At 48.5% G+C, this 57,671-nt stretch carries 39 protein-coding genes (1 of these 39 only partly in view); 15 read left to right on the top strand and 24 right to left on the bottom strand.

Annotation, left to right across the window (positions count from 1 at the left end; genetic code table 11):
• The 13 genes from BUB30_RS21495 to BUB30_RS21425 form a co-directional block, all read right to left on the bottom strand.
• On the bottom strand, positions 1–468 hold the beginning of the coding sequence (locus tag BUB30_RS21495) for a hybrid sensor histidine kinase/response regulator transcription factor (RefSeq protein ID WP_178377164.1). The gene continues 3,600 nt to the left of window position 1, outside the view; 468 of the gene's 4,068 nt are visible here — the first part of the coding sequence; its start codon is at positions 466–468; the stop codon falls past the left edge of the window.
• Positions 469–973: 505 nt separating this feature from the next.
• The gene (locus BUB30_RS21490; RefSeq protein ID WP_073138053.1) at positions 974–3,055 is read right to left on the bottom strand and encodes an alpha-L-fucosidase; all 2,082 of its coding nucleotides are present in this window, start codon (positions 3,053–3,055) and stop codon (positions 974–976) included.
• A 370-nt stretch (positions 3,056–3,425) separates the two neighbouring features.
• Positions 3,426–5,975, bottom strand: a complete 2,550-nt coding sequence (locus tag BUB30_RS21485; protein WP_073139580.1) for a cellulase N-terminal Ig-like domain-containing protein — start codon at positions 5,973–5,975, stop codon at positions 3,426–3,428.
• 140 nt (positions 5,976–6,115) lie between these two features.
• Positions 6,116–6,805: an NUDIX hydrolase gene (locus BUB30_RS21480; RefSeq protein ID WP_073138051.1), complete on the bottom strand. Its 690-nt coding sequence runs from the start codon at positions 6,803–6,805 to the stop codon at positions 6,116–6,118.
• A gap of 210 nt (positions 6,806–7,015) precedes the next feature.
• Positions 7,016–7,972 carry an alpha/beta hydrolase gene (locus tag BUB30_RS21475; protein ID WP_073138049.1) on the bottom strand — a complete coding sequence of 319 codons (957 nt, stop codon included), beginning with the start codon at positions 7,970–7,972 and terminating at the stop codon, positions 7,016–7,018.
• 128 nt (positions 7,973–8,100) lie between these two features.
• Complete coding sequence (locus BUB30_RS21470) at positions 8,101–11,427, bottom strand: VCBS repeat-containing protein (protein WP_073138047.1); 3,327 nt, start codon at positions 11,425–11,427, stop codon at positions 8,101–8,103.
• Between the two features lie 82 nt (positions 11,428–11,509).
• Positions 11,510–13,084, bottom strand: a complete 1,575-nt coding sequence (locus BUB30_RS21465) for a RagB/SusD family nutrient uptake outer membrane protein (protein WP_073139577.1) — start codon at positions 13,082–13,084, stop codon at positions 11,510–11,512.
• Between the two features lie 11 nt (positions 13,085–13,095).
• Positions 13,096–16,308, bottom strand: coding sequence for a SusC/RagA family TonB-linked outer membrane protein (locus BUB30_RS21460; protein ID WP_073138045.1), 3,213 nt, complete (start codon positions 16,306–16,308; stop codon positions 13,096–13,098).
• Between the two features lie 544 nt (positions 16,309–16,852).
• Positions 16,853–21,016, bottom strand: a complete 4,164-nt coding sequence (locus tag BUB30_RS21450; protein ID WP_073138041.1) for a hybrid sensor histidine kinase/response regulator transcription factor — start codon at positions 21,014–21,016, stop codon at positions 16,853–16,855.
• Between the two features lie 305 nt (positions 21,017–21,321).
• The gene (locus BUB30_RS21445) at positions 21,322–23,787 is read right to left on the bottom strand and encodes a glycoside hydrolase family 95 protein (protein WP_073138039.1); all 2,466 of its coding nucleotides are present in this window, start codon (positions 23,785–23,787) and stop codon (positions 21,322–21,324) included.
• A 2-nt stretch (positions 23,788–23,789) separates the two neighbouring features.
• Positions 23,790–25,715, bottom strand: coding sequence for an alpha/beta hydrolase-fold protein (locus BUB30_RS21440; protein ID WP_073138037.1), 1,926 nt, complete (start codon positions 25,713–25,715; stop codon positions 23,790–23,792).
• A gap of 101 nt (positions 25,716–25,816) precedes the next feature.
• Complete coding sequence (locus tag BUB30_RS35990) at positions 25,817–27,862, bottom strand: endo-1,4-beta-xylanase (protein WP_084138295.1); 2,046 nt, start codon at positions 27,860–27,862, stop codon at positions 25,817–25,819.
• A gap of 41 nt (positions 27,863–27,903) precedes the next feature.
• Positions 27,904–28,434, bottom strand: coding sequence for an RNA polymerase sigma factor (locus BUB30_RS21425; RefSeq protein ID WP_143165025.1), 531 nt, complete (start codon positions 28,432–28,434; stop codon positions 27,904–27,906).
• 517 nt (positions 28,435–28,951) lie between these two features.
• Between BUB30_RS21425 and BUB30_RS21420 the strand changes: the two genes are divergently transcribed.
• The 5 genes from BUB30_RS21420 (at position 28,952) to BUB30_RS21400 (ending at position 33,580) form a co-directional block, all read left to right on the top strand.
• Complete coding sequence (locus BUB30_RS21420; protein ID WP_073138033.1) at positions 28,952–29,284, top strand: PadR family transcriptional regulator; 333 nt, start codon at positions 28,952–28,954, stop codon at positions 29,282–29,284.
• Positions 29,281–31,923 carry an ABC transporter permease gene (locus BUB30_RS21415; protein ID WP_073138031.1) on the top strand — a complete coding sequence of 881 codons (2,643 nt, stop codon included), beginning with the start codon at positions 29,281–29,283 and terminating at the stop codon, positions 31,921–31,923. Before BUB30_RS21420 ends, BUB30_RS21415 begins: the two co-directional genes overlap by 4 nt.
• A 261-nt stretch (positions 31,924–32,184) precedes the next feature.
• Positions 32,185–32,493, top strand: coding sequence for a hypothetical protein (locus BUB30_RS21410; protein ID WP_073138029.1), 309 nt, complete (start codon positions 32,185–32,187; stop codon positions 32,491–32,493).
• A gap of 15 nt (positions 32,494–32,508) precedes the next feature.
• A complete protein-coding gene (locus BUB30_RS21405; protein WP_073138027.1) occupies positions 32,509–32,727 on the top strand; it encodes a putative antibiotic biosynthesis monooxygenase in 219 nt (72 codons plus the stop codon).
• A gap of 10 nt (positions 32,728–32,737) precedes the next feature.
• On the top strand, positions 32,738–33,580 hold the full coding sequence (locus BUB30_RS21400) for a sigma factor-like helix-turn-helix DNA-binding protein (protein WP_073138025.1): 843 nt from the start codon (positions 32,738–32,740) through the stop codon (positions 33,578–33,580).
• 344 nt (positions 33,581–33,924) lie between these two features.
• Here the strand turns inward: BUB30_RS21400 and BUB30_RS21395 are convergent, their stop codons facing one another.
• The 6 genes from BUB30_RS21395 to BUB30_RS21370 form a co-directional block, all read right to left on the bottom strand.
• Positions 33,925–34,494 carry a DUF4287 domain-containing protein gene (locus BUB30_RS21395; protein WP_073138023.1) on the bottom strand — a complete coding sequence of 190 codons (570 nt, stop codon included), beginning with the start codon at positions 34,492–34,494 and terminating at the stop codon, positions 33,925–33,927.
• Positions 34,495–34,505: 11 nt separating this feature from the next.
• Positions 34,506–34,946, bottom strand: a complete 441-nt coding sequence (locus BUB30_RS21390; protein ID WP_073138021.1) for an SgcJ/EcaC family oxidoreductase — start codon at positions 34,944–34,946, stop codon at positions 34,506–34,508.
• A 2-nt stretch (positions 34,947–34,948) separates the two neighbouring features.
• On the bottom strand, positions 34,949–35,494 hold the full coding sequence (locus BUB30_RS21385) for an SRPBCC family protein (protein WP_073138019.1): 546 nt from the start codon (positions 35,492–35,494) through the stop codon (positions 34,949–34,951).
• 57 nt (positions 35,495–35,551) lie between these two features.
• A complete protein-coding gene (locus BUB30_RS21380; RefSeq protein ID WP_178377163.1) occupies positions 35,552–35,917 on the bottom strand; it encodes a DoxX family protein in 366 nt (121 codons plus the stop codon).
• A gap of 4 nt (positions 35,918–35,921) precedes the next feature.
• The gene (locus BUB30_RS21375) at positions 35,922–36,347 is read right to left on the bottom strand and encodes a DoxX family protein (protein WP_073138015.1); all 426 of its coding nucleotides are present in this window, start codon (positions 36,345–36,347) and stop codon (positions 35,922–35,924) included.
• Between the two features lie 73 nt (positions 36,348–36,420).
• Positions 36,421–36,840 carry a VOC family protein gene (locus BUB30_RS21370; RefSeq protein WP_073138013.1) on the bottom strand — a complete coding sequence of 140 codons (420 nt, stop codon included), beginning with the start codon at positions 36,838–36,840 and terminating at the stop codon, positions 36,421–36,423.
• A gap of 114 nt (positions 36,841–36,954) precedes the next feature.
• Here BUB30_RS21370 and BUB30_RS21365 point away from each other — a divergent pair, with 114 nt between their 5' ends.
• The 3 genes from BUB30_RS21365 to BUB30_RS21355 all read left to right on the top strand — a co-directional run bounded on the left by BUB30_RS21365 (position 36,955) and on the right by BUB30_RS21355 (position 39,930).
• The gene (locus BUB30_RS21365) at positions 36,955–37,932 is read left to right on the top strand and encodes a GlxA family transcriptional regulator (RefSeq protein WP_073138011.1); all 978 of its coding nucleotides are present in this window, start codon (positions 36,955–36,957) and stop codon (positions 37,930–37,932) included.
• 176 nt (positions 37,933–38,108) lie between these two features.
• On the top strand, positions 38,109–38,684 hold the full coding sequence (locus BUB30_RS21360) for an Imm42 family immunity protein (RefSeq protein WP_073138009.1): 576 nt from the start codon (positions 38,109–38,111) through the stop codon (positions 38,682–38,684).
• Positions 38,685–38,832: 148 nt separating this feature from the next.
• A complete protein-coding gene (locus tag BUB30_RS21355) occupies positions 38,833–39,930 on the top strand; it encodes a DUF4919 domain-containing protein (RefSeq protein WP_073138007.1) in 1,098 nt (365 codons plus the stop codon).
• A gap of 43 nt (positions 39,931–39,973) precedes the next feature.
• Here the strand turns inward: BUB30_RS21355 and BUB30_RS21350 are convergent, their stop codons facing one another.
• Positions 39,974–40,567 (bottom strand): dihydrofolate reductase family protein, encoded by a 594-nt coding sequence (locus BUB30_RS21350; RefSeq protein ID WP_073138005.1) that lies wholly within the window; start codon positions 40,565–40,567, stop codon positions 39,974–39,976.
• Positions 40,568–40,827: 260 nt separating this feature from the next.
• Here BUB30_RS21350 and BUB30_RS21345 point away from each other — a divergent pair, with 260 nt between their 5' ends.
• Positions 40,828–41,283: a nuclear transport factor 2 family protein gene (locus tag BUB30_RS21345; RefSeq protein WP_073138003.1), complete on the top strand. Its 456-nt coding sequence runs from the start codon at positions 40,828–40,830 to the stop codon at positions 41,281–41,283.
• Positions 41,284–41,347: 64 nt separating this feature from the next.
• On the opposite strand, the gene BUB30_RS21340 is transcribed toward BUB30_RS21345, so the two are convergent.
• Together BUB30_RS21340 and BUB30_RS21335 are read right to left on the bottom strand one after the other, a co-directional pair.
• Positions 41,348–41,965 carry a response regulator gene (locus tag BUB30_RS21340; protein ID WP_073138001.1) on the bottom strand — a complete coding sequence of 206 codons (618 nt, stop codon included), beginning with the start codon at positions 41,963–41,965 and terminating at the stop codon, positions 41,348–41,350.
• The gene (locus BUB30_RS21335) at positions 41,965–43,989 is read right to left on the bottom strand and encodes a tetratricopeptide repeat-containing sensor histidine kinase (RefSeq protein ID WP_178377162.1); all 2,025 of its coding nucleotides are present in this window, start codon (positions 43,987–43,989) and stop codon (positions 41,965–41,967) included. The genes BUB30_RS21340 and BUB30_RS21335 overlap by 1 nt, the downstream gene beginning before the upstream one ends.
• A 183-nt stretch (positions 43,990–44,172) precedes the next feature.
• Here BUB30_RS21335 and BUB30_RS21330 point away from each other — a divergent pair, with 183 nt between their 5' ends.
• The 6 genes from BUB30_RS21330 to BUB30_RS21305 all read left to right on the top strand — a co-directional run bounded on the left by BUB30_RS21330 (position 44,173) and on the right by BUB30_RS21305 (position 55,809).
• The gene (locus tag BUB30_RS21330; protein ID WP_178377161.1) at positions 44,173–45,639 is read left to right on the top strand and encodes a hypothetical protein; all 1,467 of its coding nucleotides are present in this window, start codon (positions 44,173–44,175) and stop codon (positions 45,637–45,639) included.
• Between the two features lie 23 nt (positions 45,640–45,662).
• On the top strand, positions 45,663–48,347 hold the full coding sequence (locus BUB30_RS21325; protein ID WP_084138292.1) for a T9SS type A sorting domain-containing protein: 2,685 nt from the start codon (positions 45,663–45,665) through the stop codon (positions 48,345–48,347).
• Between the two features lie 10 nt (positions 48,348–48,357).
• Positions 48,358–48,804, top strand: a complete 447-nt coding sequence (locus BUB30_RS21320) for a hypothetical protein (protein ID WP_073137993.1) — start codon at positions 48,358–48,360, stop codon at positions 48,802–48,804.
• Between the two features lie 251 nt (positions 48,805–49,055).
• Positions 49,056–49,397 (top strand): PadR family transcriptional regulator, encoded by a 342-nt coding sequence (locus BUB30_RS21315; RefSeq protein WP_073137991.1) that lies wholly within the window; start codon positions 49,056–49,058, stop codon positions 49,395–49,397.
• On the top strand, positions 49,394–52,045 hold the full coding sequence (locus tag BUB30_RS21310) for an ABC transporter permease (RefSeq protein WP_317044217.1): 2,652 nt from the start codon (positions 49,394–49,396) through the stop codon (positions 52,043–52,045). Before BUB30_RS21315 ends, BUB30_RS21310 begins: the two co-directional genes overlap by 4 nt.
• Positions 52,046–52,359: 314 nt before the next feature.
• Positions 52,360–55,809, top strand: coding sequence for a discoidin domain-containing protein (locus tag BUB30_RS21305; RefSeq protein ID WP_073137989.1), 3,450 nt, complete (start codon positions 52,360–52,362; stop codon positions 55,807–55,809).
• Here BUB30_RS21305 and BUB30_RS21300 read toward each other — a convergent pair.
• Both BUB30_RS21300 and BUB30_RS21295 read right to left on the bottom strand, forming a co-directional pair.
• Positions 55,806–56,852: a hypothetical protein gene (locus BUB30_RS21300; RefSeq protein ID WP_073137987.1), complete on the bottom strand. Its 1,047-nt coding sequence runs from the start codon at positions 56,850–56,852 to the stop codon at positions 55,806–55,808. The genes BUB30_RS21305 and BUB30_RS21300 overlap by 4 nt on opposite strands.
• Entirely contained in the window at positions 56,849–57,460 is a 612-nt protein-coding gene (locus BUB30_RS21295; RefSeq protein WP_073137985.1) for a DUF6436 domain-containing protein, read from the bottom strand. The genes BUB30_RS21300 and BUB30_RS21295 overlap by 4 nt, the downstream gene beginning before the upstream one ends.
• Positions 57,461–57,671: the final 211 nt, after the last annotated feature.

Genomic DNA, 57,671 nt, shown 5'->3' with positions numbered 1-57,671 from the left:
CGTATCGCTATCCAGATGCCGGAACGGTCGCGTGGTCATCTTTTCTTCGTTGTAGACCACAAGCCCATTATTCTTTAAGAGAAACCAGTAGTTACCCGCTTTGTCATGAATAATATTGAGGAGATCACCAGGGTTTTCAATGGCATATTTTTTAAGGAATCGAAAATCCGTTGTGAACGTTTCTGTCGCCGGATTATAAAAGCAAAGCGAAACCGATGTTGCTACACCAAGCATTCCGCCGGGTGCTTCGTATAGTCGCACCACATCATCATTAAAAAGAGAAGTAGAGTCGGCTGGATCGTTGCGGTATACTTTGAGCGAATAACCGTCAAAACGGTTGAGACCCGACTCGGTCCCTATCCACAGAAAACCGGTCCTGTCCTTATAGAATGTTTTTACATAGTTGTGTGACAATCCCTTCCGGTCATCGATGCGGCCAAAGCGATGTTCCTGTGCAAATAATTTCATAGCCGGCTGGACCGCCATAAATACAGCCGCGATCCACGCTACCAAAAAAAAACTACGCTCTCTCACGACTTCACCTGAATAGTTAAATCCAAAATAAATGTAAGGCTTCTTGTTATCTCCCGCCGATCCACCTCAAAGTCGCGGAGCCCGTCGCGGGTTCAAACAGCATGCAGCCGTGAAAAAACAGGGCCAACAAATCCGCAATGCATATCCAAGCATTTCTTTTATCGACACTGGGCTTTTATGGGCCAAGTAAAGATACAACTTAATGCTATTCAGCGGAAAAGAATAACGCGACATCCGCCTTTCTGCTAGCTCCGTGTGAATCAGTTTGTAATGACGTCCCCGTTGGCACACACTATTTTTTATGATCCAGCACAATCCTCTTTTTTACTTTTTCCTGGTTGCGAAAAAATCACCACCTCGGTGTTTGTTACAATCACCGAGGGTCTCGCTTCGAGTAAGTCGCGTAGTGTATCCACCGGACGGGCGCGAAAAACCTGCATCAGTCCGTGATCACGTCTATTTCTGCGTATCCCATATTGTCATTGTCCTCCGCATTCTTCAATGCCTGCAACTTGATGAACCGGGCCTTTAGCGGGGCGAACTTCCTGATTTGCCACACCGGGTTGTTCTTGATGTTCGAAAACTCACCCTGGTCCACACGTTTCCATTTCTTATTATCAGATGACACATAAAATTCGAAGTGGGTTATAATCCCCGGCTCCCACCGGCTTTCATCGGGATGATATTTGAAGCCGCTAAGATTTTGTTCGCCTCCCAAATCGATCACCACTTCTTTCGTTTTATTTTGATGCCATGTGGTCGAGATATTTCCATCGAGAATCGTGTATGCTTTTTCATCACCTATTCCAACGATCTTCCAATCCTTTCGGGAAATATCAAATTTCTCGAGTGCTACCGGACTGCTTTTATCGGTAGCAGGATCATAGGCAATAGCCTTTATCTCTATTTTTCCCTCCGTCGGAACAGGACCGGTATATTTTTCCGACTTGGACGTTGGCTCGCTACCGTCCCGGGTGTAATAGAAATACGGTCCGATGTCATCGGTGGCGATGACTATTTCCCCGGCTTGATTTCTCATGATCGTGGGAGCATTCAGAAATACAGGGGCATTGAAAACGCCGATGTTGGAAATCACCGGACTGCCCTTGGCGTCTGTAATCGTGAAACGGATCTTGGTTGTCTCAACACTGGGAAAACGAAGAATGCGCTTGTACCCGATGGTCGTTCCTTTAGTCAGTTCTTTCCAGGTTCCGTCGATGAACCCTTCCACGGCAAAGGACTTCACCCGTTGCCCCAGACGAATAAATTCCTGCGCCAGAAAACGGTTGACCGAAGTTGGCTTTTCAAAATCGATGGTCAACGAAGCCGTTGTCACGCTGTCGTCGGTCGTCCAATACGTATCCGGATTGCTGTCGGTTGAATTTTCAGCTTCAAATTTTTTCGAATCGCCGCGCACATTCGTAGCACTTACTTTCTTTTTTTTCGCCAGGTTGTCAGCGAACGAGGCCTTCACCGTCGCGCCGAATTCCAACGCCGCTTTTTTGTCGTTTTCATGTATTAAACCGTTCGGCATAATGGGAAAATTGAGGAGCAGTGTTCCATTGCGGCCAATCGAGTTATAGTACGTCTCCATCAATTGCGGCACCGTCTTTACTTTGTTGTCTTCCTTGGGATGATAAAACCACTCCGGACGGATGGAAGTATTCACTTCTGCCGGCACCCATGAATCACCGTTTTCCAAACCATAATGCAACATTGCCCATTCTACTTCTCCTGTGGCGTTCAACAGGCTCCAGTTGGTTTCGCCCACATAACCGGATTCCGTTCCGACCCAACGAAGATCACCACGGTCGCCGCCATCATTCCAGATCACAATCTCGGGTTGTAATTGGCGGATCATCTTATAGGTATTCTTCCAGTCATAATAGGTGGTGCGATCAATGGTACGATTTTCATCGGCGCCCCCGTAATATCCGTTACCCCCGTTTGCACCATCGAACCATATTTCGAAGATGGGACCATAATTCGTGAGCAATTCTTTAATCTGGTTTCTGAAATACGTGATGTATTCGGGTCTTCCATAATCAGGACGATTCCGATCCCACGGAGAAACATATATCCCCAGTTTCAAACCGTATTCCTTACACGCGTCGGCCATTTCACGAACCACATCTCCCTTTCCGTTTTTCCAGGGAGCGTTTTTGACGGAATATTCCGTGTATTCAGAAGGCCAAAGACAAAAACCGGAGTGGTGCTTTGCCGTCAATATTATTCCCTTCATGCCCGACTCCTTGCAAATGCGGGCCCACTGCCGGCAATCGAGTTTTTCGGGATCAAACAGATTGATATCTTCATTACCATAACCCCAGGACTGGTCGGTATAGGTATTCAATGAGAAATGAACGAAGGCGTAATACTCCATTTCCTGCCACCGCATTTGGTTTTCCGATGGCACAGGGCCAACCGGGAGTGGCGCCACGGCTGTCTTGCCGCAGCCAAAACAAATAGAGCAGACGATCCCATACAAAAAATACCTGATGACGTCGTTTGATTTTTTCATATTGAATTTGAAGGATTTATTTTACTCCAATCCGAACCGCGTTGCCTTTCACCGAATCAATCTCGTTTTTTAAAACGGAAAGTAAAATGTTATCACGCTTATCTTGGGGGGCCAAACATCCCAGATTAGGTCATAAAAAGTCTATAAAGCGGAAACTGGGCAACAAAATGCAGGTTATTGGGGGGATTGCTTAGGTTTCAACACAAAGCCTCTACTGTATGACGAAGAGCCGGTCTACAACATTGCATCAAATTATATCCTGACGAATCCGCGGACTGCACGGGACTCTGCGCTACAAGCGGGGGCACTGTTACTAGATCTTAGCAACAACTTCATCTCCACACACCCCGGCTAAATCCGGAACCCAGTATTACTTCACCAGATTCTTAAACGCTGATCCGAAAATTAAATAACTCGTATTGCCCCCGATGGTACCTTCGTTTTGTCCCCAGAGGAATGGCCAGTCGTCGTAGTTTTCAAAGTGGTCGGGTTTTCGGAATAAAATACCCGGTGCTACGTTGCCGGGAATAAAAGAGAAGTCAGCCCGATTATTACCATAGAAGACTGCTTTAGGACGCGTTGCACCAACCGTTGCTACCAGTGAATAATTGTGATAGGGATGACAACCAAATAACCAGTTCGTAGCCTTGAACGCTTCACCCGGGGCAACAACGTCCGGAAAATACTGGCTTGCAAAACAGATCGTGGTACCGAAATTTAAAATTGCGCCACTGCCAGCCCAGTTGCCCAGCACAATCGGTACGCCATAGGGATTTTCCTTTTCTAGTCCTTTTATGTAATCCGCATACTTGACCACGTAGGGACGAAGCTTTTCCTTGAAGGCTGCATCCATATGCGGGACGGCATTCAGCGCCGTCAGCAGTGTGGTATTAACGTTGCGGTCAAGCGCTGGCCACAAGAGCTCCTGGAATTTATCGCGATACTGTTTTTCGCCGGTCGCTATATAGAGTTGAAGATTGGTGCCAACATTAGCCGACGCTCCCCAAGGCGAATTGTCTTCTGGCTTCGCGGCGAGAAGGTCGGTTGCTTCTTTCAGAAGTCTCTTAGACTGTACCAATGCTCTGGCCGAAAGATCATCATTATAACCCTTCAAAGCCCTGCTCGCCGCGGCAAACATGGTAGCGGCGTAAAGATCGAGTCGGGGATTGCGACTGGTGAATGCCCACATGTCATCCTTGACTCCGCTGGATCTTCCATCTTTTGCTTTTTCGTAAGGACCAAGATTCGGATTATAAGGAAGTCCATCCGTTAATGAAGCGGCGTCTCCCAGGTGATGGTAATTGTCGAGCACAGCGTTTGAAAGCGTTTGCGTCATGTGGCCAACAATCTCGGCCTGCGCTACCAGGTTCAATGTTCCATGCTCGATAAACTGCAATACATCGGGTGTTCCATCAGGTCGATGAAGGTCGACATAGCGTTGCTTCTGATCAACAAAGGTCTGATCACGTAATGGTTTAAAATACTCCCACGTTTGAACGAAGTTTTGTACTACACTAATATTCGCGCCTGTTTCGATATCAAAATCTCCTGCATCGAAAAATCCACCGACGTTTAGTCCCGGGATCGGCTCGAGGGCTTTATACTTCGTGTCCGTTGTCGGTCCTTGAGCATGCAGATCGAAATGGTCTGTGTTTGGCGGAGCTTGGAGATAACCTTCCTTGAAAGGCTCTCCATGCCACACCCTGTACGCCTCATTTACAAACATGTGATCCATGTGAATCGGAATCCATATGTCGCTCGTAGCGTCCGTGATTTTATCATACACGCTATTTTCAATCAAGAAGTCGTTCGTTTTGAAATTGCCATACTTGATGTAATATATACCCGGGGTAGTGACGGAGGTGAAATCAAATTTCACATAGTGATATTTATAGTAATCGCCCCATGAAACGATCTTCCCGCTGAACACCTCACGGGCACTCCCGTCGTTGCCTATGCTGTATAGTGAGGCTGTGGCCAGTGGCTTGTCTTTCTTGTCCAGTTCAATAACAGCGACTTTCTGCTGTTTGGGGATGTAACCGACTTGGGAGAACCCTATGTTTGGCTCTCTCACCCACCCTTTGATGGCGTTTGGCTCAACCGTCCAGGTTAACACTTTTCCTGTTTTGCCAGAGGGAAGAATGCTACGAACAACGAACCAACCATTTTGGGCCAACACCCGTCCATCGAAGAGCATCAAGTCGACATCCGGCGAAGTGATTTTCACCAGGCGCGAAGGTTCATCGGGTGCCAGAAGAAACGTACGACCTCTTTCAAGCGGAAGTGGATCAATGAATTTACCGGTACCCCGGTCGTCGTATGTTTTGTAACCTTTAAATTGTTTTGGCTTTTCGTTGTTCGGTCTTGCCACACTGTTACCCACCACGTAACGTGGGAATCGATTATAACGTCCGTCTGCCAGATAGGCTTTGCCCCAATACTGTGAAGGAAGAAATTCGAGATTAAAGCCTGCGCTTCCCTCAAGTTCTTTAGGAATGGGTTTGTCCAGGTAGACCGATATTTCAAAACCACTACCCTTCGCTGTAACAATCACACGCGAATCGAAATCGTAATCTTTATAACGCAATGTGCTCTCTATACTTTTCGACGCCCGGTCCACCTTTCGGGTTGATATTTCCGGAACCAGGTCCCACTGTTCAGGCGTGTTGGAGAGCCTCACCGCACCCCCTTGGACGGTCCTCACGCCATGATGAATTAACTCAATACCAGCATTCTTCTCGTCGTTAAATCCCCCTGTAAAAAGGTTATTGTAAACGAGGACATTAACGCCCTGCGTTTCAAAATATTCGAGATCATTAAGCTTTAGTTCCTGTGCGTAAGCCTGACTTAACGAAAAAAGCAGGACCGTTAACGTAATTATTGATTTTAAGCTCTTGAAAAACCCCTCTCTTACTATCATTGGAATAAGTTTATGCGTGTTGTTTATTAATTTATTGACAAACAAAATTTTCGACGTCGGTTAAAATAGTGCGCCTGTGCAGATGACCGACATTGAATGTAAATTATTTTTGCACTTCTGGCCCCGGTATTTCCACGGCTTCAGGCAAACTTTTTGGTGTTCTTATGAACGTGGTTATAATTCTGATTATTGAATTCATAATAGTATGCACCTTTCCTTGATGAACCTCTCTCCTTTTCATTCAGCTTATTCAGTACGCCAAGCGACCGCATTTTCTTTATGAAATTGCGCCGATCAAACGGCATTTCGTAGATGGCCTCGTAAAGACTTTGCAATCGCGGCAACGTGAATTTTGGAGGAAGGAGTTCAAAACCAATAGGATTACAGGCTACCTTTTCGCGTAGTCGTTCCTGAGCCTTCAGTAACAGTTTTTGGTGATCGAAAATAAGCTCCGGACTTTCCGAGAGCGGAAACCACTTCGCTTCGTGTTCAAGCTGAAGTTGTTTGTTGTAGTCTGTAATATTGATCAGTGCAAAGTAAGCAATTGAGATAACCCTGCCCGCTGGATCGCGATCTACATCGCCAAATGCGCAGAGCTGTTCCATGTAGATGCCTTTCATTCCGGTAAGTTGGTGTAGGACTCTGTTCGCTGCCTCATCCGTCCCCTCATCTTCACGGACAAAACCGCCCATCAACGACCATTTTCCTTTTTCAGGTTCAAAACCTCTTTTGATCAATAGCGCCTTCAACTGCGTCCCGTCAAAACCGAATATGATACAGTCAACGGCTACGAGAATTCTGTAATGGTTATGGTAGCTGCTTAGATCCATCCGCTTCCTTTTTACAATTCACTATCGCAACACAAAAAAGGACGTGAGCCATTCAGCCAAATGCACCCACGATCCTTTTCGCCCAAACAAAGCTTCCTTCCTATTCTGATCAAAGATCGCTGCGGCGAAACCGCTGACATAAATAATTTCCGCTTTCATTGATCAAACTTAGGCATGCTTAAACAAAACTTCTCTTACCGCTCGCGTACGTTATTTCTTCGCGGTCTTTGCAACAAGGAAACCATTAACATCAAGCCAGTGCATGAAGGCGTCGAACCATTTGTTGCTGGTCCGATTGGGATTGCCCAGGCCGAAGCCGTGGCCGCCATTCTGGTAAAGATGAAACTCGACAGGCCTGCCTGCTTTAAACCATGATTCGATCACACCGAACTGGCCGCGAAACAGAAAATCATCCGAGGCGATCACGTTAAACATTGGCGGAGCGTTCTTCGGTACCTCAACCGGTCCCATGCCGCCATATATTGGGCCAATAAAGTCGAGTTCCACGACTTTTGAATTAAGTGTGGTGTGCATCGTGAGACCGGCACCGGCGGAGAAGCCAATCATTCCCAGTCGACTTGTATCAACACCCCATTCCTTTGCTCGCGTGACAATCATTGCGTAGGCAGCTTCCGCATCCGCGAGTTGGTTGGACAAATCCATGCGCGGTGGACCTGGAGGAGGAGGTGTATCCTTCTTGCCATCTGCGGGAGGTGTTGCTGCTGCGAACGTTCTATTCATTGACTCCTTGAAACCATCGAGTGACTCCGGCGTGGGAAAGAGACGATATTTAAGTACAAAGGCAGCGATGCCCTGATCGGCAAGCGCCTGAGCAACTTCCCATCCTTCGTTACCCATAGACAACCATCGGAAACCTCCGCCAGGCGCCACGATCACTGCTGCGCCATTTGCTTTGCCTGGTTTAGGCAAGAATGGTGTAAGGGTCGCCTTTGAAATATTCCGTGCCATCGGATCGCCCCACTGCCTGAACCAGGTTTCAGGAGCAGGCTGCGCTTCGACACCGCCAGTGCCGAGCGGGATGGCATTCGGTTCCGCAGGAGTTGCGAGTGGATAGATTGTTCCGTCTTGTGCTATTGCCAAGGTCACATTAAAGAGTAACGTGGCGAGCATGAAGATTTTTGTCAGTTTGGTCAAAGATTTCAGCATCGTAGCTTTGTTTTATAAGTGGTTATAGTTGTATTGATCATGAGTCATCCTGCTTCAAGCCCGGGTCGATAGAAAAGAAGCGTGGCGTCCACATTACGACACGCAGCCTCTCCAGCCCATAGCCTAATTCAATGTTTTCGACGAGACAACGCTAATAGCATTGCACTATCCCGCTTGGCATCGCTGAACCACGTCAACGGCGCCTGATTCGATGTGACGATCCATTTGCGTTTATTGTCAATTTTTATCTCCTCTATCGCCTTGGCATCCGTCATAACACAAAAGCCACTTTGATAGGGAGGAATAATTTGAAACGTTCCATCACCATTGCCCAGAGCATACACACCGATGCCGGCGTCGAGATAACCCGACAACGTTTCCTCTGCAAACGAATTTCCGACCGCAAGAAAATCGAGATAAGGATCGTCGTTGAGGTGGCAGACGGTGATGCTATTCATGGGACTAACCTGAATACTTAACGGCAGGGCATGCAGTGAAAATTTTCCCTTGCCCTGGTTTTCCAAGTATGAGGACTCAAAACATGTCGCACGCTTCACGATCATGTTCTGTTCGCCCAGGTATTTAAGTATTTCACCCATCTCTGTCTTTCCGTATTTCGAATACGTCCGGAGAATGCGGCGTAGTCCGGGGATCTGTTCGGTCATCGTTTCCCGATAGTGTACCGGATATTCTTTTCCTTGTATATAGCGTGAAATGAACGGGTCCATTGAACCATTTGCGTCAAAGTCTTTTGCGTATATGGATACGGGTTCCTGCTCGCTTGCGCGGAGCACGGAATTTTTGCCAAGATTACCTAAGATGTAATCGGGATCTCCATCGTTATCGAAATCACCTTCTGCTATGCTGCTCCACCACCCTGTCTTAAGTTCTGTAACTTTTTTAAAGGCGCCCTTGTCGTTGCCAAATACGGTTACCGGCATCCACTCCCCAACGATGATCAGATCCTGCCATCCATCGTTATCAAAATCAGTGAACAATGCGTCGGTCACCATACCCACCGAATCCAGCCCACTCCCTATGCTCCTGGTCACATCCTCAAATTTTCCTTCACCATTATTTCGCATGAGATAACTCCTCGGCGTGGAGGGATATGAGACGGGCACTACACGTCCTCCAACAAACAAGTCAAGATCGCCATCATGATCTACGTCTGCCGCCGTCACACAACTTCCACTACTTTCTATTTTTGGCAAAGCGTCTTTATCCAATTGGAACTTGCCTTTGCCATTATTCTTGTATAGCCTGTCCTGATACTTGGATGTATCCTTACCGAACTCGCTGCTCCCGCTCACACAATATAAATCCAGGTCGCCATCCTTGTCTGCATCAAATAGTAAGATGCCAACATCTTCTGACGTTTTAACGGCAAGCGAATCGACATGAAACTTCCCGCCGGCCTCCTGTTGATATATCATGGCGCTATGATAAGCGGTACCCCCAACGATAAAATCGTCAAGGCCGTCACCGTTAATATCTCCCACGGCAAGTCGTGGGCCTTGTTGAGAAAATTTGTGGGGTAACGTAGCCTGACCAAATTTGTAGTCTGCGTAAGCCTCTTCAGGCATCATAGAGGCGATTGCAGATTCCTCTTTTACCAACCACGTCGAATTGGGCTTCGGACGTTGATACGTCAATTCCGCTTGATCGTGGGAGGCCGTAATACGTGTATTGGCTTTTACATCTCGCATGACCTGCATTTGCCCGTCGGGCCACACGACGATAACGGAGTCAACTTTTTTCGATCCCAGCCCAAAGTGCATTGTGGGATCAACGCTAGAGAGGTAACCCCGTTGCAACTGTTGTTCACCGTAACTGAGTTGTCCATCCCTATACACCCATATCCGGGTGCCGATTCCCTGAAGATTTCCCCGGGGCCCCTTCAGTTGCAGTTGCAAGAATTTTGCGTCAACTCGAGTATTGTCGGCAATCGTGTTCTGGTATAACCGAGCCACTCCGTTAAGGTTATTCAGTATCAGATCAAGGTCTCCATCATTGTCAAAGTCTGCGTATGCGGCCCCATTGGAATACGTGGGGTCGGAAAGACCCCAGGAGTTTCCCACACTCTCAAATTGAAAGTCACCCTTGTTCTGGAATAGAAAATCAGGTTTAAACACACCACCAAGTTCCTTAAGCGCTTTAGCAGCACCTATCATCTTTAAAGAATCTGTCCCAAACATGGTGACATCTTGATTATACGTTACAAAGTCGAGGTCAGTAATATCTTTCAGATAGCCATTGGAGATAAAAATGTCGCGAAGGCCATCATTGTCAAAATCGGCGATAAGAGGTGACCAGCTCCAATCGGTGGCATAAATTCCACTCTGATACCCGATATCACTAAAGGTGTTATTTCCATTATTGCGCTGCAGTACATTTCGAATATACTGAGGGCGATAATTCAACTTCAGACTCTTCATAAAGCGCTCATAACCCATCCAAGAGAACATCGTCTTTTGTCTGAGGTTATCGTCAGGCATCATGTCTACCACCACCAAGTCATTCAGCGCGTCATTGTTAAGGTCGGCCATATCCGTACCCATTCCGTTAAACTCCTGGTGATTCATCCAGGACGAAATCTCATTTCTGAATGTTCCATCGTGTTGATTCACGTACAATTGATCTGACGAGAGAAAATCATTTGCACAATAGACGTCGGGCCAACCGTCCTGATTAAAATCGTTTACGATAATTCCAAGGCCCCACCCCTCTTCAAGAATCCCTGCCGTCGCCGATACATCGGTAAAGTGAATGGTTCCGTCCTCCAGTGTATCTTGTCGGTACAGCTTATCAACACTTTTGCCACTTCCATCGGTGCGCTGGCCAAAGGGTGTATTACGATGGTAAGACTCCAGGGAATTCGTCAGCAGAAACATATCAAGGTCGCTGTCCAGGTCGTAATCAAAAAACACCGCTTGGGTTGAATAGCTTGAATCCGCAAGTCCAAGCGGCGCAGCTAAATCTTTAAACCGGGGAATACCTTTTTCATCCAATCCTTGGTTGACAAAAAAGATATTCGGCACTTTTTTGTCTTTGTTGGGATGCGCTGTGGAAACATAAATATCCAGTAGCCCGTCGTGGTTAATATCAACGATGGAGACGCCTGTACACCAAAGGCTTGTCTTTACTCCGGCAGCATCGGATACATCCTCGAAAGTTAAATTGCCCTTGTTCAGATAAAGCGCAGAACTATTGATGTTCCCCGCAAAGAAGATATCTGCGCGGCCATCGTTGTTAAAATCCGCCACACCTAAACCTGCACCATTATACAGGTATTCGAACTTCAGGGCATTCAACGTATCATTCTCCAGTAACACATTTGAAAAGCGTATACCGGAATCATCCGGTGCGACCAATTGAAATAGTTTACGATCCTGCCTGCATCCATGGAATAAAAATAAAAGAGCGACAACCGTGGTAAGTGCGAATATTTTCATTTATGAGGACATGTTTGTCAAAAAAGTAATCCCGGAATTGAAGCATTCCGGGATTACCAAATTAGATGGGGACTATCTTAAATTAATTCGTGTATCCAGGGTTTTGAGATGCCGAAGTAAATTTGGGATTCGTGTTGAATTCGTCTTGGGGAATGGGAAGGAGTTCATATTTATTGGCTTGAAAATAGCTAATAGGGTCTGGTCCCTTGATCTTTCCATTGGCTCTCCAACGAAGAATATCAATATTTCTGATCTCCTCACCAGCCAACTCTACGAATCTTTCGTGCTGAATAGCCTTCAGGATCTCATCTTTGTTCGTCACCGGAAATCCGGCATTATCCATAGCGGCTGTCCCATAGTTCGGCATGCTCACGCTTGTACGGTCTCTAAGTTGGTTAAGGTAACCGATAGCATTTGCTGCTGTACCCACTTCGTTCTCGCACTCCGCAAGCAACGTCAACACATCGGCATATCTCCAGAGTCTGTAGTTAATACCATCGTTGACATTGAAGCCGCCTGGATCAGCCTTATACATGATGGAGTACTTTTTCCATCTGATCTTCAATTGATTTCCCTCGTATAGCGTCGTATTGTCACCAGCAATGTTAATGGTTGTCTTGCCATCACCGCCACTGGTTACCAACGTCCTGGATCCATTGGCATACGTATCTCCCGGGAACCAGAAACATTCAGTGAGTCTCGGATCACCATCTTCATATTCGGCGACCAGCTTGTCTGATGGAATCAGGTTTGCCCAGCCAACAGCAGAAAATTCCTGGGAACGAACCCAACTGTCGTTTGTCGTACCGTTACCTGATGCATCCCAGCCATAGCCTGTATCCAAAAATCCCACTTCAAAGACCGACTCGGTGTTATACTCTGTTTCGTCCTTGAAATTGTCGAAGTAATTGGAAACAAGGCTATAAATACCCAGATTCTTTACAGCCTCAAGGGCGGTTTTTGCTGCTGCGTAGTCGCCTTTGCAAAGATCAATTTTTGCGGCTAGCGTTAGTGCTGCACCTTTCGATGCACGTCCCAAGTCAGCAGTGGCGTACGTGGCGGGCAAAACAGCGCTTGCAGCCGTTGCGTCTGCAAGGGCAAAAGCGAATGTTTCAGCCTGCGTTGACCTTGGCAGGGCATCACCGAAATTCGCTGCAGGATGGTCATACAGCGGAACGCCACCCCACAAAGCACCCAACGTATAATAAGCAAAACCTCTCAAAAACTTGGCCTCGCCAATATACCTGTCTAATAAAGGTTGGTCACCGGCCGACACTTGCAGCAACCCGCCATTGGTGATAACAGCATTCGCCCGATGTACGATGGTGAATAGACCTTTATAGACATCACTCATTACCGAATTTGTATAGGTGTGAGATCCATTCAGCAACTGCGCTCTGGGAACTTCCAATTGCCCGCCACCAGCTTTCATTTCATCGGATCTGAGATCATGAAGAAAGAAGTATTCTCTTCCTACCATTTGGTTGCCTTGCAACACCGCATATATCGCATTCACAGAAGTCCCGACCTGATCCAATGATTTATAGAAAACATCGTTCGTGATCTGATTCGGATTTTTGGTGTCTAACAATTTCTCATTGCATGAAATGACAATCGTCGACACTAAGACAAGGGTTAATATTAAAACCTTTTTCATATTCATATGGATTAAAATCCTAATTGTACACCACCAATGAACGTTCTCGGCTGCGGGAACTGTCCATAATCAATACCATTGACTAAGAAGCGGTTATTGTCACCAAAATTGTTGATGTTTCGGTTACCCACTTCAGGATCGTATCCCTTGTACTTTGTTACCGTCACCAAATTCTGAGCGGTGACGTAAATCCTGAACTTCTTGATCGCTCCGTTCGTGAAACCTAAAAGCGAAGCAGGTAAGGTGTAACCAATGTTCAGGTTCTTGATACGAAGGTATGAACCGTCCTCCAGGAATCGATCGCTGGGTCTGGCATTTGAATTTGGATCACCGCTTACGGCTCTTGGAACATTTGTGTTGGTATTACCAGGCGTCCAGGCATTCATTACTTCCGTACCCGAATTGAACAACCTTTGCATACCCTCGGTTATTACTCTGGTACCGTTATAGATTTTGTTGCCATGAACACCTTGAATAAACATCGTCATATCAAAGCCCTTGAACGTAGCGGACAGGTTTAATCCATACGTAAACTTCGGCAAGAAGCTTCCCATGTCCTTCATTTTGCCTGTAAACCGGATATCTCCAGGCCGGGTGTATTTACCCGAGTTAGCCGGATCTCTCCACTTGGCAAGATCTACGGTGCCGTCGGCCATTACCGGGAGGACCAGGTTGTCTTGTGTGGGTTTGCCTTCCCCGTTGACAATCTCTCCCTCATTTTGGAACATGCCATTCGTTTCAGAAAGGTAAAAATGCTGGATGCTGGATCCTGCTATCGTTCTGGTAATATTACCTGCTCCATAATCCTGGCTACCTCCGGCGAAGAATGCTTGATTTGCCGTATAAAGCGCTTGTATCTCATTTTTAATGATAGAAACATTTCCGGAAGCATTAAAGGTGAAATCCTTCGCCACCTTGTTGTAACCGAGTGTTAATTCAACTCCCGAATTTTTCATTTTTGCGGCGTTCAAGTCTGTAGCAACTTGAATGCCCGTCGACACCGGAGGTGAGGTGCCCAAAATCAGGTGATCCGTATCCTTTATGAAATACTCGGCTGTAAACGTGAGTTGATTATTGAACATTCCCAGATCAAGCCCGATGTTTTTCATCGTCGAGATTTCCCATCCATAATTAGGGTTCGGGAGTTTGTCATAGTATGATCCCTGTTGGAGAGCATTATTAAACGGATAAAACGTATTGGTGTAGATAGGGGAAACATAACTGTATGCCGAGTTAGGTTTAGCTCCAACCTTGCCATAGCTTGCTCTCAATTTAAGATCGCTGACTTGGGGGATACCTTGCATGAAACCTTCCTCGCTCAGCTTCCAACCCACAGATGCTCCAGGGAAGTTGCCCCATTTATGATCGGGCGCAAATCCTGAAAAACCATCCCGGCGCATGGAAACACTCAGCAGGTATTTTCCTTTGTAATCATAATTCACACGACCCAGGAAGGAAAGCAAAAACATTTCCCAGCTTTGATTATCGACCGTCAGGTTAGTTCCTCCTGTCAAATTATTGATGTCATTGGTCGCTAGTTTTCCACTGGTATTTAGGTAGTTGTTCTTCTCATCCTGTCTCTCTGCAACGACAACCGCATTTATACCATGAGCACCGAATGTTTTATCATAAGTCAACTGGTTGGAGTAATAGAGAGAATAATAGCTGTTTCTATTGTCTGTTAAATTGTGCGTAGTTCTGCCCTGATACCCGCCGTCGCTGAAAATTGGATCATTTTGTAAAGCGCGATCTTGCGAGGAATTCACACCGAACGTGAACTTGTATTTAAGGGCATCGGTGATCTTGAACTGCAGGAATGTATTACTCAGGATGTAAAGATTATGATTCTTTCTTATATCCATCTGTGCCAACCGAACAGGGTTTTCCGGGTCGGAACCGTCAGCCGATGTAGTTCCATTATAACCACCAGGATTATTCGGATTGTGGACCGTGATATAGGGAACGGAGCGGAGCATATGCATCACCATCGTTCTTCCACCACTCTCCAACTGATTTTGATTGTTGCTTTGTGTAACCTGTAAGTTCTCGCCAATCGTAATTCGGTTGTTGATTTTTGTCTCCACACTAAGTCTTCCATTGTATCTGTCAAAAGAAGTTCCCAGCATGATGCCGTCTTGTTTGAACCTTCCGAACGACATGTACATCTTCGTCTTTTCGGTTGACCCTGAAACAGAAGCCTGAACTTGCGAAATAGGCGCCGCACGGAACATCTCATCTTGCCAATCGGTGTTCGTTTGAGCAAATGTTTGGGTTGTCCCTGCATAAATGGGCTGATTCATATTGGAGAATCGCGAAGGCGGGTTGCCTCCTGCACCCGTTGCCAGTGCCGTGCCATAAGAAAGGTATTGATCGCGATTTAGCAAATCCAATTTCTTCCAGGCGCTTTGCGTTCCCGTGTAGGCTTCAATATCTACATGGACTTTCTGATCCTTCGATCCGCTTTTGGTGGTAATAATAACGACACCATTCGCCGCACGTGATCCATAGACTGCCGTCGCAGCCGCATCCTTTAAGATTTCAACCGACTCAATATCTTTTGTATCCACACTATTCAGGTTGAAATTTGGTGCAGGAAAACCGTCCACCACGTAGAGAGGATCCGCATTTTGCGTGATCGAACCGATTCCGCGTATCCTCACGATTGCGCTTGTACCAGGACCTCCATTATTGGTAACCATAACACCTGGAACACGTCCTTGCAATGCCGCAGAAACACTGGGCACAGGCAATGCTGAGATTTCTTTCGAATTGACTGAAGAAATCGCCCCCGTCACCGAAGACTTCGTCTGCGTACCGTAACCCACAACAACAATTTCTGTCAACGTAGACACGTCTGCTACCAGGGAAACGTTTATGGCGGTCCGGTCCCCCACAGCGATCTCCTGCGTAACATATCCAATAAAGCTGAAGATCAGTGTGGCATTGCCATTGGCCAGGGTAATGCGGTACTTCCCGTCGGCGTCGGTGGTCGCTCCGTTCGTTGTGCCCTTTACCACGACATTTACTCCAGGAATAGGAGCGTTTGTGTCGTCAAGTACCTGTCCTGATACACTCAATTCCTGAAATACCAGGGAGGACTTTGCTTCCACTGTGTTTGCGTTAACATGACACAGTATAAGTGCCGCAGATAAAAGCGGCAAGAGCTTAAACTTAAGCCTTAGCAGTCGCCTGAGGCTTGAAAAATTCGAGTAGATTTCACTCATAACTTCTTTTGGGTTGTTTTAGAATAGGTTTTCGTTGAACGCTCATACAATAACTGTTACTGCATGAGTTTTGAACCGGGAAGTATGATCCTGATTCGGGGGCTACATGGATCTTCCGTCTGGCTTTTAGGGTTTAGGTTAATTTTTTTCACGTTCTATGCGTGACTGGGAATGTTGCGAGCCTGAACGCATGGATCAGGTTTTCAAGATTCACCGCACACGTTTGCTAAAGTCCGATTTGAGCCCCACTAATACGTATCAAAAAATGAACATTCGCTTGAAATTTTGAAACGGACCGGGTTTTTGGACGATAATGGCGAGGAAGTGGCAGATGAAGGAGTCTGATCTCAGCGTAAGCACATTATCCACGAAAGCGAATGCGTGGACCTGCCTTAAAAAATATGAATTTAGTTGTACGGAGAAGAGAAACGTGATGCGTTACGCTTCACTGGATACATCACTTGACCCCACCAAACAAGGGATAAGAGCCGGACGACAATGTGTGTGCGCAAACAATACAAAGTTGACGCAGAAATTATTTGATCTAAGCGTGATCGAGATATTCTGACGGAGTCTTGCCGTATTCCTCCTTAAAACAACGCGTGAAATAAGACGCTGAATTGAATCCCACTTCGAAAGCGATCTCTGATAAGGTGAGTTTATGTCCATCCATCAGTTTGATGGCCTGTTTCATTCGTACCATTTTGATGAATTCAACGATAGACTTTCCGGTCAGCGCTTTGATTTTCCTGTAAACCTGCATCCTGCTCAAATTGAAAACAGCAGCCATTGAATCGACGCTGAGTTGCGAATCCTGCAAGTTACCAGCGACGTAGTCAATAGCCTTTTGCAGAAATGCCTGGTCTAAGGAATTCGTCGTCGCTTTTCCCGGGGTCAAATAAACGTCGTGACTGAATCGCGCATACAACTTTCGCCGGGAGTTGATCATCTGGCGGACGTGTTCGATCAGGCATCGCATGTTGAATGGTTTTGACAAGTACAAATCAGCTCCGTTCTTTATCCCGTTGATCTGGTCTTCTATAGTTGCTTTTGCGGTAAGAAGGACAAAAGGAATATGGCTGGTGTTCAAATCGGACTTAATGGCATTGCAAAACTCTATGCCATCTTTTTTCGGCATCATGATATCGCTGATAATAAGATCCGGATTTTCACTTAACGCGACTTCCAAGCCCTCCTCTCCATCTCTTGCCTCAAGCACCGAAAATTCCCTTTCCAGCTCGGCAACGAGGTATGCTCTTAACTCGAAATTATCCTCCACAATCAATATTTCCGGCTTGTCCATACCGTTGCCGAAATCCTGATGCTCCTCAGCGGTTGGTGGGATCGCAACTTCTTCGTGGTCTTTAATATAGATGACGTCCGGAATGGCTACCACGTTCTCATCCAATTCGTAAGCATTCGCGCTGATGGGAAGTAAAATGGTAAAGATGGTTGCCTGATCCGGCGTACTTTCTACCGTGATGGTTCCGCGGTGAAGTTCGACGAGCGCTTTGGTCAATGATAGCCCAATTCCCGTTCCCGGAGTTGAAATTTTTGCGGAGGACTTCGCTTGATAAAATTTTTCAAAAATGCGCGGAAGTTCTTCTGGCAATATTCCAATCCCATTGTCTTCTATCATTAACTCTATGCATCGACAAAGTGTACCATCGGATATAACCGAATGGTTAGTCTTTATCCGCAACTTGATCTCCCCCCCATCCGCGGTAAATTTGAAAGCATTTGAAAGAATGTTAAAGATTACGCTCTCCAATTTATCACGGTCAAACCACCCCATAATGACGGGCTCCTCACAGCTTACAGAAAAGTGTATTCTCCGCTTTGTCGCCATTTCATTGAACGCCGAACAGGATTCTGCAATGAACTGAACTAACTCACTGTGTTGAACTTTCAATTTAAGATTCCCAACCTCAAGCTTGTTAAAATCCAAAAATTCGTTCACAAGTCTCTTCATTCTGTCGGCGTTCTTATAGGCCGCGAAAATCCTTTCCCGAAACACCGACGGAACTTCGTTAGATCCCATTAGACTTTCGAGCGGAATTAAAACCAAGCTTAAAGGCGTTCTGAACTCATGCGCGATGTTCGTAAAAAATTGCGTCTTCGACTCGCTCAATTCATGTTCCTGCTCGCGTTTGAGTTTCTCGATGGTGATCTCGTTTCTCATTTTCAATCGCTCCACCCTGATTTTGATCAGCGCATAAATAAACACCATCCCAATCGAAATGTAGATACAAAACGCCCACCACGTTTTCCAAAAAACCGGACGAATGGTTATCTCTAGTGCCAAGGGCTTATCCACCCAGACACCGTCTCGATTTGCGGCTTTGACGACAAACACATAGGTGTCCGGATCGAGGTTCGTGTAAGTAGCACTATGGCTAAGCCTCGTACAATTCCAGTCCTTGTCAAATCCTTCAAGCTTATAGTAGTAAGTATAGTTTGCTGACGGGTTGTAACTGAGCGCAACAAAATCAATCACGAAAGACCGCTGATCGTATGACAGGTCCAGTTTGGAAGTCAGGCTGATATGTTTTTTCAGCGGCGAATCAACCGCGCCTGGTTTGATCGATTGATTATTGATTTTCAGGTCCGCTAAAACGACTCTTCCAGAGGCGGATGTTGTACGAATGCTGTCGGGGAAGAAACTGTCTAAGCCATTGCTGCTTCCAAACAAAAATTTTCCGGTGGATGTTTGCAGCGCAGCCTTGGGTAGAAAATTATTTGACTTCAATCCATCGTCGCGCGTGTAATTTATAAAAGTGTTTGTCCGGGTATCAAATTTAGAAAGCCCCGTGTTGCCACCGGACCAGACATTGCCATGCTTGTCGATCAGAATAGACCGGATCGCGTTGTCGGTGGTTCCCCTCGCCATCTCATAAGACAAGAATTGTGTGCTGTTCTTTTTCTTAAGCTTTAAACCTTCTGTTGTTCCAATCCATAAATCGTGGCTGTTCTTATCCTCCACGATGGCCTGAATCTGCGACCCTTTAATGCTCCCCATCCTGTTTTCAAAAATGTGCAGCCGGTAGGTAAATGAATTTCCTGATTTCCGCTTTAGCTCATATAACCCGTATAACGTTCCCACCCAGAATGTTCCTTCCGAGTCTTCAACAATATCTGAAATATAAGCCGTGTTCGGAATATGAGTAGGCTGATCGTATTCTGTTGCACTGACAAACTTGTCCGTTTTTTTATCGTAGAAGAAAAGCCCACTTCCCCACGTTCCTGCCCAGACCGTTCCCATCTTATCTTCGTACAGGCAAAAAACCTGATCATTACCGAATCCTTTTGATCGCAGAGAATAGTAAACCAATTGATTGGTCTGCGGATTTATCCGGATAACTCCCTTACCGGCAGTGCCGAGCCACAATTGGTCATCGCTGCAAGAAATTACGGATGTCACATCCTTGTTGTTCAATTGGCGATTGATCTGAACGGCAGGTTCAACCTTCTTACTATTAAAATCAATTTTGCCAAGACCATGACCATAGATGGCTATCCACAGGTTTCCATGGCTGTCTTCAGCAAAACTCCTTACTTCATTATTTTCAAAAGCGTTTCTTCCAATTGATTTTTCCTTTGTATCGAACTTCTTCCGGGTATTGTCCAGCACGAATACACCATCACTGAAGGTCCCGATCCAGATTAACCCGAGGTCATCAGCATAAATGGAGTGAATCGAATTCGTGGGTAAGCGTTTTGGATTACCTTCTTCGCCAAGCAAACGATGAACGTTGTTGGTTTTCAGGTCAATCCGATTAAAACCCGAACTCTCACCCCCTACCAGGATATTTCCGTTGTGATCGATACTTAATGCAAGGATGGCATTTGAACTATTGCCCAGTGCGTCGCGTGACAATAGTTCCTCGAAGGCGTAATGCCTGCCCGTCGAGATCAAACGGGTGATCTGGCCCGTTGTGGTGGCTATCAACATGTCGCCTGACTTTTCCGGAACGATCGTACCGATGTGAGCATTCGAAAACCGCTGAAGTGCTCCCAAAGGAAGTCGCCTATTCGTTCGTAGATCATATAACAAGAGTCCTCCCCTGCTACCGCACCACATCGTATCGCCCCGCTTTACCAGTACCGTTATAAAATTAGTTGACGGTACCACGCCGTCTTGGGGAGGATCGGTAATGTAGGAGAACTCCATTTTTGCAGGATCATATATATTGATACCGCCCTCATGCGTGCCGATCCAAAGCCGGCCCTGCGAATCGAATTCGAGATCCGTAATGTATCGGTTATTCAGATAATTGTGATTCGCTTTAATGGAATCGACGGTTACGAAATTATCCAATGCACGATTGTAGATGCACAACCCCTGCGCCGTACCCACCCATAGACGTTTGTCGTCACCTTCCAAAATGGTGTTAATCGTGCTATTCGCAATAGAGGTCCGGTCATTCGGGTCGTGAACATATCGAAAAGCATTGCTACCATCGTATCGGATCAGCGCATCGTCCGTTCCAAACCACATGTAGCCTTTGCTATCTTTGTAAACACACCGGATCGAAGCATTGGACAATGCCTCCGGGGCAACGGGGATGAAGGAAGGAGATAACTCCTGACCAGACGCTGAAAGCGTGAAGGTAAGAAGGGCCATCACCAATAGATATAAAAACAGGGTGACTCTTACCTCCTTCAAGAAAGAGATGCATTTCTGAAATTCGCTGCTCTTTTTTTCCATTAGAAAGCTCGTTTTTGGTTACGTCAATGAACCATTTAAATACACTAAGCCAACTTCATTTCAACTTCAAAACTAGCAAGTCTTATAGTCAATTTGACTATAAGCAGGAGCGTAAGAACAACCATGTAGGCGGTGTTGTTTAGCCGTTCTACATGGATTGCAAACGATTGTGTAAAAATAAATGTATTCTGTACATTTACAAGCACCTAGCCGAATAACAAGACTTTTTTTTTAGCGGTCGATCAATTCAACGTATAGTTTCAGCGTTTAAACACGCATCTCGCCAGCGGCTTCGTTCATTTACATCATTTGATCTCCGGCGTCAGCACATACACGCCGCCAGCCCGGGTATCTATATCATATAATTTTGTCTCAGAAAGTTGAGGTAATTGTACCGTCGCCGATGCAGAAATTAGCGGCGACGGGGTTTGCTCAACACGGAAGAACGGATTTTGATTTTCGCCAGGGGGTTGTTTCACGATGCTCCCTTTGGCCAGCTTCACATCATTAGGTACCCGGATCCGGAGATTTCCCCCGAGGTTCGACTTAATAATGGCTTTCACCAGCTTGCCATCTTGCCACTGGAGTTCAACGAGTTCAAAACCGCCGCGTGCGAGCAGCCCATTGACCTTACCATTTCTCCACACGTCTGGCAAAGCGGGGAGCAGATGAATTTCGCCGGTGGCACTTTGTACCAACATCTCTGCAATTCCAGACGTGCAGCCAAAATTGCCATCAATCTGAAAGGGCGGGTGCGCGTCGAACAAATTATTGTAGGTGCCGCCTCCGCCTTCATTGGAACCTACCGGCGTAAGCTGATTCTGAATAAGTTTATAAGCATGGTTGCCGTCCAGCATGCGAGCCCACCAGTTCACTTTCCAGCCCATGCTCCACCCGGTAGAAATGTCGCCACGTTGAAGTAGTGTATTCCTTGCCGCCGAAGACAATTGTGGGGTGCGGTAGGGGGAGATCTGATTCGATGGGAACAATCCATACAAGTGAGAGATGTGGCGGTGTTTGTCGTTGGGGTCGTCGATATCATCCAGCCATTCCTGCAATTGACCGTGCTGACCAATATGCATCGGTGGCAAACGATCACGCATCCGTCGCAGCGTATCGACAAATGATTTATCGCGATCCAAAATTTCAGCAGCGCGAATGGCCGTGCTAAAGACATCGAACACAATCTGGTTATCCATGGTTGTCCCAGCATCGAGTGACGACCCTTCATGTGCTTTAGGCGCATTCTCCGGCGACATGCCCGGATTGACCACCAACCAATGGCGACGTGGATCCTCCACCAGGAAGTCCACATAAAAAAGCGCAGCGCCTTTCAATACCGGGTAGGCTGTTTCAAGAAATTTTTTATCTCCATGATAGAGATAATGTTCCCACAAATGCTGGCTGGTCCATCCACCGCCCGCCGTCCATGCACCCCAGAAAGCACCATCAACTGCTCCCGTCGCGCGCCAGATGTCCGTGTTGTGATGCGCCATCCATCCCCGGGAGCCATACATCACCCGCGCCGTTTCCTGACCCGTCTCCGCCAGTTCACTGACCATCTTTAAGAAGGGTTCGTGCAGTTCAGAGAGATTGGTTTTTTCCGCCGGCCAGTAATTCATTTCGGCATTGATGTTTATCGTGTACTTGCTATCCCACGGCGGCCTCATTCGGCTATTCCATATGCCCTGCAGGTTGGCGGGCTGACCACCCGGTTGTGAAGCAGAGATCAACAGGTACCGGCCATATTGAAAGTAAAGCGTCACTAACTCAGGATCGGGTTCCGTGTTAAAGCGCTTCAATCGCTCGTCGGTCGGGAGCTTGGCTGCCGCGGTTACACCCAGGTCGAGTTTTACACGGTCAAAATATTTCTGGTATGCTTTCACGTGGGCCTTCTTCACCTCTTCATACGATTTTGGAAATGCCCGTTCCATGGCGTTCACGGCTCTCTCCTTTTCATTGGCCGTGATGTCGTGATAATTATTGAAGTTACTGGCCATCGAGACGTACACCGTCACAGCGTCTGCCCCCTTTACGACAATGGATGAGTCTGACGACGACACCGTTCCGCCCTCCAGTTTGAACCGCACAAGTCCCAGAAACTTTACTTTGCCTTCCACGCCTTCATGATCGCTCGTTGTGCCATAGATGCTCAGCTCATGCTTTGGTGACGTCGTAATTTTTGCCTTAGACTGCAATGTCGACAATGTGGCCACAAATGAAATGCGCTTGCTTTGGCTAGCGGTCAGGCGCATGACCACGACCGGGTCAGCATGGGAAGCAAACGTCTCGCGGGTATAGGTAACCTCTCCAACCTGGTAGCGGGTTGTGCTCACGGCCCTTTCAATGTCAAGCTCCCGGTAGTAATCTGAATAATCGGCATGACCTTCAAAGGTCAAGTGCAGATTTCCCACGGGTTCAAACATTTGACCGTGTGATTTTTTACTGATGATGAACTGGTCGGCAAGTTTCTCGGCTTCCTTTTGTTTACCATCAAATATGAGTTGCCTGATTTGAGGCAGTGAAGCCAGCGCGCCCGGGTTATCGTTTCGGTTGGGGCTACCGCTCCACACCGTGTGCTCGTTCAATTGAATAGTTTCCTTGCCCACGTTCCCGTATACCATGGCGCCTAGTCTGCCGTTGCCAATGGGCAACGCGTTCTCCCAGGTATCACCAGCGGGTTTGTTATACCATAGTCTCAAACCGGTCTGCTGAGCAGCGCCTGGGATAATAATGGCTTGAAGGAGGATGACGAAGAATAATAATCTCATAATTATTTGAACAATACCTGAGCAAAGGTATACAAATTGTTTCGCCACACCGGCCAGGTATGCCCACCGGGATATTCGCTGTAAGCATATTTGATTCCTATCTCATCAAATTTTTGCAACATGATCTTGCAGTTATCGTGTGCGATATCTTCCTTCCCCCCCATCGCGATCCAAAAGCTCTTCACGTTGCGATTGATGGAAGCCGCGTTATTTTTCATAAAGTCGTACTGAGGTTGAGAGAGATTGGGTTGATTGGCCCACCACCCGGAGCTGAAGACACCCAGGTAGGAAAACATGTCGGTATTCCTCACACCAGCATGGAGCGTCTGCAATCCACCCATCGACAAACCTGCGAGGGCGCGGCCCGTGGACTCTTTTGTCACGCGAAAATTATTTTCCACAAATGGGATCACGGCCTGTTTCAATTCGTTTTCAAACATGCGTAGCGTCTGCTCGCCAAAATTGGCAATGCCCCCGGTGCCCATGTTGCCATCCACCATCACGACGAGCATAGGCTTCGCTTTATTTTCAGCGATGAGATTGTCCAGGATCAGATCTGTTTTTCCCTGCGTTGCCCAGCCGCGTTCGTCCTCACCACCGCCGTGGAGAATATACAACACGGGATATTTTCCGCTTGCGTTCGCCTCATATCCCGGTGGTGTGTACACGTACATTTTGCGCCAGGTGCCCGTAACCGCCGAATAGTACCGCTTCATTCGAACATCACCGTGCGGAACATTTTTCTCTGCATAGAAGTCGTCTCCTTCAAATGGCATTTCAAATCCGCTCGCCATGCGCCCCATGCCATAAAATGTTTCGCTGGCCGGGTCTGCTATGGCCACGCCGTCGATGATCAATGAATAGTAATGAAACCCCGGTGATATGGAGTCGGTGGTAACCTCCCACATTCCGCTCTCGTCCTTCACCATATCATACTTCTTAGCCAGATCAATTTGTACTTTCTGAGCCTCCGGAGCCTTTACGCGGAATAGCGCCCGGCTTCCTCCGACGATACGCGGATACCGGGCCGACCGCACATTCGTAGATGCCGCTGCGCCCAGCACGGTGTAACGCGGAAAGCTATCCGGATTAACAGGCTTGAATAGCAGCTGCGAAAACATGTACAGGTCATTCTTCCAGACTTTAAAATCATGACCACCCGGCTCTACATAGAAGATGTGAGGCACGTGGCTTTGCAGTAAATAATCACGGGTGCGCTGACTGAACAGCATGAGGTTGTCGTCCAGCCCACAGGAGATCCAGAGCAGTTTCAATTTCGATTTGGCAACGGCAGGGTTAGGAACAAGGACGTCCGGCGCTTTTGTATTGGGCGCCGAGGAGAAGCCACCAACCCAGGCGAAGGTATCAAGATTGCCCAGACCAAAATTGAGCGACTGCCCACCTCCCATCGACAACCCGGCCACGGCACGCTGCTCCCGGTCTTTGTAAACGGGATAATTCTTTTCAATAAACGGGATCAGATCGTTCAACAGATCTTTTTCGAACGTGGCGAATGCTTTTACTTTCAAACTGTCAAAGACATTTCCGGTTGCCCGGTCGTCCTTCATGGCTCTTCCGTTGGGAAGCACTACAATCATCGGCGCCAGTTTTTGCTGCGCGTACAGGTTATCCAGGATGATTTGTGGTGCGCCCCCCTTCAGCCATTCCTTCTCATCTCCGCCGATTCCGTGTAAAAGATAAAGTACGGGATACTTTTTCTTCTTGGAATAGCCTGGCGGCGTATAGATGAGGGTCTTTCGCGCAATACCCACGGTCTTCGAGGGATACCTCACGGTATCGATCATTCCATGCGGGACATTGGCTTGAAAAACATCAAAGCCTGTAGGCGCCTGCAAGGTTGTTTGCTGGGCAAGCGCGACAGATGGAAGAGTTGCAAAGAGCAAGAGGAACAGAATCGGACGCTTCATAGGGCTTGTTGAAAATGTTAGGGTGGTTACGTTAGCTATTAATTCTTATTTTTTTGGCAATGTTCTGCATCACGCTTTTGTACAGAAAGTTGTCAGATGGGTCAAAAACTTACCACTTTGCCATAAGCGCTCTTCCTCTTAAGATTCTGATCAAACAACAGTGGATAATCCTTTCTGCCCCGCACCGGAAAGTTATCCAGCCAGGAGCCCCGATCACTTATATTCCAAAAAGTTACACCCGATAAAGACTGCCCATACTTTCTGAACAATTCGAAGCACATCCGATAGGTTTCGGCCTGTTTCTGTTCTTTATCCGATGTGAATTCCGTGTTGTTATCCTGCGCCGTTTTCGGCCGGGCATTGTGTTCCTTCGGATAGACCGAAATGTCCAATTCAGTGATCTGAATTTTCAGGCCCGCCCCGGCAAAGCGGGATAAAGTTGCGTCAAGTTGTTCGGCCGACGGTTCGGTGATGGCCCAATGCCCCTGCAGGCCTACGCCGTGGATCGGCACACCCGCTTGTTTTAGTCCGGTCACCAACTTGAATATTTTTTCGCGCTTGACCGGATCGATCTCGTTGTAGTCGTTGTAAAAGAGTTGAGCATCCGGGTCGGCCTGGTGGGCATATTGAAATGCCTTTGTGATAAACTCCTCGCCACAGATCTTATACCACGCCGACTTGCGATAGCGTTCACCGGGCGCATCAGAGACGGCCTCGTTGACAACATCCCAGGCATAAACCTTACCCTTATAGCGCGAGACCACGGTCGTAATATGATCCTTCAAACGCTGTAGCAATACTTCCTTGGACACCGTATCGCCCTTTGCATCCACAAACATCCAACTCGGCGTTTGATTGTGCCAGCATAGTGTGTGGCCACGCACCCTCATTTTGTTGCGCTGTGCAAAAGCGACGATAGAATCGGCATCGGCCCAGAAATACTCCTGCTCTTTGGGATGTATCGGTCCCATTTTCATGGCATTCTCAGGGGTGAGACTATTGAACTCACGCCTGATCAATGGCGCATCATCATGAAGCAACGCGCGCGGTGAAACCGCTACGCCTATTGGAAAGTAATCTTTATAATAATCCTTCAATCCTCTATCACCCACAACATCCTCGGCGAAGGATGACAAAGTCTGGATGGTCCCATCATCGTTGTACGTCAGTTCGGTGACCTTGACGTTGCGTAAATGTGTCTTGCCCGACAACTGCACGTCGTGGTAGAACAGATACCATTTACCCTTGAATTCAATTATGGAATGATGGTTCGTCCAGCCCGCTACCGGCTTTAACAGCACGCCTTTATAGACAAAGGGGCCATACGGTGAGTCACCCATCGCATAACAAATGTTGTGGGTGTCGCCGGTAGAATACGAGAAGTAATACTTCCCTTTGTATTTGTGCATCCAGGCAGCCTCAAAAAATCGCTTGTCATTCTGCTTTTCCGTAAACCGTTTCTGGTTTCCATCCACTATGGTAATTTCTCTAACTTCATCATGGAAACTCTTCATGTCCTTCGACAGTTTTGCTATGCGCGGCAATACGGCTTCTTCATCTGCCTTTCTTAACGCCCCTTTGGCGTTATATTTATTATCATCCCACCATTGGAGTTGCCCTCCCCAGATGCCGCCGAAATACATGTAAAACGATCCGTCGTCGTCTCTGAATACACAAGGATCTATACTGTAGCTACCCGGTATCGGTTTCTTTTCAGCAACAAAAGGACCTTCGGGATTTTTGGCAGTTGCTACGCCAATGTGAAACACACCGTCCTTATCCTTTGCCGGAAAGTACAGGTAATAGGTGTTGTTGGCATAGGCAGCATCCGGCGCCCAAAGCTGACGGCCCGCCCAGGGAATGTTCTTAATGTCGAGCGCAACGCCATGGTCGGTCACCTTTCCACCCACGAGATCCATTGACAAAACGTGATAGTCTTTCATATCGAAATGACCACCTTCATCGTCCTCTGCCGTATTGCTCTCAATGTCGTGTGAGGGATAGATGTATATTCTTCCGTTGAAAACGTGTGCCGAAGGATCAGCTGTGAATATGTGACTAACCAACGGGTCGGTTGCAAATTTCTGCGCATTCGCAGTCAACAGGGGAACGATCAAGAGGAAAGCAAGGCCTACGCGTGTCTTCATATCAAAGTATGGGTTGTTGAGAAGTGATCATCATTTTCGTTTCAGAACTTTTTGAACTTGTAGGACGACATTGCCTCATCTGCCCATTGTGAAACGGTTTTAATCCCGACGCCCATAATGACCGCCACCTCGCGATTGTTAAATCCACAAATAAGCATCAGGAACAGCGCCTCCTGGTGAAGAGGGGTAAGCTTTCGAATGCCCGGTGAAAGGCGTGATTCAAAAGTTTGCGTCTGATGCTCCTCACCTGAGACGTGCATACCGGGTATAGAAAATGTTTGACGAAGCACTTTTCGAAACTCCTTGAAAAGAGATACCTGACTGGACCTGTCTGCATAAAATTGGTGGCCCCGACTATTGATCTGGTTAAATAACTTCACCAAGGCCTCCTTAACTGCATCGCGATCCCTGGAAAACTGCATACCATAACCGAAGAGGTCCTGTACAAACCGATCATAGATCTGCCGCGCCGATATCGTCTCACGTTGTCCGAATAATTTTTTTCGAACTTCGAGCAAGCTGTCCACTATGGGCAGCACCCGACCAGAATAAAATTGTAACGAAGATGCCATGACTAAAATGAGTTTATGCATTCAACCAAATGATCCCCTATGTCCCGACTGACGGTGGTGTACAAGTTGAAAACCAAGTCACATTATAGTCATTTTGACTATAAGCTGACGCGCAAAAAGCCTATCACTTGATATGTTGTTTCTAATGGATTCATCAACGAATAGCCCAGCGCAATCGGTTGTGTAAAAATAAATGTAATTTCTACATTTACAAGGCCCTTCAGTTCGTGACACTCCTATTCCGTTATAAATGACTATCAATCAAGGTATTATTGCTTGAATGGTGTTTCAAAAATGGCCAAAACCTCGTTTCCATTTCTACGAATCCTGAAAAAGCTAACGATATTCAGATGCGTCGCTTTCATCGCTTTTTTTGGATCTGACAAGTCGCTTGTGATTCGATTTTCTGCCCTACTACCAGCCAGCCGACAGAAGAACTCCACGGAATAAAGGATCGAATGGCAGGTTTGGATTTGCCCTAATATTTTGATTTATTTACTTAACAAAATAGAAGCAAATGGGAAAAGAATACCTGGGCGAGTTTGAGGAGTTGGTGTTGATTCTGGTGGCAGCCCTTCAGGAAGATGCTTATGGCGCGGCCATTGCGGAAGAAATAGAGCGACGACTAAAACGTGATGTTACACTTAGTGCCGTCCATGTCACGCTCTATCGACTGGAGGACAAAGGTCACGTAAAATCAAAAGTAGGTGGTGCCACCAAGGAGCGGGGCGGCCGGCGTAAAAGACTTTTCACGGTAACCAGCGCCGGCATGGCGATGTTGAAAGCGATGAAAGAAACGCGTCTGGATTTGTGGAGCATGGTTCCTCAATTGAAAATGATTGCATCATGAAAGAAAAAGATCCCACGACGTCTGCCTGGCTGTTCCGGTTGCTTTCGTGGTTCTGCCCGGAACATCTCCTGGAAGAGATCGAAGGCGATCTTATCCACCAGTTTGACAAGGATGCAAAGCGCTTTGGCATGACGAAGGCGAAGTGGAGGCTGGCGTGGAGCATCCTGCGATTTTTCAGGCCTGGTATTCTTTTGAGAAACAGATTTTCGGTCGACTCAAACCCCTATTATATGTTGCGCTATCACCTCAAATTTGCCACGCGTGCTTTTCTGAAGGATAAATTTTTTTCTACCCTCAATATTCTGGGATTGGCGTTGGGCATTGCCGTGGGCGTCATCTTGTTGCTGATCCTCCAAAGCGACCTTTCCTACGACAAGCACTATGCCCTTCACGAGCGCATCTACCGGGTGGGGTGTCACCAGCAGCAGACGGGATTGGATATTCGTTGGGCCAGGTCGGCGATGGATTTGGGAATGGTCCTGAAGACCGAAATGCCTGAAATAGAGGAAGTAGTTCGCATCAACAGGGATGGTCCACGCATACTGGTAAAACATGAAGGTCGTGAAGGGCTGAAAGCGTTTTACGAGGAGGGCATCATCGATGCAGACACCACTTACTTTAACGTATTTGATCATCCCTTTATCTATGGCAATCCGAAAACCTGTTTGCAAACGGCCAATGCTGTAGTGGTCACGGAAACGATAGCGCATAAGTATTTTGGCTCAGAAGATCCATTGGGACAGTCACTCGTCATTGGAAGTGACGTCTGGATCGTTACCGGTGTCATCCGGGACCTGCCCGAAAACACGCACCTCAAGTTCGATCTGTTGATGTCGAACCGGAGTTTTGTGGAGGGAGAAAAGATCGCGTCGGAAAATTTCTGGAACCCGGGGAGCTATTTGTACATCGTAGTGCCGAAGGGTTATGAACCCCAGACTTTCCAGGCGAAATTTCCGGCGCTTTTTGACAAATATTTTAAAGCGTTTAGCGTAGAAGTAGACGGAAGATATTCTCCCATACTCGAGCCTTTAGCGGACATTCATTTTCATTCCGACCTTGACCAGGACGAGCCACAGGGCAACATCGCCTATCTCTATGGTTTTGGCGCAACGGGCATCCTGATCATGATCATGGCTTGTATCAATTACATGAACCTTTCGACGGCAAAGTCCACACGCCGGGCGACGGAACTGGCGATAAAGAAACTGGTTGGCTCCAACAAGCAAGCACTCGCCATTTCCATATTGGTCGAGTCGGTTTTTTTGTCACTGATCTCCCTGCTGCTTGCCCTTGTCGTGGTGTATGGTCTCCTGAATTTCACATCTTTTGATCGGTTGATCGGAAAGAATCTGTTCTTTGATCCCTTTCAAAACCCGGGATTGATGGTGGCGTCGCTGGCGGTAGCCTTGTGCATTGGTTTATTATCGGGACTCTACCCTGCCATTTTCCTCTCTACTTCACCCCTGCTGACCGCGTTGAAGGGCAAATTTAAAACAAGTCCGTCAAACCGGCTGTTCAGAAAAGTTTTGATCACGACACAATTTTCGATTTCCATTTTAGTGATCGTGTGTACTTGGTTTATGGGCGATCAGATCGAATTTATCAGCAACAAAGCGCTGGGTTTTAACAAGGATAATATTTTGGTTTTGCCCATTCCGGATAGTGCGGTGGAGCGCAACATTCCGGCCCTCAAAAATGCGTTGCTTCAAAATCCCCACATTGCCGGAGTGACCACCGGGGGAACAGTGGTGGGAGCGAACGTTGGTGGTGCGATGAATTTCTGGGCGGAGACTTCTTCGGGGATGAAGCAATCGGGCTATACGGTGATCTTCGTTGGCGACGACTATGTTAAAACCATGGGGCTGAAGATTTTGGAGGGTCATGATTTTAGGGCTGGTCCGGTGGCCGATGACGAAACCCCCTACATCGTGAACGAAACCGCGGCCAAGCGGCTGGGCTGGGGTGCTCACGCGGTGGGAAAGGCCATGAAGTTTTTTCATGGCGACATCCCCGGCCATGTTGTTGGCGTGGTCGAAGATTTTAATTTCAAATCGTTGCGCCATGCGGTGGAACCGCTCCTGATCATTCGAACGAATAGCGAGAGCGGCTATCTCCACATCAAACTGAACGGTGACGAACTCTCTCAAACCATTTCCGACATCGAAGCAAAATGGGCGCAGCATGCGCCCGGCCATCCCTTTAACTTTTTCTTTCTCGATCAGCGCTTCAACGAGCAATACAACGACGATCTGCGGCAGCATAAGCTGTTGTCGATCTTATCCGGTATATCCCTATTCATCTCCCTGCTGGGCTTGATTGGCTTATCGGCCTTTGCGGCAACGCAGCGGGTTAAAGAGATCGGGATCAGAAAAGTGTTGGGAGCAAACATCCCGGATATTCTTTTCTTACTATCGAAAGACATTCTCCTCCTCGTCGTCTTTTCGGCCGTGTTGGTCATCCCCGTTTCATGGTGGGTGATGACCCAATGGATGGAAAATTTTGTGTACAAAACCCAACTGGATTATTCACTCTACATCGCAGTGACCGTCATGGCATTGATCCTGGTTTTTCTGACCATAGGCCTTCAATCGTTCAAATCGGCACGCGCCAATCCAGTCGATAGTTTGAAATACGAATGATGCAGCTTCATTACCAGCCCTTTCGATGATGTTGTAACCGACAGGGGCAACAAGGCCCCGGGGAACCCATCGCGATCGCCATCGCACAGTCCTTATCTATTTTCTGAACCGGTTCAATCCCTGTTTTCGCTGCCCGCGCATCCCCAGCAGGCAGGGTGTGGGCGCCTGATTATCTGTGATTTATAAAAAAAAGCGACAATTCTCGTAAAACCGTGTCACGTTTTTTGGGGCTGTTTAGTCTTAAGCGAAACAAAACAAAATATGAAAGCAGTTAAAGTAACCTACACCGTAGCACGGGAGTTTGCAGAAAAGAACAATCAAAACATCCAGGCCTTTTTAGAAGAAGTCAAAGCGATCGGTGATCACGGCATGCGCTACCATGTTTTCCTGGCGGAAGATGGAAAGACTTTCACGCACCTGTCTATTTACAACAACGACGCGTCGCAGAAAAGATTTCTGGCACTTAAAACCTTCCTCACCTTTCAGCAGCAACGCGATGAAAACCTGGAGTCCGAGCCACGCATTGAAGCGCTCAACCTGCTGCATACATCACACGCTGTCTTTAACTAAACGCCCAGGCCACACATGAAAAAGCAGCCCAAACGGTGGAAGATCTCCGTCCTTACCTGGATAGCGATCTACCCCACCCTCACCCTACTGTTCGGCCTTTTTGGCGACATTTTTAACCGCATCGAACCCATGCCGTTAAGAACGCTGGTCATCACGCTCATCGTAGTACCTTTTATGGTATTTTTGCTGATGCCATTCCTGTTTAAAAAATTATCCAAATGGCTGGAATCTTAGCGAGCGACCAATGAAAGATTATCAACGGGTTCTTTTTCCATATGCCTATAACATCCTTGGCTCGGCCGACGACGCCAAGGATGCTATACAAGACGTCATGTCTGCCTTTCTGACGGCAAACCAGGAGCATGTGGAGAACGAAAAGAATTACCTGATCCGGAGTGTCATCAACCGAGCCATAACCATCAAGACCAAAAAGAAGAAGTTAAGCTATGGCGATGTGTGGCTGCCCGAGCCTGTAGCCACTGAAGGTGCCGATACGCAAGCCGACCTGAAAGATATCGTTTCCTACTCCATGCTCATTCTGCTCGAGCAACTCACGGCTAAAGAACGGGCTGTGTTCATCTTAAAAGAGGCCTTCAGCTACTCACATGAAGATATATCGGGCGTGCTCTCGACTACCGTGGAGACCTCACGAAAAATACTGAGCCGGGCCAAAGAAAAGCTGAAACATCAGCCACCCAACACCAAGTCTAAAACGGGTTCCTCTTCCGAAATTCTCCACCATTATATCGCTGCCATTCGCGCACGGAACATCGAGCAGCTGGAAGCGCTGCTCTCGCAAGACATCGCATTCCACGCAGACGGTGGCGCTAAAATGAACATCGTCGCCAAATACCTTTCCGGCGCACACGAGGTTTCGGGCCTTTTACTGTATATCTACGACAAATACCAGACGGGTTTCTCTATTATTCCCACGGAAATCAATCACGAGCCTTCGCTCCTGTTCTACTCCGGGTCAACCCTGGTAAGCTGCCAGGTGTTTGATCTTTCGCCCGAAGGAAAAATTCTACGGATCAACACGATCATTGACCCTGAAAAGCTCAAGAACATTCAGCTTCCGGTCAGGTAGGGAGAATTCTCCAGAACTCAATGAAGATCCGGGTTCCTCCATTTCTTCTTTACGGGATAACCGTGTCACGCCGAAAATAAAAGTCACGAGAATTTTTTCATCGCCGAAGCTTTTTCTAAAACATAAAACTAGGACGGCCAGGTTTTCTTGAAATTACCGACGAGCCTTTGTGATTTTTGTTTCAAAAAAATCACAAAACACTGATTATAAGTTAATTATAATAAAATTACAGGTTTTGCAAGGAGGGTAATTTCCCATAAAAATGGTGCGGAGAATGATGTTCACAAGCATCGAACATCATTCTCCGCACCAAACAAATTTTCCGGGTAGCAATAAAACCGACCCTAAGTGGTCGGACCATTTTGCTCATAGGCACTTTGCAGCCAGTTGATGAGCTCATCGTCGAGCTGTCTTTCATCGGTGATTTGCACGCGATGCGTTACCATTGAATTCCACGCATCGGCCGGGCGGAATCGTTTTGTTGGTTTGACTCCCTTAAGTTTTATCCCAAGGTCCATCCGAACAGATGAAACCTGAATGATGGCCATCTTTCTATCACCCCTTAAGACGCTTAAATAACTAGTCGTGGGGGAAACCTTAAGATCGTCGCCAAAGGGCTTTAGTTTTTTCATCAACAAGTCGAACAGGGGACGCCAGCGCACCTTCTTTCCTTTGAAAAACGATTCGAGTTTGTCATCCGGGCTCTTTGGCTTGTCTTTCTCCTTCTTAAAAACGGTGTAGATGGCCATGGCATGACCGTGGCCCAGGCCAAATTCTTCTTTTAGCCAGGCAACGACCTCCCCTGCCTTTATGCCATCGCCGAGCAATCCACGCTTTGCGGCGAGCTTCTTAAAATCCTCTGGAGACTTGCCTGTTTTTGCTTTGATATTATCCAGGTATGCTTGAAACGACATAGGGTCCTGTTTTAATTTTTAAAAAATTCAATCCATCGGAAAATAAAGGGTGGCTTTTGAATCCGGCAATTGTGAAAGGCGGAGATCTTCCATAGGCCCTGCTCGCGTACCAATACATTGGTATTTATGGAAAGTCTCGCCTTGGAAAATCGTTTCTGAAACCGAAGTTGAACACCTCCCGTCTGATGCACGATGGCGACATCCGGGTTTATGAAGCGTATTGACTTTATTGTGCCCACGAGCTTCGAGCCCTTCAAAAAGCCTGCGAAGAGTTTATGGTGAAAAGTTTCATGCTCAGCATTTCCCCTTAGGTGATGGCCGTCAAAAGTAACATAGTCACAGTCCTCGGTAAAAAAGGAAGCATAGCGCCCGCCATTCCCCTCGTCCCATGCCTGCGCTGCCTGCATAAACAACAACGTTATGGCCTCCATGTCTTCTTTTGACCCGGTCATGACTACCGCTCAAGGTTGTTTTTCACGTTTACCAGACTTTCCTGGATATCATTGCCAACAATCTTGTCCATATCCATAAAGAGCAGCATGAAATTCTTCGGCCAGTCCATCCCGCTGTTATAGGTCCAGGTCACTTTCGTTTGCTGTTCGGCAATGGATTGTGTGAGGAACGTTCCGTTCGCCGTAAACACAAAAGGTGCTAAGAAGCGTAGTTCGAAATCCATTTTCTCGCCATCGACGATGTTCTTTATCTCCCACTCGCCGGTTCCCGTTTTGTTGCTCTTACTCGAGAAAGTAAGTATAGCCCCAGGGGTCCCATCGGCAGCGCCCTTGAATTGAATTTTTGTATTGGGGTCCAATGCTAACCATTTGCTATAGGCTTGCTGATTCCGGTTTAGTCTGATATAAGCAAAAACTTCCTCTTTGGCTTTGTTTATAACAATGTTCCGCGTCAGGGTATACTTATTTTTGGAAAACATCGCGATGACGGCTGCCATTGAAACGATCGCCACCAATATTGTAAATGCTTTTAAGATTATCATTTTCATAGTATTTAGTTGTTTTATAGTCACGTTCCCACGCCTATGATCTGGCCCGGCATTTCCTCATTTCCTCAGCGGCACGATCTCTCTCAGCTTGGAGTCCTGCAGAAAAAGTCCAGCCCAAAGCAGCACGCAAAAGGTCAGCGGAAAAAGAAACGACCACTGGCCGTGGTACTTATTGATAAAAATGGCGGTGGCGCCGCCCAGGTGTGCCGTGAGAAGCAAAGCGCCAAATACAGCCGTACGAGGCACGGCATAGAGGATGGTGAAAATAAGCACGACAACACCAAGGGGCCGCACCAGGCTATCGGAAAATCCTAAACTGGCGGTGCCTTCGACCGAAGGTGTCGCTCTTACCACCTTCATGATCGCGTCAATCAGAAGGAAGATGATGCAAAGACCGCTGATGATCCGACCTGTCCATAGCATGGCCCTATTGGGGGACTGCACGGTTCGACTCGCTGTTGTGTTCATATAAAATTTGATTAGGTAGTGATTTTTGGATTTTGTGAAAGAAAACATATGACCCGGTCATCAATGCCAAGGCCAGGGTTTGTGGCCACAGCGACGTTAAGGGCATGCCGATGGCAATCAATGAGTAAATGGCAGCCACCAGGTCAAAGGTGAATCCGGCGTAAACCCATTCCTTGATTTTTGGAAATCCCGGAATAAGCAGCACGATCAACCCAACCAGTTTTGTTACGCCGGTGTAAACGAGGAAGTATTGCGGATAGCCCAGGCGCTTGGTGAAGAAATCGACGGCATAGTCATAACTGAAAGCGCTCGAGATCGTCGGATCATACATCCAGTACATGAATGCGATCGTAATGATCCAGTAGATGATCTTATTTTTTTTCATGGCAAAAAGCGTTCATGCCTCCATCCCGTAAGATAAGGTTCGATTGATAAGAGCATTTAAGTGTTATTCCGGACTAGTCTGCGGAGTAGTCAAGCATCCATTGAATTCCGTACTTGTCCTTGCACATCCCAAAGTAGGATCCCCAAAACGTTTTGTTCAAGGGCATTTCAACGTTGCCGCCATTGGCCAGTTTGTCAAATAATCGTTCGGTCTCCGGCTCGCTTTCCGTGTGCATACAAATGTGAAAGTTGTTTCCCACCTTCACCGGACCCATGGTCCGCAAAAGGTCGGTCGCCATCAGCGATACGCGCTCCGAAATCCGGAGCGTGATATGAATAACTTTCTCCTTGTCGTCGTCCGCTACCTTCTCTCCACCCGGCGTGTCTTTGTAGCGTTGGAAGGCAACAAATTCTCCACCGAAAACGGATTTGTAGAACGTCATTGCTTCTTCCGCAATGCCATCGAAGTGTAAATAGGGGGTTGTTTTTCGCATAGATTGATCCTGTAATGTGATTCAAATTTATGGTCATTTACCCTGATGTGGGAATGGATAATGCGACATTCTGAGGTGGGTGATTGCGACAAATTTTTGTAATAACTTTGATCCATGATCAACATCACGATTCTGGCACTCCGGAATGCCGTCTTAGCATCTATAGCGGATTCTTGTTATGTATTCTCCAAAGTGAACGAGTTTTTAACGCGATCGGGCAAGCCTCCTTTATTCAACGTTAGTCTGGCAGGGCTTTCGAAAGAGATAAACCTGAATGACGGAATGTTCGCCATTCACCCCAGCGTTGTCCTGGATGAGATCGTTCAACCTCACTTGATCATCATCCCCGCGATGACGGGCGATATGATGACGGCGACGCATTTAAACAGGGACTTTGCGGTGTGGATCGCCCGCCAATACAGGGAAGGCGCGGAAGTGGCCAGCTTATGTGTGGGTGCTTTCCTGATGGCATTCTCCGGTGTTCTGAAGGGAAAACAATGCACTACGCATTGGGCGTATGCCAATGAATTCCGGCACTTCTATCCGTCGGTAAAATTGATTGATGAAAAAGTTATCACCGATCAAAACGGTCTATACTCGAGTGGAGGAAACAATGCCTACTGGAATCTACTATTACACCTGGTGGAGAAGTACACCGATCGAAAGATGGCCATTCACACGGCCAAGTATTTTGTGGTAGATCTTAACCGTGACATGCAATCTCCCTTCATTGTGTTCCAGGGACTGAAAGATCACGAAGATGAACTCATTTCTAAGGCGCAGGACTTTATAGAGGAAAACTATCGCAAAAAACTTGTTGTCGAGGAGCTTGCAGACAAATTTAACGTCACGCGACGGACCTTTGAGCGGCGGTTCAAGAAAGCAACCCGCCACACCGTGATCGAGTACATTCAGCGCGTGAAAGTAGAGGCCACAAAAAAGCAATTGGAAACAACCCGAAAATCCGTCAATGACATCATGTATTCGGTTGGTTACGTCGATATACAAACCTACAGAGATCTCTTCAAGAAAATCACCGGGATGACACCTTTGGACTACCGTAATAAGTTCAATAAGGACGCAGGTAATTAGCCGATAAGACGAACGATTAACAAAATGAACATCCCCGACGCCAACGAGTACCGAAAGGCATTCCTTTTTTGTTGATTCTCGAAGGCCAGTTATTTAACCTAAACACCGACGAAAGCTTCGTCTTGAAATAAGGTATTTAGAAGTGATTTGCTTATTTTAAACCCTCATTGCCAGGTATGGGTTTAGAAAACGAAGTGTTCATTGGTGACAAAAATACTTTTGCCATAAGGTATGTTCCTGGCTTTTCGTATAAAGACAGTGGGCATTATTATGCTTATTGTCATTTAGTGTTAGGGGGACAAATCATCGGTGACGAAGATGAATCCTGCTTCTTAAGTACTTGGAAGGGAACGCTTGAGCGGCTCAAAGACAAGTTCAAGCATGATTTTAGTTCTTTTTCCCATCCTGAATTCAGGAACAAAAATAACGAAGAGCTATTTGAATTAATTTGGAAAGCCAATCAGCTAGAAGAAGATTTCAAACCTGAGTTTTCCCATTTGCCAATTTTAGACAATAAAGTGTGGGCCGCCTGCCATCTTTCAATTGATGAAACAACAGACGCTTACCAAATTACAATGACCAACGACAATGGAGCGATAAAGTTTTTATGGTCCGGTTGGAGAGAACCCTGTCCAGCTGACAAAATCGATAAACTTTTCTCGGTGACCGTTGATCGGGATTTTATTGTTGCAACCCTGGAAGAATGTTTGGAGCGAATTGAGAACGAATACTTGAATTATCCCAAAGTCTGAATAAAGATCATTGACAACGGCGGCCCGCCACAGTAACTTGGCTATATAATTGTTCTTTCGATCGAACACAAACTTGATTTTTTTTCAACAACGTTGCATAATAAATTTGATACAAACTCGTATTTTAAACAACCTTAACCCCCGTTCTATGCTCCTCCTCCGCCGATTGACCGCTGCTTCGATCATCTTGTTTGGCCTGCTCATTACCATTGACGGTTTTTCGCAAAAAGACAACTATAAAAAGAACGACAAAAAATCGAAAGCCGAAAATAAACGGTATGAAAAAGACCTAAAAGAAAACCCCAACAGTGCTGCGCCACATTGGCGGCACGCCAATATTGTCGGGGCATTCGATTTCGCGGAGGCTCAGGAGGCATGGCGATATTACGACAAGGCCTTGAAGATCGATTCTACCAACGCCGCCATCTGGTCCGACTTCGCCGACTACCTGCTCCGGGTGCATGAAGACATGAGGACCTCCCTGGCCCTGTATGAGCGCGCACTAAAGCTGGAACCGGACAATAAAAAACTGCAGGGCAAGGTGGACGACCTGACAAAAAAGGTCGAGCAGATCCAGGAAACCGCACGCCTTCGGAGCATCGGCAGATCGGACCACAGAAAGGTCGACCACGGCATCAAATATTCCGTGATCTCCAACTTCGATTCATTACAGGCCCTTACCCTGAATGCGGAAAGCCCGTATGCCTATGAAAAGCTGCTTAAACGATTTTTGGAAGACGACCTGATCAATGAATGGGAGACCTATCTTCTTTGTCTGGGGTATGCGAAGACAGAGACCTATAGTCCGTATTCAGATCTGTCGGGTGATCTTTATAAGAACAACAAAGATGGCAACTACGACAAGACGCTGGAGCACGAGCAGGAATTGTTGAAGGAAAACCCGGTAAGCGCTTCGATGTATCGCGAATTGATGTACGCCCACCGGCGCAAGGGAGAAAATGAAATTGCCGATCGCTACCAGCGCCGTGTCCAGAGACTGTACGAAGCCATGATCTTCACCGGCGATGGAACCTGTGACAAGCCTTATGTAACCCTCACCACCACCGAAGAGTACGCACTCATTAACTACCTCGGACTTTACAGCACCGGATCGCAAGCTTTGCTGACCTGTAACGGGGGATATGCGGACAAGCTCAGCATTATGGACCGCGATGAAAAGAAAGGTGAACTTTATTTCGACGTAAGGCTGCTTTTTAAAAAGATGAGCGAAGCGTTTAAGAAATAATCAGCCCAAACCTTCCCGAAAATTTCGTCTCATTTACTTCTGGTCAAGCCCCAACCTTACCGGTCTTGACTTTTCCGGCTCGCTTGTAGTTGGCCAAGATCACTCCTTTTGAGGTGACCGAACTCTCCGTTAGTGTAAATGCCGCCGGAACTGCGCCATTGGCAAACAACTTTTTCCCCTTGCCGAGGATCAACGGGTGAATTTTGAGACAGAGTTCGTCTACCAGATCGTTCTTGAGTAGCAGCTGAATAAGCTCGCTGCTGCCCCAGACCTGAATGTCGGACCCGTTTGAATTCCTGAGCTTTTTGATATCCGCCAAACCCTTGAGGAAAATTGACTTCTTCCAATCTGACTTTTTCACCGTCTTGGACAGGACGTATTTTGTCCCTTCATTGATGCCTGGCCAAAAGTCAGCATGTTTGGGCCAGTAGTTCTCCCAGATTTTAAATGTTTTCCTACCCAAAAGATAGTCTGCAGGTTGCAGCTCTTTTTTCACGGCCGTGGCATAAGCTTCGTCACCATAGGGTGCAGTCCAGCCGCCATATTGGAATCGGCCTGATGTATCTTCCTTCGGTCCACCCGGTGCCTGCATCACTCCATCCAGCGAGATCATTGACAAAACCATTATCTTTCTCATGTTATTCTCTGTTTTATGACAAATCTCGACAACCCATCCGATGCTGTTGCAGTGTGAATGCGACAATCATAGTGGCTGAATGCGAAAAACAAGTAAGGGCTGTATTCAACTCACAACTGGCCTGCCCAGCCCAACCTGGGTAAAGTAAAAGCGCTTAACAAAATCTTGAGCGTCTTTTTTCTTGACGCCCGATCCAGTAATGCGTATATTCAGACATGACCAGCTTTAGGGTCGCATACACAAACCTTAAACCATAAAATATGAAACGCTTCATTCAGTTACTTGCGCTTTTATGCTGTGTGACGGGAGTTCCTCCTGTTGCATCCGCGCAAGACCCCCGGGAACCTGAGATAAGACGACTGGAAAAACTCGAGAGGGAATCGGTATTGAAAGGTGACTCCCTCCCACTGTTTGACAAAATCTGGTCACCAAAAATGATCGTCAACACGCCGGCCAATGTGGTGGGTACCGTTGAGGGGACGAAAGCGCATTTTAGATCGGGCGACCTTCATTATCTATCCTTTGAAAGAAACATTGAGAAAATCGCATTCAATGATAACGTCGCCATCGTCATGGGCGGAGAAGTGATCAAACCACAAGGCAAGCAGATCAATGCAGGCAAAGTTGTGACCAGAAGGTTTACCCATGTGTGGCAGTATGGCAATAACAGTTGGAGTCTGATAGCACGGCAAGCAACGATCATAAAAGTAGAGTAGCAAAAACGTGTACGGTAAGTCCGGCAGCGTTAAAATCAACCCGTAGATCCGGAGACAATGACCTTTAAATAAACTGATACTTCGCCGCCAACCTGATCAGCACGGCCGTGTTGTTCACGCCGAATTTCTCCAACAGGTTTTTGCGATGCGTATCGACGGTAGTGGTGCTGATAAAGAGTTTATCCGCTACCTCGTGATTGGTCAGGCCTTCCGCGATCAGGGTGAGTACTTCCTTTTCCCGCCGTGTCAGGATCGGCATTTTCGAGTCCTCATTCTTCTTTACGGTCATGGCGGCTTCGTAGCTCAAAAACTTGCGGCCTTCAGTCACGGCCTCAATGGCTTCTATGATCTCTTCGCGCGTTGCATTCTTCAGCACGTAGCCCGAAGCTCCGTGCTCCAGCATTTTCTGGATGAAGCTTTGCTGATTAAACGAACTCAGTCCGATGATTGAAATACGAGGGTACTTTTCTTTCACCTCCCGGCACAGCTCGATGCCGCTTTTATCCGGGAGGTTGACGTCCATCAGGATGACGTCCGGCTGTTCTTGTTGCAGAAAAGCCAGGCACGATGCCGCGGTCATGGCGTGCCCCATCCATTCGATCTTCTTTTCGGGTTGAAGCAGGGAGCGAATGCCTTCAATCACCATGTAGTGATCGTCGACAATAAAAATGGAAGTTGCCATTACACGGTCAGTTCAATGAGTACAGACGTCCCTTTTCCGGGTTGAGAATTTACATCGAGTTTGCCTTTGAGGAATTCCACCCGGTTCTGAATGTTTGTCCAGCCGATGCCGTTGGACCTTCGAAGGATGGTGGTGTCAAATCCTTTTCCGTCATCCTCCACGGTAACGGATAACGCGCCATCATTCCGGGTCACCTGCACGATGGCCGATTGTGCTCCGGCATGTTTCACAATATTCGTCACCAGCTCCTGGATGACGCGATAGATGGTGATCGCCGTCGTCTGGTCGATGGGGGCATTCTCCAGGCCGAGGGATTGGTAATTGATTTGAAGGGCACCGCTTTGGTGGATGTCATTGCAATAGTCCCGCAGGGCGGTGTCCAGGCCGAATTTCACCAGCGCTTCCGGCATCATGTTGTGCGCCACGCGACGCATCTCGCGTATGGAACTGTCCAGCATATCCACGCTGCGTTCGAAGGCCTGCGCGTTCTCAGGCGTCATGATCAGGTTTCCTTTCATAGTATTCAGTCCATATTTAATGCCCGACAGCATGCCACCCAGGCCATCGTGCAGGTCTTTTGCCAGGCGGGTGCGCTCCTGCTCTTCGCCTTTCAGCACCGCTTCGGTGGCGGCAAGTTTTTTTTCAATTTCAAGTTCGGAGATACGCTGCAACTGGAGCTTTTGTTTTTGACTATAGGTGCGGTACGACAGGAACAGAATGAGCAGCAACGCGCCGGTGCCACCGATCAGCAGGTAGTTGAGAATATTTTTTTGTTTGATCGTTGCTTCCTGCAGCCGCCTCCCAATTTCCAGTTGTTCGATTTCGGTTTGCCGCTTCTCGTAGTTATAGCGCGCCTGCCGGAACTCCAACTGTTTAATGTTATCGGCTTTGTAAAGTGAATCTTTGATGGCCCCCACCGAGTCCTTGTACGCAAACGCCTTTGTGAAATTGCCCAGCTGCTTATACACTTCGGCATAGTTCTCAAAATAATTCTGCTTGGATACCGACAAGATGGAATAGTCGAGGTATTTGGCGGAAGAATCGAGGTGTGCGGCTGCCTGCCGTGGTTTCTTTAGTTCGGCTTCACACGCCGAGATGTTCAGATAGTTGTTGCCGATGTCGGGACTGGAATTATATTTCTTGGCAAAGTTCAGGCATGCGGTGTAATACTTGATGGCCTCGTCGTACTGCTTGGTGTTATAGTAGTACATGGCCTTCATGAAATCGCTGCCGTAGAGGTAGTTCGGATTATTCATTTCCGTAGCCATCATTTTAGCAGAGTCGAGGAAGATCAATCCTTCGTCTCCTTTCTTTGCTGTTACCAGGTTTCCCCCGTAAGCATACAGGGCGCCCATGCGGCTGGACTTGTCGTTGCCTCTACGCGCAAAGTCAAGTCCTTTTTTGCTAAACTTCAGTCCTTCCCCGTACTTATTGATGGTTCCGTAGGCGATGGAAAGATTGCTGTACAACACGCCCAGGTCGCTGTGATGGGGATCGGTCTTCAGATAAATGTCTTCGGCCTTCAGGTAATTTTCGATGGCCGTCTCATAGTCGTTGTGTTGATAGTGGAGCAGTCCGAGGTTGATATACGCGATGCCTAACGCGAGATTCGCCCGGCGATTTCCAGGGTACTTCACAAAGATCCGGATTGCATTTTCGAAGTTGGCAATGCCTTCCACCGGGTGATTCGCGAGTTGCAGGGTAGCTGCCAGCAAATACGACTCTCCGCGGAAATAGTCGTTCTCCTTTTCCGTAGCCAGGCGCACGATCTCACGCTGATGACGCCAGGCCCCTGTGGTATCGGCCGTGCGCAGCTTGTTCGCGATCTGAAAATGGAGCCTCACTTTTACAGTATCATTTTTTTCGATCTTGATTTTATTTTCCAAGCTGTCGATCAGTTCCTTTTGCGCGGAGGAGGGGATCTGTGCCGATGCACAAATGTGCAGGAAGGTCATGACGCACGCTACTGCGATAAAAGAACTGACGTTCAAAAGCCGTTGGCTCGGTTGGGGGTGAATAGGCATAGGGTGGGTCTTTTCCCTGAATTTAAATTCTAACCATCTACAATACAAATAAACGGCTGCATGCCGCGCCTTCCTCTCCTCTTTTTCCATGATTTTTTCGACGCCGTTGAAATATCCTGTTTTTACAGGATCATATCTTCTGTTTGCACGCCGCACTTTTACATCATCAAAAAAGACCCTCTTATGAAAACATTCCGTGTTTCAACTTCAACATCCCCTCGTTTGCGTACAGGCTGCGCGTGGATGTTTACCCTGGCGATGGTGCTGGCCTCTTGCAGCGATGCCGACAATCCGTCTCCGTCACCCCAGCACAACGATCCTGTCATCACCGGCGAAGGCACACCCAACGGTGAGCCAACGTCGGCTTTAATCGGCGCCCAAGGCGGAAGTCTCTCGGCTTCGGATGGTCAATTCACGTTGACCGTCCCAGCCGGGGCGTTATCGGCCAACACCAACATTTCCATCCAACCGATCACCAACGAAGGCCCGCTCGGTGTCGGCGCCGCCTACCGGCTGCAGCCGGAGGGGCTCACGTTTGCCGTGCCGGTGAAGCTGACATTCTCCTATACCACGGAAATGCTGACGGGCATTCCGGAAGATTTCCTGTGGATCATCACGCAGGCCGATGACGGAAGCTGGAACGCATTGCTAAAAAGCGAAGTGAATGCCGCGGCAAAAACAGTTTCCGTAGCGACCACGCACTTCAGCGACTGGGCAGCCGGCAAGTTCATCGACCTGTCGCTGACCCCTGCTTCGACAAAGGTGATGAAGGGCGACGCGATTCAGCTGATCATCACCGGGTTCTCGCCCAACGATGAAGAAGACGAACTGGTGCCCCTCGCCCCGATCACCTCCGAAAGCGATGACCTGGTTCCGCTAACCAGAATCCCGCCGGTAGAGTCGCGGATGATGACCTTCAAAGTGAAGGAGTGGACCCTGAACGGAAGCGCAGCGCCGGTTTCCAACAGCAACGGTCAGCTGGAGTCCAGCAAGAACACGGCCACCTACACAGCGCCGGACAAAATACCTTCTGTGAATCCGGTTGCCGTGTCGGTGGAGCTGGAAGCATCCAACAAGGAAGGGAGGAAGCTCAAGTATTTGCTGACCTCCAACATCACCGTTGTAGACAGTGATCTGTATCTCAGTGTCACCGTCGACGGACAAACACATGTGTATTATCAATATGGATACAATGGAACAATCCCACCCAACGGCAACGACATCTCAATCGCGAACAGCGGGCTGTCGGATGAAGACGTTCTGGAGATCGTGGGAACGCGGGTTGAGGGCAGCATCAATCTGATCGATGGGTTTGCACTCGCGGTGAAGAGCCCCACAAAGGGCACACGCTCCCTGGTGTGTTTCAACAACGACGGTGATGACGATATGTCGTTTGCGATAGGTCAGCAAACCGGGTATTTGCTGAGCTACACGAAGCGAACCCCAATGCCAAATGATTACTGCGATACCGAGTACATGTGCGGCGAGACTTCGATAACGTTTCTCGAAGACCCCAAGGATGAAGAGGGTTATGTGCGCGGTTCTTTCTCTGGAAAACTATATGAGGATAAAACCGAGTTTGGCATCAGCTGCCAGTCGCCCATCGAACATGCGGTGTCTGGAGAATTCCGGTTGGTGAGGGCGAACTAAAAATCAACATAACCAACGATGCCATGAAAAATAACATGAACTCCTTTTGCAGGAAGCTTGTCTTTGGCATGCTCATCCTGACCGGAATTTTTCTTTCATCACCGCCCGCAGCGGCACAGTGGTCTTCCAGTGCCTACGCCAACAATGCCATCTGCACCGCGCCGCTCAACCAGGACCAGGTGGCCATCGCCTCCGACGGCAGTGGCGGCGCTATCATGGCCTGGACGGACTACCGGGGTGAAAGCAGAATCTATGCGCAACGCATCGATGCCAACGGCTTGATCAAATGGACCATCGATGGCATTGCCGTCAGCACCTCGCAAAGTTTTGTGCCTGCCGTGGTGGAAGATGGCAGCGGCGGGGTGATCATCACCTGGGTTGATCTGGGCAATGGAAATGATTTTGATATTTATGCCCAGCGATTGAACGGACTTGGTCAGGCACAATGGCCCGCCGGCGGCATACTCGTGTCGGCTTCCGAAGGATGGCAAACAAACCCCGTCATCACGACCGATGGCCAGGGGGGCGCGCTCATCGCCTGGATCGATGACGGCCTGGAGATGGATGCTGCGAAGGACGTCTATATTCAACGGGTGACGGCCAATGGATCCTTGAGCTGGCCCGAAAACAATCCGGTAACGGAAGCCTACTACCGGCAGGAAGACATAAAAATTATCTCCGACAAAAACGGTGGCGCTATTCTGGCCTGGACCGATTATCGCAATACGCAGACTACTACTACCGGTGTGGATGTTTATGCCCAACGCATCAACGCTACGGGCGGTCAGGTCTGGGAAACGGATGGCGTGGGCGTTGCCGTGTATGACCGCTACCAGCAATATCCCCAGTTGACCAGCGACGGCAGCGGCGGCGCCATCATCGTTTGGGAAGACGACCGCGATGCCGACAACGCCGACGCTTTGAACATGGACATCTACGGCCAACGCATCAATGCTACGGGCAACATGTTGTGGACAGGCAACGGCATGGGTATTGGCGTTGCACCCGCTACGCAATCACGGCCTGTCGTGACGGGCGATGGTGCTGGTGGTGCAATCATCGCCTGGCAAAGCGGAAGCGGATTCAATAATGCTTATGCAAGCTACCTGGTGACCCAGCGCGTCAATAGTAATGGCGCAAAACAATGGGCCAGCGCCGGTGTTGCGCTGGGTAACGCCGGCAGGGAAAATCCACAAATCGTTTCAGACGGCGACGGCGGGGCGATCATTGCCTGGGAGGATTACACGGGCCAAGCTCCCATTGGCGCCCTCAAAGATATTTTTGCCCAGCGATTGGATGCCAGCGGCCAGAACTTGTGGGCGTCGGGTGGCGCGCCCATTAGCAACACCACTTTCGTACAACAAAATCCAAAGCTCATACCCGATGGTGCCCGTGGCGCCATCGTCACCTGGATAGACAACCGGACGAACACGACGCTGGACATCTACGCCCAGCGCGTACAGGCTGACGGTACGTTGGGTGGCGGCAATGGAGGAAAATCAGACCAGGCGATCACGTTCAATGCTTTGCCTTCCAAGAAAATATCCGATGGAGATTTTAATCTTAACGCGACAGCAAGCTCGGGACTGACCGTGACCTATGCGAGCGACAACCTATCGGTGGCGACAGTTTCCGGAAATATCGTGGTGATGACGGGCGTCGGCACGGCCACCATCACGGCCAGCCAACCGGGCAGCACGATCTACAATCCGGCAACACCCGTATCACAAACGCTTACCGTCTTAAAAGGTGATCAGACCATCGTCTTTGGTGCGCTCCCGGTAAAAGTGCCGGGCGATCCGGACTTCACGCTACAGGCCACAGCATCGTCGGGGCTTTCGGTAAGTTACACCAGCAGCAACGGTGCCGTTGCCACGGTGTCGGGCAATACGGTTACGGTTCACGGCACGGGGACGACTGTGCTCACGGCATTGCAGGCGGGCAACGCGAATTACACGGCAGCGCCCAATGTCATGCAAACACTCACCGTGAAGACCGCGCAAAGCATCAGCTTCCCCGTTGTGTCGACGAAAACATGGGGTGATCCGGCTTTCGCCTTATCGGCAACGGCCACTTCCGGATTGGCGGTTGTCTTTTCGAGTACATCCGACAAAGTCTCCATCGTCGGCAGCACGGCAACATTGCTAAAGGCAGGCTCCGTCACCGTGTTTGCCGATCAGCCTGGGAACACCACCTTCGCTCCCGCTCCACGCACCTCACAAACTTTCTGCATCAACCCAGCCCAACCCATTGTTTCGGTTTCGGACGCGGATCCTTCTGCGCCCGTACTCACGTCCAGCAGTCCCGGCGGAAATCAATGGTTTAAAGATGGCCAGCCGATAAGCAATGCGACCCAGAGCACGCTCACGGTACACGACGCCGGAACGTATTCTGTTGTGGTGACCATCGATAACTGCCAGAGTCAACCTTCGGCCGAAAGGACCTTCATTGTTACCGGCATCGAAGATCCTGCAGGGTCGGTCAATGTCTATCCAAATCCCATGCACGACCAACTGGTGGTTGATGCCGAGGCACTGTCCTCGGGAAGTCCCGTGAAGCTGAACTTATACGACGCCGTCGGACGTGTCGTTCACCAGGACGACGGCCATGGAAAATTTGTCATCAACGTGACCGCCTTAAAAGCCGGCCTCTACGTGTTGAAAGTTTCCAACGGAAAACAAACCATCACAAAAAAACTACTGAAATAATAATTATCCTATGCCGAACTCCATTCTTTCCCCCGATAAAATCCGGCCGCTGACCTTCCTGTTATTCCTGGTCACGTTGTTCTCCTGCAGCGCCTCCAAAGAGGAGAGCGCCCAGGACAAGATGCGAAAACTATTAACCTCCGGCACATGGAACGTGGTCGGTGTAACCGCAGACGGCGAGGACAAGACCGACGCGTTTGCAGGCCTTCGTTTGACGTTCACTGCCAACACCTACACGACCGATCAAGGCGACCCGGTTTGGCCGGCGTCGGGCACGTGGGCTTTTACCGATGATAAAGCAACGGCATTCACCCGCGATGACGACATGTTGGTGACCATCCGGTCGTCGACCGATACGCATCTCTCGCTATCCTTAATCTCCAATTATCCGATACTCGAAGAAGGCGGCAGGGCAGAATCGATCGCCGGCGAGTTTGTTTTTGAGTTTAATAAATGAAATGCAGTTAAACCGCAAGGAAGGGTGTAAAGTTAAGCTTTACGTTAACTTTGCTTGCCCGCCGAAGCTTTAGCGAAGGAGGGCGTCTTTGCGGTTAAATGCTTTCTTTCCCTCCCCCTGGCCGCATCCGGTCAACCTTCGTTCAACTACGGACTATGAAGGCCATCCAAACACGCTAAAAAATAACGTTACCCCCTATCCTGGACATTGGCACAATTATTATTCCTACATTTAGATATAATCATTCGGACATGAAGAAATATCAGCTCGGTGAATTTGAGGAAGTGGTGATTCTCACCATTGGGATCTTGAACAACGAAGCCTACAGCGTATCCATAAAGGACGAAATCGAATCCCGGCTTTCGCGAAGCGTGAGCATGGGTGCCCTTCACACGGCGCTCAGAAGACTCGAAGACAAGGGCTACTTAAAATCCTTTGCCGGTGAAGCCACGGAAGAAAGAGCCGGCCGCCCCAAGCGCTATTTTGAAATCACAGCCCTGGGCAAAAAAGCCATGGTATATTCGAAAGCCACTCGAGACGAACTCTGGAAAGCGATACCAAAGACCGTACTGCAAATCAACCTCGGAAGATGAAGCGCATGGAACCCAAAGAGGCCCCACCTCAATTCTTTCTTCGTTTCTTCCGGTGGTACTGCGACCCCAAGGTGCTCGGCTACATCGAGGGCGACCTCATGGAGGTTTATGAAAGGCGTTTGAAAACATTAGGAAAGAAAAAAGCGGACTGGAGATTTATCCTCGACGTGACCATGCTCTTCCGCCCGGGGATCATCCGGAAGGCAGGGAGCTCTAAAAATTTAAACCCATACAGTATGTATAAAAGCTATTTCAAGATCGGGTGGAGAAATCTTATCAGGAACAAAGGATACTCCTTCATCAACATTGGTGGCCTGGCCATGGGGATGGCGGTGGCGATGCTGATCGGTTTGTGGATCTATGATGAATTGAACTTCAATACCTATCATAAAAACTACAACCGCATTGCGCGGGTCATGCGAACCCTCCACGTGAACGGGGAAACGGTCTCCACCACGACCTTGCCAAACGCCCTTGGCGATGAGCTGAGAACCAAATACGGAAATCAATTCCAACAGGTGGTGATGGCGGCTTTGGCGGGTGACCATATCCTTTCGGCCTCGGGAGAAACAACGCTGTCGCTGCGGGGTGAGTTTGTGGAAAGTGCCGCCCCTGAAATGTTCACCTTGAACATGCTTCAAGGTTCGTGGTCCGGATTGAATGATCCGCATTCGATCTTAATTTCTCAGTCCGCCGCCAAGGCCCTTTTCGGAGACGACAACCCTATGGGCAAGCTCCTGAAGATCGACAACAGCGACCGGATGGATGTGAAGGTTGCGGGTGTGTATGAGGACCTTCCTTACAACACCGACTTCCACGACATGAAATTCTACGCGCCGTTCGACTTGTTGTTCTCGGCCAATGCGTGGGTGCAAAACGTGAGCTTCACAAACGACTTTCTCAATATCTATGTAGCGATCGCCGATCACACCACCTTTGAATCTGCTTCCACCCAGATCAAGGATGCCATCCTGAACAACGTCCGCGAAAACAAAGGTTATGTAGACGTCAACCCGCAGCTCGTCTTACATCCTATGAAAGATTGGCACCTGCGATCGGAATGGAAGAACGGCGTCATGGCGGGCGGCGCGACCCAGATCGTGTGGCTTTTCGGTATCGTCGGGGCATTTGTGTTGCTGTTGGCCTGCATCAACTTCATGAATTTGAGCACGGCCCGTTCTGAAAAAAGGGCCCGCGAGGTGGGCATCCGGAAAGCTGTCGGATCGGCGCGTCAGCAGTTGATGAATCAATTTTTCACCGAGTCGTTTTTAACGGTCGGCCTTGCTTTTGTAGTCGCCCTGGTCGCCGTGTCGACTTCCCTCAATTGGTTCAACCATTTGGCCAATAAGCAAATCGAGATGCCATGGATGAACACCTACTTTTGGTTGGCCAGTTTTGTTTTCATTTTGTTTACCGGGTTGCTGGCAGGTAGTTATCCCGCCCTTTATCTGTCCTCCTTCAACGCCGTCAAAGTGCTGAAGGGATCTATCCGTGTTGGCAAGCTTGCTTCCCTTCCCCGCAAGGTGCTTGTGGTGACGCAGTTTACGGTGTCGGTCACGTTGATCATCGGGACGATCATGGTCTACCAACAGATCCAGTTTGCCAAAAACCGCCCGGTAGGCTATAGCCGCGATGGATTGCTGATGATCCAAATGACCACACCGGATTTTCATGGCAAGCAGGACGTGCTTTTTACGGAGTTAAAAAATACCGGTGCCGTGCTGGAAATGGCCGAATCGTCAAGCCCGCCGACAGCCATCTGGTCCGAGAACGGCGGTTTTGATTGGAGTGGAAAAGACCCGGCATACGCACCTCAATTTGCGACCCTGACCGTGACGGCCGAGTATGGAAAGACCATCGGCTGGCAGTTTGTGAAGGGACGCGATTTTTCAGAAAACATTGCCAGCGATTCTGCAGGGTTTGTCATCAACGAAGCCACAGCAAAACTGTTGGGCTTTGAAAATCCCGTGGGTGAAACCTTGCGGTGGCAAGGCGGATGGCGCAGCAAATTCACCAGCTTCACCATCATCGGTGTGATCAAGGATATGGTCGTGAAATCACCATACGCTCCTCCTGTGCCTTCCGTCTTCTTTCTGAGTAAATACGGCACAAACTGGTTCAACATCAGGATCAATCCACAGACTAGTGTGGGCGAGGCGCTTCCCAAGATCAAAGCCGTCTTCAAAAAATTAATTCCGTCCGCGCCCTTCGACTATAAGTTTGCCGACCAGGAATATGCATTAAAATTTGCCGCGGAAGAACGCGTTGGAAAACTGGCTTTTGTATTTGCTGTGTTGGCCATACTGATCAGCTGCCTGGGATTGTCGGGGCTCGCATCTTTTGTTGCTGAGCAGCGCACCAAAGAAATTGGTATCCGCAAAGTGATCGGTGCTTCGGTTTTCAGTCTATGGAAAATGCTATCCAAAGATTTTGTTTTCCTGATGATCATCGCCTGCCTCATCGCGATTCCCACATCCTATTATCTTTTGGCGGCGTGGCTGGAAAATTATGACTATCGCGCGGAAATATCCTGGTGGATCTTTGCAGTGACCTTTGTTCTTTCTTTGGTCATTACCGTATTGACCGTCAGCTGGCAAGCCTTGAAAGCGGCCATGATGAACCCGGTGAACAGCCTTCGCTCGGAATGAGCCTGCCGTGTGCGCAGAGGCCTTAGCGTAGGAGAACAGTTGCCGTCAGCGAGCCTGGGCCGGAAGAGCAAAATGAACTGGCCTTCACGATTCCGAAAGCTGACCGCCAACCGGCGGGGCATCGGCCTTTGTCAGGAAACTATATTTTTCGCCCGATCGATAACCCAGTCAAATGCCCCGCATAAAATCTGGCGGGGATTCCAGCCTTTTGTAGACTGCACAAGCTTTTTTATGACGGCGACCTTCATAAATATCGCTATATTAGAGTGTGTCCTATCGTCCCCTACCATTGACTTAATCGTTCATTAGACCCTATGAAAAAAGTCAAAGCAAACCTCCCCCTGTTCCTGATGCTTTTTTCTTTTGCTGTAAAAGCACAAGTGGGTGTGCTGACCCAACATAATGATTTAAACCGAACGGGTTGGAATGCCCAGGAAACCATCCTCCATACAAAAAACGTGAAGCCGGGTTCCTTTGGCAAACTCTTTGTCCGCGCAGTAGACGATCAAATCTATGCCCAGCCTTTGGTCATGCTGAATGTCAACCTGCCGGTGGTCGGTAAGAAGAATGTTGTTTTTGTGGCCACGGTCAATAATACGGTATATGCTTTTGATGCCGACTCCGCCAAAGTAACGACGGCCTACTGGCAGGTAAATTTATCTCCCGCCGGAAGCCGGGCCATAAAAAATACCGACATGACGGGTGCCTGCGGCGGTGGCTATAAAGATTTCTCCGGCAATATGGGCATCGTGGGCACGCCCGTGATCGACCCTGCCACAAACACGCTGTATGTGGTCGCCCGAAGTGTGAATACCACCACCAACACCTTTCAACAGCACCTACACGCTTTGGATATCCTCACTGGTCACGAAAGAGCCAACAGCCCCAAACTAATAACGGCGCAAGTGAATGGTCACGGCAGTGGCAATGTCAATGGCGTCGTAAACTTTAATCCACAAAAGCAAAACCAGCGCTCCGGACTACTCTTACTCAACGGCGTTGTTTACATCGCCTATGCTTCACATTGCGATTGGGGACCTTATCACGGTTGGATCCTGGGCTATGACAAATCATCCCTGGCGCAGAAGATCGTTTACAATACGACACCCGAGGGCTACAACGGCGGGATTTGGATGAGTGGTGCCGCGCCGGCGGCCGATGAATCCGGCAACATCTATGCATCGGTGGGAAATGGGTCTGTCGGGGTGACCAATAACCCTTCCGACCTCACCAATCGTTCGGAGAGTGCTTTGAAACTGGTTCCCTCCGGATCTACATTAACGGTGAGCACCTTCTTCACACCAAAAAACATCGCGGAACTGGAAGCGACCGATCTCGATTTTGGAGTGACCGAAGTGTTGCTGATCCCCAACACCAACCGCGCCATGACAGCATGTAAAGATGGCCGCATCTACCTGCTGGACCGCAACAACATGGGAGGCTATAGTGCGACCACCAATAATGTCCTTCAGACCATCGATCTCGGAGCGACCGCTCACCTTCGTTCATCGCTGGGCTATTATAAAGGCCAGCAAAAAGAATTTGTATACTCCTGGTCCGAGAATTCTTTATTAAAGGCATATCCGTTTAATCGAAGTACCAACCTGTTCGATTTGAACAATACCATCAACAGCGGCGTGCAGGGTCCGGTCGGCAACAATGGGGCGGTGCTGGCGGTGTCTTCCAACGGGTCGGTGGATTCCACGGCCATCCTCTGGGCCAGTTTTGCTGCCAATGGCGACGCCAATCAATCGGTTCGCCCCGGTATATTAAGAGCTTTTGCAGCAACGGATGTGACCAAGGAAATCTGGAACTCGACGCAATACACCACCGACCCTCCGGGGAACTATGCCAAGTTCAATTGCCCAACCGTCGTCAATGGAAAAGTGTATCTGGCCACGTTCTCCAACCAACTGGTGGTTTATGGCATGACCGGAAATGTCCAGGCAGACCAATGCAGTTCACAAAACATCGGCTTGAAGAAAACGGCCGTGGCGTCATCAACTGAAAATGTGAACCGCCCGGCCAGCGCGGCCTTCGACGGCAACCTGGCCACACGATGGAGCAGTCTCGCCAGCGATCCCCAATGGATCTATGCCGACCTGGGTGAACGTTATGACCTGTGCAATGTCATCCTCCGCTGGGAAACCGCCGTCGCGAAAGATTTCAAGATCCAGGTCTCCGATGATGCCGCCACCTGGAAAGATCTGATGAGCAGAACGAACAACACCGCGCTTGAAAACTATTTGCCGGTGAGCGGCACAGGGCGGTATGTACGCATGTATGGGACAGCGCGCGGAACGCAATGGGGTTACTCCTTGTGGGAGTTCGAAGTGTTTGGAAAGAAGCACGTGGATTGTGCGACCCCGACTGCGCTCAGTGTTAACAACCTTTCCGAAAATGCGGCTTCGCTCCATTGGCAAGCCACCGGCGCTACAAAATTTAATGTTCAATATAAAACCGTGACGGCGGGTAGCTGGACCACGATCGCATCGACCACAAATTCCCTCACACTCACCGGGCTTGCTTGCGCAACCGACTATCTCTTTCAAATCCAAGGCGTTTGTGACGCAACTCATTCCAGCAACTACTCCGCGTCGACTTCCTTCTCAACGGTGACCTGCACCATCCCATGTTCTCCCCTGCCAACCCGATGGACGACAATGGATATTGGAGGGGTTGGCGTATCCGGCTCGGCTTGTTACAACAACGGGGTCTTCGAATTGCAGGGCTCGGGCGACGACATTGGAAATACGCAGGATGCTTTCCGTTTTGCTTTTAAAACCTTGGTGGGAAGCGGAGAAATAAGAGCGCGGGTGACAAGCATAGATCAAATCAACAATTTGAATAAGTGCGGGATCATGTTCCGCGAAAGCTTAACACCAGGATCCAGACACGCCTTCCTGGCATTGACCAGCGGCAACGGCCTCACGTTTCAAAACCGGATCGTCACCGATGACGTCAGCCATGAAGAAAATGCCGTCGCGGGAATCGATGCTCCGGTGTGGATCAAGGTAGAGAAGAACGGATCGGTCTACACGGCCTATCGCTCCGCGGATGGTATCGGATGGACACCAGTGGGCAATCCCGTAGACGCTGGTTTTGGTGCTGGTGTGCCGGTCTACGCAGGTCTGGCCATAACCAGTCATGACAATGCTGCGCTATCCGCCGCTCTGGTCGACAATTATCTTTTCGCGGGCATTTTGGAGATTGAACTTCAAAGTTTCACCGCCTCCGTCACGCTGACAAAAACCGTTGCGTTGGAATGGGTCACAACGCTCGAAACAAACATCAACAATTTCGTTGTCGAGCGCAGCGACAACATGCTGAACTTTACCGACCTCGACACGGTGGCAGCCGTAAGTAATGGCCGATTTACAAACACCTATGCCTATGAGGACACCGCCCCGCTTCAAACCATGAGCTATTACCGGTTGCGGATCACGGACAACGATGGCATCACCAGCTATTCGGCACCGGTTTCCATCTCCGTCATCACGTCCATTCAATCGGTCTTCGATGAAATCCCGCCGGCCGTCTATGCCAATCCTTCGCAAGAAGGCGTCATCCATGTTAAACAAGGAAGCGGCCGTATTAAAACGATCGCGTTATATGACAACACGGGACGATTGATGGTGCTCCGCGACGCGATCACTTCCGACATCACCGACATCCCCGTCCACACCTTTGCCAATGGACTCTACACGATTGAGATCAAAACATCAAAATTGGAGTATCGACAGAAACTGATGATCCGGAATTAATTCACGACACGCTTCACCAAGTCCTCGCTACTAGGATCTTCCGGCAACCCTTTGTATTCCGCCGCATCGAGGTTGACCTTCACCTCATGGAGAATATCATCCAGTTCAATCGAGGACGCTTTCAACAGGCGATGAATCTCCTGCGCATCCGGGCTCAGCCGATGTGTTTCGTAGCTCAGCAGGTTGACAAGTCCCTGGATGCGCGCCAACGGACTTCTCACTTTATGCGCATTGATAAAGGCGTGGTGGACAAACTTCTTATTCTGGTCAATGATGGTCAACGTTCTTTCCTTGACCAGGTCGTTGAGGTTTTCGTTGATCTGGGTCAATTCTTCCTGCGATGCCAGGAGTTCCTCCTCCGAAGCACGAAGCTCTTCCTCCGAGGCCGTGAGCTCTTCATTTTTTTCCTGCAGCTCTGCTTTTAACAGCAACTGTACTTTAAGATTCTCTGCATCCTGGATGGTGCGTTTATAGAATATATGGCTCCAGTAGGCCGACACGGCACAAACGCAGGCCGCCAACACGCCGTGGAAAATGAATGTTGTCAGATCCATGTAGTCCAGTTGGGTGAAATAGATCTCTTTATATCCCGCGAATTGAAGATAGGCAAAGGTGCCATGGTGCACCACCACGATGGCGATCAACGGTATTTGCAGTCTCCAGTTTTGATAGATGATCAGAATCGTGGAACAAATGAACACCCAAAAGTGCATTTCGGCCATGCCGTGCATCTGATAGATAAATTGTGCCGCAAAGATCGCCGAGACGCTACTCAGCACATATTGATAGAGGTCCGACTCCGGCAACATCTTTTTTGAAATGAAATACGCCGCCAGGCACAATCCCCCTACGGCAAAAGCCACCAGCCACGTGTCATAAAAAAAAGCGATGAATATCCCGAATACGAACATGGCGAAAAGCAATCCTTCATTTACTTTATCGGCAAATAAAAAAATTCCCTTCTTGATATCCGTCAGCTCGCTTTCGCTCAGTGCACCATAACTACCTGGTATTTGTCCGGTGCGGAATTCGAATGCATTCATTGTATCACCGGGGCTTCAGTTGTGGGGATGCTACAGCCATAGGATTGTATGGCGAGTTCATTGAACAGAGGCGGTCTCTTGTTGGCCACCAACGAATCAAGGGCCATTTGAACAAAGTTGCTTTCTTTGTTGGTGCAGTACCTGGACCGGTTATAATTTCCTCTGAAGTATAATCGATTTGATGTCTGTATGATGGCGGCCTGGGGGGTTGAATAAACACCACAGGCCTTTGCCAATTTCTTGCTGCTGTCAACAACGATCGTCACCCCGTCGCTGATCAGCCCCTTGGCGGGTTCGACCTTGTCTTCACTGTCTACCACGACGTAGAAATCAATCTCCTGGCTATACTCCTTGCGGAGTGCCTGGAAATGTTTCAGGTTGAATCGGGAGCACGGACATTCGGGGCTAAAGAAATGAAGCAGCTTCGGTTTTTTATGTTGCTGCGGGAGGAGTGCCGTATCGTATTGGATAAGCTCTTCCGGGTGGATCACCTGGTAACCGGCCGGCACAGGCGTGGGCGCCAGGTACTGCATCTCCTGATACCAAAAAATGCCTCCGATCGCCACGACGATACCGGACAGGATAATAATCAACGCAACTTTTTTCATTGGGGTCTTCTTTCAAAAAGTCAACACTACATACGCCTGCACCCGGACGGACGACTTCCCAACCGGCCGGTGCCAGCTTGAAATTTTCGTCCGGTAAGGTTGTGGCAGATAACAATCAGTTGACGCCTGAACCAGGCATCGTTTGACAACGGATAAGTGTCAAACACACAAATATAATGCCTTAGATTTCCAGAGAGCACTTGAAGTAACC

Origin of the sequence: Chryseolinea serpens (assembly GCF_900129725.1) — a bacterium.
GTDB classification, from domain to species: Bacteria; Bacteroidota; Bacteroidia; order Cytophagales; family Cyclobacteriaceae; genus Chryseolinea; species Chryseolinea serpens.
This window is presented reverse-complemented; position numbering and strand designations above follow the sequence as displayed.

Coding starts and splice junctions, on each gene's coding strand:
- BUB30_RS21490 (WP_073138053.1), bottom strand. CDS start 3,055: ATGAAAAAATCAAACGACGTCATCAGGTATTTTTTGTATGGGATCGTC.
- BUB30_RS21485 (WP_073139580.1), bottom strand. CDS start 5,975: ATGATAGTAAGAGAGGGGTTTTTCAAGAGCTTAAAATCAATAATTACG.
- BUB30_RS21480 (WP_073138051.1), bottom strand. CDS start 6,805: ATGGATCTAAGCAGCTACCATAACCATTACAGAATTCTCGTAGCCGTT.
- BUB30_RS21475 (WP_073138049.1), bottom strand. CDS start 7,972: ATGCTGAAATCTTTGACCAAACTGACAAAAATCTTCATGCTCGCCACG.
- BUB30_RS21470 (WP_073138047.1), bottom strand. CDS start 11,427: ATGAAAATATTCGCACTTACCACGGTTGTCGCTCTTTTATTTTTATTC.
- BUB30_RS21465 (WP_073139577.1), bottom strand. CDS start 13,084: ATGAAAAAGGTTTTAATATTAACCCTTGTCTTAGTGTCGACGATTGTC.
- BUB30_RS21460 (WP_073138045.1), bottom strand. CDS start 16,308: ATGAGTGAAATCTACTCGAATTTTTCAAGCCTCAGGCGACTGCTAAGG.
- BUB30_RS21450 (WP_073138041.1), bottom strand. CDS start 21,016: ATGGAAAAAAAGAGCAGCGAATTTCAGAAATGCATCTCTTTCTTGAAG.
- BUB30_RS21445 (WP_073138039.1), bottom strand. CDS start 23,787: ATGAGATTATTATTCTTCGTCATCCTCCTTCAAGCCATTATTATCCCA.
- BUB30_RS21440 (WP_073138037.1), bottom strand. CDS start 25,715: ATGAAGCGTCCGATTCTGTTCCTCTTGCTCTTTGCAACTCTTCCATCT.
- BUB30_RS35990 (WP_084138295.1), bottom strand. CDS start 27,862: ATGAAGACACGCGTAGGCCTTGCTTTCCTCTTGATCGTTCCCCTGTTG.
- BUB30_RS21425 (WP_143165025.1), bottom strand. CDS start 28,434: ATGGCATCTTCGTTACAATTTTATTCTGGTCGGGTGCTGCCCATAGTG.
- BUB30_RS21420 (WP_073138033.1), top strand. CDS start 28,952: ATGGGAAAAGAATACCTGGGCGAGTTTGAGGAGTTGGTGTTGATTCTG.
- BUB30_RS21415 (WP_073138031.1), top strand. CDS start 29,281: ATGAAAGAAAAAGATCCCACGACGTCTGCCTGGCTGTTCCGGTTGCTT.
- BUB30_RS21410 (WP_073138029.1), top strand. CDS start 32,185: ATGAAAGCAGTTAAAGTAACCTACACCGTAGCACGGGAGTTTGCAGAA.
- BUB30_RS21405 (WP_073138027.1), top strand. CDS start 32,509: ATGAAAAAGCAGCCCAAACGGTGGAAGATCTCCGTCCTTACCTGGATA.
- BUB30_RS21400 (WP_073138025.1), top strand. CDS start 32,738: ATGAAAGATTATCAACGGGTTCTTTTTCCATATGCCTATAACATCCTT.
- BUB30_RS21395 (WP_073138023.1), bottom strand. CDS start 34,494: ATGTCGTTTCAAGCATACCTGGATAATATCAAAGCAAAAACAGGCAAG.
- BUB30_RS21390 (WP_073138021.1), bottom strand. CDS start 34,946: ATGACCGGGTCAAAAGAAGACATGGAGGCCATAACGTTGTTGTTTATG.
- BUB30_RS21385 (WP_073138019.1), bottom strand. CDS start 35,494: ATGAAAATGATAATCTTAAAAGCATTTACAATATTGGTGGCGATCGTT.
- BUB30_RS21380 (WP_178377163.1), bottom strand. CDS start 35,917: ATGCTATGGACAGGTCGGATCATCAGCGGTCTTTGCATCATCTTCCTT.
- BUB30_RS21375 (WP_073138015.1), bottom strand. CDS start 36,347: ATGAAAAAAAATAAGATCATCTACTGGATCATTACGATCGCATTCATG.
- BUB30_RS21370 (WP_073138013.1), bottom strand. CDS start 36,840: ATGCGAAAAACAACCCCCTATTTACACTTCGATGGCATTGCGGAAGAA.
- BUB30_RS21365 (WP_073138011.1), top strand. CDS start 36,955: ATGATCAACATCACGATTCTGGCACTCCGGAATGCCGTCTTAGCATCT.
- BUB30_RS21360 (WP_073138009.1), top strand. CDS start 38,109: ATGGGTTTAGAAAACGAAGTGTTCATTGGTGACAAAAATACTTTTGCC.
- BUB30_RS21355 (WP_073138007.1), top strand. CDS start 38,833: ATGCTCCTCCTCCGCCGATTGACCGCTGCTTCGATCATCTTGTTTGGC.
- BUB30_RS21350 (WP_073138005.1), bottom strand. CDS start 40,567: ATGAGAAAGATAATGGTTTTGTCAATGATCTCGCTGGATGGAGTGATG.
- BUB30_RS21345 (WP_073138003.1), top strand. CDS start 40,828: ATGAAACGCTTCATTCAGTTACTTGCGCTTTTATGCTGTGTGACGGGA.
- BUB30_RS21340 (WP_073138001.1), bottom strand. CDS start 41,965: ATGGCAACTTCCATTTTTATTGTCGACGATCACTACATGGTGATTGAA.
- BUB30_RS21335 (WP_178377162.1), bottom strand. CDS start 43,989: ATGCCTATTCACCCCCAACCGAGCCAACGGCTTTTGAACGTCAGTTCT.
- BUB30_RS21330 (WP_178377161.1), top strand. CDS start 44,173: ATGAAAACATTCCGTGTTTCAACTTCAACATCCCCTCGTTTGCGTACA.
- BUB30_RS21325 (WP_084138292.1), top strand. CDS start 45,663: ATGAAAAATAACATGAACTCCTTTTGCAGGAAGCTTGTCTTTGGCATG.
- BUB30_RS21320 (WP_073137993.1), top strand. CDS start 48,358: ATGCCGAACTCCATTCTTTCCCCCGATAAAATCCGGCCGCTGACCTTC.
- BUB30_RS21315 (WP_073137991.1), top strand. CDS start 49,056: ATGAAGAAATATCAGCTCGGTGAATTTGAGGAAGTGGTGATTCTCACC.
- BUB30_RS21310 (WP_317044217.1), top strand. CDS start 49,394: ATGAAGCGCATGGAACCCAAAGAGGCCCCACCTCAATTCTTTCTTCGT.
- BUB30_RS21305 (WP_073137989.1), top strand. CDS start 52,360: ATGAAAAAAGTCAAAGCAAACCTCCCCCTGTTCCTGATGCTTTTTTCT.
- BUB30_RS21300 (WP_073137987.1), bottom strand. CDS start 56,852: ATGAATGCATTCGAATTCCGCACCGGACAAATACCAGGTAGTTATGGT.
- BUB30_RS21295 (WP_073137985.1), bottom strand. CDS start 57,460: ATGAAAAAAGTTGCGTTGATTATTATCCTGTCCGGTATCGTCGTGGCG.